Here is a 57,671-nt window from a genome sequence, read left to right on the forward strand (position 1 = left end):
CACTTTCTTCATTTCATCGCCGACGGATTCCGCTTTTGCGCCCACGATAACCTGGATGGTCTGCTTGTTCAGTTTAACCACACCGGAAGCGCCGAGGCGCTTACAGGCCGCGTCGTTAACCAGCGCAGAGTCCGCCACGGTCAGACGCAGACGGGTAATACAAGCATCAATCGCTTTCAGGTTATCCGTACCGCCGACCGCCGCGATGTAGTTGGTCGCCAGCTGAGTTAAGCCTTCTTCGGTGTTGCTGTTGGCCTCTTCAGTGACCACGTCATCCACTTTATCTTCACGACCCGGCGTTTTCAGATTGAACATGCGGATAACCGCGCTGAACAGCAGGAAGTAGATAACGAAGAACACGACGCCCATCACGATCAGCATCCAGACGTTTTTACTGGCTGCCGGCAGGCTGTACATCAGAACATAGTCGATGGCGCCTGCGGAGAAGGAGAAGCCCGCGTGGATACCCAGCGCCGTCGCAACGAACAGGCTGATACCGGTTAGGATGGCGTGCAGGAGGTACAGCAGCGGCGCCAGGAACATGAACAGGAATTCCAGCGGTTCGGTCACACCGGTCAGGAACGCGGTGATGGCCACCGACAGCAGCATACCGCCGACCATCGGACGACGCTCTTTCGGGGCTGCGAAATACATCGCCAGCGCCGCACCCGGCAAACCGAACATCATGATCGGGAAGAAACCGGACATGAACATCCCCGCGGTGCCGTCACCCGCATAGAAGCGGTTGATGTCGCCGTGGAACACCGCGCCAGCAGCGTTGGTGAATTCACCAATCTGGAACCAGGCGATGGTGTTCAGCACCTGATGCAGACCCGTCGGGATCAGCAGACGGTTGATGAAACCAAAGATACCGGAGCCGAGCGCGCCCGCGCCGACAATCCATTCACCGCCGGCATGAATGGCGTTCTGCACCGGCGGCCAGACGTAGCCGAAGATGGCTGCCAGCACCAGACAGAAGAAGCCGGTGGCGATGGGCACAAAGCGTTTGCCGCCGAAGAAGCTCAGGAAGTCAGGCAGTTTGATGCCCGACCAGCGGTTATACACGGCGCCGCCGACCAGACCGGTAATGATACCCGCCAGCACGCCCATGTTGATGGCCGGGTTGATGGTGACCATCGCTTTGGTCAAAACGAAGTAACCTACCGCCCCCGCCAGCGCCGCGGCGCCGGCGCTGTCTTTCGACCAGCTGGATGCGACACCGATAGCGAAAATCAGCGCCAGGTTGTCAAAGATTGCCCCGCCCGCCTGGGCGATAAACGAAATGTTAAGCAGATCCGGTTGACCGAATCGCAGCAGCAGCGCCGCGACCGGCAGCACTGCGATAGGGAGCTGTAACGCCCTACCGAGACGCTGAAAAAAACCTAAAATATTCATCTTATTCCCCCTATGAGACCCCGATGAGGCTCACTAAAGCCACTTTATTATTGTGTAACCTGGTTAATTTTTTAACTTACCTGCAAAGTGTCTGAAAAATTAATTCGTCTCGCAAATTAAATGGGTATTTTTTGTGACAATAGTCACCAAATATCGTATTCACCTCCGCCTTTGACTGGCTAACAACGAAAACTTATTTTATCATTCAAAAAATCAACACGGATTGACCCCGGTCGGCGCAGTTACTGCGATACTCTTAATAGTATGCTGGCGCCAATCCGCCAGGTTCTAATTTAACTATAGAGGTGAACAATGAGACTGATCCCCCTGGTAACAGCTGAACAAGTCGGTAAATGGGCTGCCCGGCATATCGTTAACCGCATCAATGCGTTCAAACCGACAGCGGACCGCCCGTTTGTCCTCGGTCTGCCTACCGGCGGCACGCCTCTGACCGCTTATAAAGCCCTGGTTGAGATGCACAAAGCAGGCCAGGTTAGCTTTAAGCATGTCGTCACCTTCAACATGGATGAGTACGTAGGCCTGCCGAAAGAGCACCCGGAAAGCTATCATAGCTTTATGCATCGCAACTTCTTTGATCACGTTGATATCCCGGCGGAAAATATTAACCTGCTGAATGGTAACGCGCCGGATATTGATGCAGAATGCCGTCGCTATGAAGAAAAAATTCGTTCTTACGGTAAAATCCACCTGTTTATGGGCGGCGTGGGTAACGATGGCCACATCGCTTTTAACGAACCAGCCTCTTCTTTGGCTTCACGCACACGCATCAAAACTCTGACCCACGATACTCGCGTAGCGAATTCCCGTTTCTTCGACGGTGACGTTGACCAGGTGCCTAAATACGCGCTGACCGTTGGCGTGGGCACGCTGCTCGACGCGGAAGAAGTGATGATTCTGGTGCTGGGTCATCAGAAAGCGCTGGCGCTGCAGGCGGCGGTGGAAGGCAACGTAAACCATATGTGGACCATCACCTGTCTGCAGCTGCACCCGAAAGCGGTTGTCGTCTGCGATGAGCCGTCCACTATGGAACTGAAAGTTAAGACACTGAAATATTTCAACGAATTAGAAGCCGAAAATATCAAAGGTCTGTAATGTAGTTTCGTCCCGCAGCAGACCCTGCGGGACAACCATTTTTGACAACCGGGGGTCGTAATGTATGCATTAACCCAAGGCCGGATTTATACCGGTCATGAAATTCTGGATGACCATGCGATTGTTATCGCCAATGGCCTTATCGAACGTATCTGTCCGCAGACTGAGCTGCCCACCGGGATCGAACAGCGCTCGGTTAATGGTGCGATCCTTGCCCCCGGTTTTATCGACGTCCAGCTTAACGGCTGCGGCGGCGTGCAGTTCAACGACACGGCGGATGCGGTCACCGTTGAAACGCTGGAAATTATGCAGAAGGCGAATGAACGCTCCGGCTGCACCAGCTATCTGCCCACGCTCATTACCGCCAGCGATGACCTGATGAAACAGGGTGTCCGCGTGATGCGCGAGTATTTGCAAAAGCATCCCAACCAGGCGCTGGGCCTGCATCTTGAAGGCCCGTGGCTGAATATTGTCAAAAAAGGCACCCATAACCCGGATTACGTCCGTAAACCGGACGCCGCGCTGGTCGATTTCCTGTGCGAAAACGCGGATGTAATAACCAAAATCACCCTCGCGCCGGAACGCGTTGAACCAGAAGTTATCCGCAAACTGGTGGCCGCAGGTATCATCGTCTCCGCCGGTCATTCCAACGCGACGCTAAAAGAAGCGAAAATCGGTTTTCGCGCCGGGATTACGTTTGCCACCCACCTGTTTAACGCTATGCCGTATATTACCGGCCGCGAACCGGGTCTGGCCGGGGCGATTTTCGACGAACCGGATGTCTACTGCGGTATCATCGTCGATGGCATGCACGTCGATTACGCTAACGTCCGCCTCGCTAAACGCTTGAAAGGCGACAAGCTGTGCCTCGTCACCGACGCAACGGCGCCGGCGGGTGCCAATATTGAGCAGTTCATTTTTGCTGGTAAAACAATATACTACCGGAACGGCCTGTGCGTAGATGAGAACGGTACCCTCAGCGGCTCTTCATTGACCATGATTGAAGGGGTGCGTAACCTCGTTGAGCATTGCGGCATTGCGCTGGATGAAGTGTTGCGTATGGCGACGCTCTACCCTTCCCGCGCCATTGGCGTAGACAAACAGTTAGGCAGCATTGCCCCGGGGATGGTCGCTAACCTGACCGCATTCACCCGCGATTATAAAATCACCAAGACCATCGTTAATGGTAACGAGGTCGTCACTGAGTAAGTAAAAGTATGACAGCAGGCGGACAGGCTCAAATTGGTAACGTCGATCTCGTAAAACAGCTGAACAGCGCGGCCGTCTATCGGCTCATCGATCAGCACGGCCCCATCTCGCGTATCCAGATTGCGGAACAAAGCCAGCTTGCCCCTGCCAGCGTAACCAAAATTACGCGTCAGCTTATTGAACGCGGACTGATCAAAGAAGTCGATCAGCAGGCCTCCACCGGGGGCCGCCGCGCTATCTCAATTATTGCCGAAACCCGCAGCTTTCACGCCATCGGCGTACGTCTTGGCCGCTATGACGCCACCCTGACGCTCTATGATTTAAGCAGTAAGACCCTCGAAGAAGAGCACTACCCGCTGCCGGAAAGAACCCAGGAAACGCTGGAACACGCCCTGCTCAACATCATCGCCTCCTTTATGGAGAGCTGTCAGCGCAAAATCCGCGAGCTAATCGCCATTTCGGTGATCCTGCCGGGGCTGGTCGATCCGGAAAGCGGCGTCATTCGCTATATGCCGCATATTCAGGTGGAGAACTGGGGGCTGGTTGAAGCGCTGGAAAAACGCTTTAAAGTCACTTGCTATGTCGGGCACGATATTCGTAGCCTGGCGCTGGCGGAGCACTACTTTGGTGCGAGCCACGACTGTGAAGACTCCATTCTGGTGCGCGTACACCGTGGGACCGGCGCAGGGATCATCTCCAACGGGCGGATTTTTATTGGCCGTAACGGTAACGTCGGTGAAATCGGCCATATCCAGGTCGACCCGCTGGGCGAGCGCTGCCACTGCGGCAACTTCGGCTGTCTGGAAACCGTCGCCGCCAACGCCGCCATTGAACATCGCGTTCGTCATCTGCTGGAGCAGGGTTATCAGAGCAAAATCTCCCTCGATGACTGCACGATAAAAACGATCTGCAAAGCCGCAAATAAAGGCGATGCGCTGGCCTGCGAGGTGATCGAGCACGTTGGCCGTCATCTGGGTAAAACCATCGCTATCGCCATTAACCTGTTTAATCCGCAAAAAGTGGTGATTGCCGGGGAGATCGTGGAAGCGGAGAAAGTTCTCCTGCCGGCGATTGAAGCCTGTATCAATACCCAGGCCCTGAAGGCATTTCGCAAAAATCTGCCAGTAGTGCGATCCACGCTCGATCATCGTTCAGCCATCGGCGCTTTTGCCCTGGTCAAGCGCGCGATGCTCAACGGGACTCTGCTCCAGCGTTTGCTGGAAAGCTAAAGCCGCTTTATAGTTTCGCCTTTCTCCAACGATGTCGGACAGTTCATGACCATTCAAAACATAATTTGTGATATTGACGGCGTGCTGATGCACGACAATGTGGCCGTGCCGGGCGCCGCTGAATTCATCAAGCGCATTCTCGAAAAAGAGATGCCGCTGGTGATGCTGACCAACTACCCTTCGCAAACCGGGCAGGACCTGGCAAACCGCTTTGCGACGGCGGGAATCGATGTCCCTGATACCGCCTTTTATACCTCGGCGATGGCCACTGCCGATTTTCTGCGCCGTCAGGAAGGCAAAAAAGCCTATGTGGTCGGTGAAGGCGCGCTGATTCACGAACTGTACAAAGCCGGCTTTACCATCACCGACGTCAATCCGGATTTTGTTATCGTCGGTGAGACGCGCTCCTTTAACTGGGAGATGATGCATAAGGCTGCTTTTTTTGTCGCTAACGGCGCGCGCTTTATCGCCACTAACCCCGATACCCACGGTCGCGGCTATTACCCGGCCTGCGGCGCGCTGTGCGCCGGTATTGAAAAAATCTCCGGCCGCAAGCCGTTCTACGTGGGTAAACCGAGCCCGTGGATTATCCGCTCCGCGCTCAACAAAATGCAGGCACATTCAGAACAGACGGTCATCGTCGGCGATAACCTGCGCACGGATATTCTGGCGGGTTTCCAGGCCGGTCTGGAAACCATTCTGGTGCTTTCCGGGGTAGCCACGCTTGATGATATCGACAGCATGCCGTTCCGCCCTTCCTGGATTTATCCATCGGTTGCGGAAATCGATATTTTCTAAATAAAACCACGTCCTGCGACGTGGTTTCTTATTTTCAAGCCTCTTCTGAACGCTTTCATCTAAAAGAAAAGCGTTATTACTGAATATTCATCAACAAAAGCGCTCAAAACATACTCTTTTTTCACTATTCGACAATCACAATTGCGTTATTTTCTTTTGCTGGCGTAAACCCCTTGCGCCCTTCGCCCCTTTGCGGCATTTTCTAAAGCATGCACTGAGGCTTCGCGATTAGACGAAGCCTGCACAACATCAAACAAGACAGGGTAACGGAGAAGGCTATGTGTTCGATTTTTGGCGTACTGGATATTAAAACTGACGCGGGTGAGCTGCGTAAAAAGGCACTGGAGCTTTCCCGCCTGATGCGCCACCGCGGTCCGGACTGGTCAGGCGTCTATGCCTGTGATAAAGCCATCCTGGCGCATGAACGCCTGTCAATCGTCGACGTGAACGCCGGCGCGCAGCCGCTGTACAACGCTGCAAAAACTCACGCCCTCGCCGTTAACGGTGAAATCTACAACCACCAGGCGCTGCGCGCGGAATACGGCGACCGCTATGCGTTCCAGACCGGTTCCGACTGCGAAGTTATCCTCGCGCTGTATCAGGAAAAAGGTCCGGACTTCCTCGACAATCTGCAGGGGATGTTTGCTTTCGCTCTCTACGACAGCGAAAAAGACGCGTATCTGATTGGTCGCGACCACATCGGCATCATCCCGCTGTATATGGGTCACGACGAACACGGCAACTTCTACGTTGCCTCAGAAATGAAAGCGCTGGTTCCGGTATGCCGCACGATTAAAGAGTTCCCGGCAGGCAGCTACCTGTGGAGCAAAGATGGCGAAATCCGCGAGTACTATCAGCGCGACTGGTTCGACTATGACGCGGTCAAAGACAACGTCACGGACAAAAACGAACTGCGTCAGGCGCTGGAAGAGTCGGTGAAAAGCCACCTGATGTCCGATGTCCCTTACGGCGTCCTGCTCTCCGGCGGCCTGGATTCATCGGTGATTTCCGCCATCACCAAAAAATATGCCGCGCGCCGCGTCGAAGATCAGGAAAAATCAGAAGCCTGGTGGCCGCAGCTGCACTCCTTCGCCGTCGGTCTGGAAGGCGCGCCCGATCTGAAAGCCGCGCAGGAAGTGGCTAACCATCTGGGCACCGTGCACCACGAAATCCACTTTACGGTGCAGGAAGGCCTGGACGCGATTCGCGATGTTATCTATCACATTGAAACCTATGACGTGACGACGATTCGCGCGTCAACGCCGATGTACCTGATGTCGCGTAAAATCAAAGCCATGGGCATCAAAATGGTGCTGTCTGGCGAAGGTTCTGACGAAGTATTTGGCGGCTACCTTTATTTCCATAAAGCGCCAAACGCCAAAGAGCTGCACGAAGAGACCGTACGCAAGCTGCAGGCGCTACATATGTTTGACTGCGCTCGCGCCAACAAAGCGATGTCCGCATGGGGCGTTGAAGCGCGCGTGCCGTTCCTGGATAAGAAATTCCTCGATGTGGCAATGCGTATCAACCCGCAGGACAAAATGTGCGGCAACGGTAAAATGGAAAAACATGTCCTGCGTGAATGTTTTGAATCTTACCTGCCGGCAAGCGTCGCCTGGCGCCAGAAAGAGCAGTTCTCTGATGGCGTCGGTTACAGCTGGATCGATACTTTAAAAGAAGTGGCCGCTGAACAAATTTCCGATCAGCAGCTGGAAACCGCCAGCTTCCGCTTCCCGTACAACACGCCATCATCGAAAGAAGCGTATCTGTACCGTGAGATCTTCGAAGAGCTGTTCCCGGTTCCAAGCGCGGCCGAATGCGTTCCTGGCGGCCCTTCCGTCGCATGCTCTTCAGCAAAAGCGATTGAGTGGGACGAATCTTTCAAAAAAATGAACGATCCGTCAGGACGCGCGGTTGGCGTACATCAGTCGGCCTACTAACCGGCGCGGTTTTCCAAACGGACTCTTCGGAGTCCGTTTTTGTTTTGTGCCTTATTTAAGCCGTTAAAAACGATAAATAACCAATAATTGCCGATTATTGCGCCACGCTGTTCGCAACCTAACCAAACAGTTACGTTCAGCCCATTTTCGATGAAAAAGGAGTTGACGCTTCAAGGCTCAATACGCATAATGCGCCCCGCAACGCCGATAAGGTAACGCGCAAAAAGATGGCTACGTAGCTCAGCTGGTTAGAGCACATCACTCATAATGATGGGGTCACAGGTTCAAATCCCGTCGTAGCCACCATCTTTTTTGCGGGAGTGGCGAAATTGGTAGACGCACCAGATTTAGGTTCTGGCGCCGCAAGGTGTGCGAGTTCAAGTCTCGCCTCCCGCACCATTTACTCTTTCGCGTTGGCAGTAAAAAATTTTTGTTGGGGTATCGCCAAGCGGTAAGGCACCGGTTTTTGATACCGGCATTCCCTGGTTCGAATCCAGGTACCCCAGCCATATTTTCGATGTTTGCGGTTCACCGCGACGGTATTGGGGTATCGCCAAGCGGTAAGGCACCGGTTTTTGATACCGGCATTCCCTGGTTCGAATCCAGGTACCCCAGCCATCGAAAATAGAGTAAGATTTTGGCTACGTAGCTCAGCTGGTTAGAGCACATCACTCATAATGATGGGGTCACAGGTTCGAATCCCGTCGTAGCCACCATACAAAGGAATTATTGATTCAGTTCGATAAATCCAAAAGAATTGTTGGGGTATCGCCAAGCGGTAAGGCTCTGGTTTCTGATACCAGCATTCCGAGGTTCGAATCCTCGTACCCCAGCCAATTTTAAAAGTCGCTCACGCTGTGCGCGCACTCGTTGGAGTATTTCCAGGCGCTAAGCCACCGGTTTGACCCTGGTACGAAATGGTCAACGTAAAATTGGGGTATCGCCAAGCGGTAAGGCACCGGATTCTGATTCCGGCATTCCGAGGTTCGAATCCTCGTACCCCAGCCAACAAAAGCAAAAAGCTCGCTTCGGCGAGCTTTTTGCTTTTTGGCGTTTACGCTATGCGCATCACCGTTCCGCACCCCGACCTCACCTTTGCAAGCCGGGGTCTTTCTCGTTACAAACCTAACGCATATTTCAACGCCTGACGCTTTAATCCGCCGGCGCGCTCGGCCGCCATCAGCCCTAAATTTCGCAGCATACGCACCGGCGGCAGGTCGTTGCTGAATCCGGCGTAAAACAGATCCATTCCCGACTGCATAATAAAGTTGTCCGCCTGACGCCGCGTCTGGTAGCGCTTAAGTACCGGCAGGCTGGCCCACTCCTCGCCGTGCGCTTTTGCTCTGCCAAGAATATCAAGCAGCGCCTCGACATCGCGATAGCCGAGGTTCACCCCCTGCCCCGCCAGCGGATGAATGGTGTGCGCAGCATCGCCCACCAGCGCCAGCCCCGGCTTCACATACTGCAATGCGTGGCGGCGGGTGAGCGGGAAGGCGCCCGCGCTCAGCGGCGTAACCTCTCCCAGCCGAGACGGGAAGTGACGAGTAATTTCCTGCTGTAGCTGAGCCATGCTCATGCCCTGCAGCTGGCGGATCCGCGCCGGCGCGTCGTACCACACCAGCGAAGCCCAATGGTCAAACAGCGGTAAAAACGCGCGCGGCCCCGCTGGGGTGAACTGCTGCCAGGTACTGTCGCCGGGATCGCCCGCGCACTGTACGCTTATCAACATACAGGATTGCTGATACTGCCACGCGTGGATGCCGATTCCGGCCAGCTGCCGCACCTGCGAACTGGCGCCGTCCGCGCCCACCACCAGACGCGCATCGATCTGGCTGCCGTCAGTCAGCGTTAACGACGTGTACATTTCTTCGCGCCGCATCGCCTGGAGCGATGTCCCCACCCGCAGCGATATGCGCTCATGGGCTTCCAGCGCCTGCCACAGGGCAAGCTGCAGGACGTTGTTTTCCACCATATAGCCCAGTTCAGGTAGCTTCAGCTCCGCAGCGTTGAAGACAACGTGGGCGCTTTCCCACTCCCAGGTCTCGAGCTGGCGATAGGCATGAGCGCGCATTTTCCGCACGCTATCCCAGACGCCGAGTCCTCTCAGCAGCCCTACCGATGAGGCGCTGATTGCCGAAATACGCACGTCAGGCGGTGAAGATGCATCAAAAGCCGGTGGCGCGTTTTTTTCAATAACCGTCACCGTAAAGCCCTGCTGCGCCAGGCCAAGCGCCAGGGCGCCGCCAACCATTCCGCCGCCGACGATAACGACATCTGTTGCATGAATTGTCATGGCTATTATCCTTAAACCCGAATCCCCTCAGTTTACCGGATTTTTATTCGGCTTGTGGTGATTACGGTCGTACTGGTCAGGGCGCGGTCAAAGCATTACAATACGCGCCCTGCAATCCTGGCTTTATATCCGTCACCCTTCACATTGCAGAGCAACATCCGGTGAAGACGCTGACTTTGGGTATACCTAATTAAGCATGAGCAAGTCGATGACAAAAAAACTCCATATTAAAACCTGGGGCTGTCAGATGAACGAATACGATTCATCAAAGATGGCCGATCTGCTGGATGCCACCCACGGGTATCAACTCACTGAAGTGGCGGAAGAAGCGGATGTGCTGCTGCTCAATACCTGCTCAATCCGTGAGAAGGCTCAGGAAAAAGTATTCCATCAGCTAGGACGCTGGAAGCTGCTGAAAGAGAAGAATCCCAATCTGATCATCGGCGTTGGCGGCTGCGTGGCTTCTCAGGAAGGCGACCATATTCGCCAACGCGCCCATTATGTCGATATTATTTTTGGGCCGCAGACCCTGCACCGTCTGCCGGAAATGATTAACTCGGTACGAGGCAACCGCAGCCCGGTCGTCGATATCAGCTTCCCGGAAATCGAAAAATTCGACCGCCTGCCGGAACCGCGCGCCGAAGGCCCAAGCGCCTTTGTTTCCATCATGGAAGGTTGCAACAAGTACTGCACCTACTGCGTGGTGCCTTACACCCGCGGCGAGGAAGTGAGCCGCCCAAGCGACGATATCTTGTTTGAAATCGCCCAGCTGGCGGCACAGGGCGTGCGTGAAGTCAACCTGCTCGGGCAGAACGTGAACGCCTGGCGCGGGGAAAACTACGACGGCACCACCGGCAGCTTTGCCGATCTGCTGCGTCTGGTTGCGGCGATCGACGGTATCGATCGGATCCGCTTTACCACCAGCCATCCGATCGAGTTCACCGACGATATCATCGAGGTTTACCGCGATACGCCAGAGCTGGTCAGCTTCCTGCACCTGCCGGTGCAGAGCGGTTCTGACCGCGTGCTGAACCTGATGGGCCGAACCCACACGGCGCTGGAATATAAAGCGATTATCCGCAAACTGCGCGCGGCGCGCCCGGATATTCAGATCAGCTCCGACTTTATCGTCGGCTTCCCTGGCGAAACCACGCAGGATTTCGAGCAGACCATGAAACTGATCGCCGATGTGAATTTCGATATGAGCTACAGCTTCATCTTCTCTGCGCGTCCGGGAACGCCGGCGGCCGATATGGTCGACGACGTACCGGAAGAGGATAAGAAGCAGCGTCTGTATATTCTGCAGGAGCGTATCAATCAGCAGGCGACGGCCTGGAGTCGCCGTATGCTCGGCACCGTGCAGCGCATTCTGGTGGAAGGCACTTCACGCAAGAGCATCATGGAGTTGTCTGGCCGCACCGAGAATAACCGCGTGGTGAACTTCGAAGGCTCGCCTGAGATGATCGGCAAGTTTGTCGACGTCGAAATCACCGACGTCTGGACAAACTCCCTGCGCGGTAAAGTGGTGCGCACCGAGGACGAAATGGGTCTGCGCATCGCGGAAACCCCGGAGTCGGTGATTGCCCGCACCCGTAAAGAAAACGATTTGGGCGTCGGTATCTACCAGCCATAATCCGTTCAGGCCTGCCGCTCCGGCAGGCCTTGTATTTCCTCTCCTCAACCCAATATCTACAGGGATGCTTGCGCCATATTCCGATGACGTGAATAATTTCCTGACAGGCCATCTTCTGGCTACCTATGCATAAGAGGAACAGTTTGAACACAGACACTCGCGAAATCACCCTTGAGCCCGCAGACAACGCCCGTCTGCTGAGCCTATGCGGCCCGTTTGATGACAACATTAAACAGCTGGAACGCCGTCTCGGCATCGAGATTAACCGTCGTGACAACCACTTTAAACTGACCGGTCGACCGATTTGCGTCACCGCTGCGGCGGATATCCTGCGCAGTCTGTACGTCGACACCGCGCCAATGCGCGGCGAGATTCAGGATATTGAACCGGAACAAATTCATCTGGCGATTAAAGAAGCCCGCGTGCTTGAGCAAAGCGCCGAAAGCGTGCCGGACTACGGTAAGGCCATCCATATCAAAACCAAACGTGGCGTGATTAAGCCGCGTACGCCGAATCAGGCGCAGTACATCGCCAATATTCTCGACCACGACATTACCTTCGGCGTCGGCCCCGCCGGTACCGGGAAAACCTACCTGGCGGTCGCCGCCGCGGTGGACGCGCTGGAGCGTCAGGAGATCCGCCGTATTCTTCTGACCCGTCCGGCGGTTGAGGCCGGCGAAAAACTGGGCTTCCTGCCCGGCGATTTGAGCCAGAAAGTGGACCCGTACCTGCGACCGCTGTACGACGCGCTGTTTGAAATGCTCGGCTTCGAAAAAGTCGAAAAGTTGATTGAACGCAACGTGATTGAAGTCGCGCCGCTGGCCTATATGCGCGGCCGTACGCTGAACGACGCGTTTATCATTCTCGACGAAAGCCAGAACACCACCATTGAACAGATGAAAATGTTCCTGACCCGTATCGGCTTTAACTCTAAAGCGGTTATCACTGGCGACGTCACGCAGATTGACCTGCCGCGCAGCACCAAATCGGGCCTGCGCCACGCAATTGAAGTGCTGGCAGAAGTCGATGAGATTAGCTTCAACTTCTTCCACAGCGAAGACGTCGTGCGCCATCCGGTGGTTGCCCGTATCGTTAACGCCTATGAAGCCTGGGAAGAAGCAGACCAGAAACGTAAAGCAGAGCTGGCCGCCGAGCGCAAACGCGAAGCCCAGGAACAGGAGCATAAATGAGTCAGGTCATTCTCGATTTACAGCTGGCTTGCGAAGATAACAGCGGAATGCCGGATGAAGCCCTGTTTCAGCGCTGGGTCGATAGCGTTATCCCGCAGTTTCAGGAGGAGTCGGAGCTGACGATTCGTCTGGTTGATGAAGCGGAAAGCCACGAGCTGAACCTGACCTATCGCGGGAAGGATAAACCGACTAACGTGCTCTCTTTCCCGTTCGAAGCCCCGCCGGGCATCGAAATGCCGCTGCTTGGCGACCTGGTTATCTGCCGTCAGGTGGTTGAACAGGAAGCGAAAGAGCAAGGCAAACCGCTGGAAGCGCACTGGGCGCATATGGTGGTCCACGGTAGCCTGCATCTTTTGGGCTATGACCACATCATCGACGAAGAAGCGGAAGAGATGGAATCCCTCGAAACAGAGATAATGCTTGCTCTGGGCTATGAGGATCCGTACATTGCCGAGAAGGAATAACCCGTTGCCGGCTTTGCCGGCGACTGGCCGCTATGCCGGGCGCTGAGTATACGCGTGACGAGCGACTATTTAATCAACATGAGAACCCATACGACGCCATGAGCGACGACAATTCACACAGTAGCGACACAGTAAACAGCAAAAAGGGATTCTTCTCCCTGTTACTCAGCCAGCTCTTTCATGGTGAACCCAAAAATCGTGACGAACTGCTGGCGCTGATCCGTGATTCCGGGCAAAACGACCTTATCGACGAAGATACGCGCGATATGCTCGAAGGGGTAATGGATATCGCCGACCAGCGCGTCCGCGACATCATGATCCCCCGCTCGCAGATGATTACCCTGAAACGCAACCAGACGCTGGACGAGTGCCTCGATGTGATCATCGAATCCGCCCACTCGCGTTTCCCGGTGATCAGCGAAGATAAAGATCACATTGAAGGGATTCTGATGGCCAAAGATCTGCTGCCGTTTATGCGCAGCGATGCCGAAGCCTTCAGCATGGAAAAAGTGTTGCGCCCGGCGGTTGTCGTGCCTGAAAGCAAGCGGGTTGACCGCATGCTGAAGGAGTTCCGCTCCCAGCGTTATCATATGGCTATCGTTATCGATGAGTTTGGCGGCGTCTCGGGTCTGGTGACCATTGAAGACATCCTTGAGCTGATCGTCGGTGAAATCGAAGACGAATACGACGAAGAAGAAGACATCGATTTCCGTCAGCTAAGCCGCCATACGTGGACGGTGCGCGCGCTGGCCTCAATCGAAGACTTCAACGAAGCGTACGGCACCCACTTCAGCGATGAAGAGGTCGACACCATCGGCGGCCTGGTGATGCAGGCGTTTGGTCATCTGCCTGCCCGCGGCGAGTCTATCGACATTGATGGTTACCAATTCAAGGTCGCAATGGCTGACAGCCGACGTATTATTCAGGTACATGTAAAGCTTCCTGATGATGCCCCGCAGCCGAAGCTGGAAGACTAATCCAACGGGACGATTAACCTAAATGGTATTTGCCTCTCTTATTGAACGCCAGCGCGTACGCCTGCTGCTGGCGCTGTTATTCGGAGCCAGCGGAACGCTGGCTTTTTCACCTTATGACTTCTGGCCGGCGGCGATTATTTCGCTAATTGGCCTGCAGGGTTTAACGCTCAACCGCCGTCCTTTACAAAGCGCCGCGATTGGCTATTTCTGGGGACTCGGGCTATTCGGCTCGGGTATTAACTGGGTTTACGTGAGTATCGCGCAGTTCGGCGGCATGCCCGGTCCGGTTAACGTTTTCCTGGTGATTCTGCTGGCCGCGTATCTCTCCCTTTATACCGGGTTATTCGCCGGTATTCTTTCGCGCCTGTGGCCGAAAACCAGCTGGATACGCGTGACCATCGCCGCGCCGGTGGTCTGGCAAATCAGCGAATTTCTGCGCGGCTGGGTGCTCACCGGCTTCCCGTGGCTACAGTTCGGCTACAGTCAAATCGACGGCCCGCTTAAAGGCCTGGCGCCCGTGATGGGCGTTGAGGCGATTAACTTCCTGCTGATGCTCGTCTGCGGCCTGCTGGTACTCGCTATCGCGCAGCGTAGCTGGAAGCCGCTGATCGCCGCCGTCGTGTTGTTCGCTCTGCCCTTCCCGCTTCGCTATATTCAGTGGTATCAACCGCTGCCGGAACGCGCAACCACGGTTTCGTTGGTACAGGGCGATATCCCCCAGGCGATGAAATGGGACCAGAATCAGCTGCTCAACACCCTGAAAACCTATCTGGATCTCACCCAACCGCACATGGGTAAATCGCAGCTGATCGTCTGGCCGGAGTCCGCAATTCCCGATCTGGAAATCAATCAGCAGCGTTTCCTGAGCATGATGGACGATCTGATGCGGTCGAAAAACAGCGCGCTGATTACCGGTATCGTCGACGCGCGCCTGAACGCGCAGAATCGCTACGATACGTACAACACCATTATTACGCTGGGCAAAGATAACCCATACAGCTACGACTCAAAGAATCGCTACAACAAGAACCATCTGGTGCCGTTCGGTGAGTTTGTGCCGCTGGAATCGATTCTGCGTCCGCTGGCGCCGTTCTTCGATCTGCCGATGTCCTCTTTCAGCCGCGGGCCTTACGTGCAGCCGCAGCTGGTTGCGCATAATATGCGTCTGACGGCGGCTATCTGCTATGAGATCATTCTTGGCGAGCAGGTGCGGGATAACTTCCGCCCGGATACGGATTTCCTGTTAACCATCTCTAATGACGCGTGGTTCGGCAAATCTATCGGTCCGTGGCAGCACTTCCAGATGGCGCGGATGCGCGCGCTGGAGCTGGCCCGTCCGCTGCTGCGCAGTACCAATAACGGCATTACCGCGGTCATCGGCCCGCGCGGTGAAATACAGGAGATGATCCCGCAGTTCACCCGCGCCGTATTGACCACCAAAGTGACCCCGACTTCAGGGCTGACGCCGTACGCGCGTACGGGGAACTGGCCGCTGTGGGCGTTAACCGCGCTGTTTGGCTTTGCAGCGCTGCTGATGAGTCTGCGCCAGCGCCGTCGCTAATTGCTTCTCCCGCGGCGGCATTCGTCGCCGCGGTCACCTCTCCTTCTTGTCCATTTTGGCACGACCATTGCTTAATAAATTGATGTAGCAGCGCGATCCTTGAGGGTACAACCTGGTTGCACCACCACCGATCGCCATGCTGCTCTATTTTGGTGCAATGGGGGATTTTTGCCTTTAAATGGTGCGGTGCGCTTCGCAAAAATCAACAATATAAGAGCAAAATCTTTACATTAAGCCAAACTAAATGCTAACAAACACATACAAATGCTGCACGCAAAGACGGCAGCAATAAAAAGCACACACATTCACAATGGGTATCAATAGCGTCTGATGGCGCTGAGGATAAGGAGTCGGATATGCAATTACGTAAACTGGCCGCAGCAATGCTGGTCATGGGACTGACCGCCGGTGCGGCGCATGCAGAAGATGCGGCATCCACCGCTGGCCAGAGCACTCTGGATAAAATTGCCAAAAACGGCGTTATCGTCGTCGGTCACCGTGAATCATCCGTTCCGTTCTCTTACTATGACAACAAACAGCAGGTCGTCGGCTACTCTCAGGACTACTCGAACGCGATCGTTGATGCCATTAAGAAGAAGCTGAACAAACCGGATCTGCAGGTCAAACTGATCCCGGTCACCTCACAAAACCGTATTCCGCTGCTGCAAAACGGCACTTATGATTTCGAATGCGGTTCCACCACCAACAACCTTGAACGTCAAAAACAGGCAGCGTTCTCCGACACCATTTTCGTTGTCGGTACCCGTCTGCTGGTGAAAAAAGGCGGCGCGATTAAAGATTTCCCGGATCTGAAGGATAAAGCCGTCGTCGTCACCTCCGGCACCACCTCGGAAATTCTGCTGCACAAGCTGAACGACGAGAAAAAAATGAATATGCGCATTATCAGCGCAAAAGATCACGGTGACTCCTTCCGTACTCTGGAAAGCGGTCGCGCGGTGGCCTTTATGATGGATGACGCTCTGCTGGCGGGCGAACGTGCGAAAGCGAAGAAACCGGATAACTGGGAGATTGTCGGTACCGCTCAGTCTCAGGAAGCCTATGGCTGCATGCTGCGCAAAGACGATCCGCAGTTCAAAACGCTGGTGGACGACACGGTTGCCCATGTTCAGACTTCCGGTGAAGCCGAAAAATGGTTCGATAAGTGGTTTAAAAATCCTATTCCGCCAAAGAATCTGAATATGAACTTTGAACTCTCTGACGAAATGAAAGCGCTGTTCAAATCACCTAACGACAAAGCTCTTAACTAATTAAAAAAACAAAGGGCGGGGAATCCTGCCCTCCCGATTGTTGCCACGGCGCGGACAGACTATACGGCGGCTGGTCGTTCCCCAGCGGCCGCGAATACCGAAACAGGCTGAGCAACAATCTTCGAGGGTAGCGCTGCTACCCTTTTTTTTCCAGGAGTCATTTATGTCAATAGACTGGAACTGGGGGATATTCCTGCAACAGGCCCCGTTCGGCAACACCACCTATTTAGGCTGGCTGTGGAGTGGTTTTCAGGTCACCGTCACCCTGTCGGTAACGGCCTGGATTATCGCGTTCTTTGTGGGGTCGCTCTTCGGTATTCTCCGTACGGTCCCGAACCGTCTGCTATCAACTATCGGCACCTGTTACGTTGAGCTTTTTCGTAACGTTCCGCTTATCGTTCAATTTTTTACCTGGTATCTGGTGGTACCTGAACTGCTGCCGGAAAACATCGGTATGTGGTTTAAGTCCGAGCTGGATCCCAATATTCAGTTCTTCGTTTCCTCGATGCTGTGTCTGGGATTATTTACCGCCGCGCGCGTCTGCGAACAGGTTCGCTCCGGCATCCAGTCCCTGCCGCGCGGGCAGAAAAACGCCGGGCTGGCGATGGGACTAACGCTACCGCAAACCTACCGCTACGTTCTGCTGCCCAACGCCTATCGCGTTATCGTGCCGCCGATGACCTCTGAAATGATGAACCTGGTGAAAAACTCGGCCATCGCCTCCACCATCGGACTGGCCGATATGGCCGCGCAGGCGGGCAAGCTGCTGGATTACTCGGCCCATGCCTGGGAGTCGTTTACCGCTATCACCCTCGCCTACGTGTTTATCAACGCCGTTATTATGCTGATCATGTACGTGGTCGAACGTAAGGTCCGCCTGCCGGGCAATATGGGGGGTAAATAATGTACGATTTTGACTGGAGTTCCATTATTCCTTCCATGCCGTATCTGCTGGCTGGACTGGTTATTACCTTAAAAATTACCGTGACCGCGATTGTTATCGGGATTGTCTGGGGGACGATTTTGGCCGTCATGCGCCTGTCGAGCTTCCTGCCGCTGGCGTGGTTTGCCAAAACCTACGTTAACGTCTTCCGCTCCATTCCGCTGGTGATGGTACTGCTGTGGTTTTATCTGATTGTTCCGGGGTTCCTGCAGAACGTGCTTGGCCTGTCGCCGAAAACCGATATCCGCCTGATTTCAGCGATGATCGCCTTCTCCATGTTTGAAGCGGCGTATTACTCGGAAATTATTCGCGCCGGTATTCAGAGTATCTCTCGCGGCCAGTCCAGCGCTGCGCTGGCGCTGGGCATGACCCACTGGCAATCCATGAAGCTGGTGATTCTGCCGCAGGCCTTCCGCGCCATGGTACCGCTGCTGCTCACCCAGGGCATCGTGCTGTTCCAGGATACCTCGCTGGTCTACGTCCTGAGCCTGGCCGATTTCTTCCGTACCGCCTCCACTATCGGCGAACGTGATGGAACCCAGGTAGAAATGATCCTGTTCGCAGGCGCCGTATATTTTGTATTTAGTCTCAGCGCATCGCTGTTGGTCAGCTGGTTGAAGAAAAGGACTGTGTAATGATTACCCTGAAAAATGTTTCAAAATGGTATGGTCACTTTCAGGTGCTGACCGATTGCTCCACGGAAGTGAAAAAAGGCGAAGTGGTGGTGGTCTGCGGGCCATCAGGCTCGGGTAAATCCACGCTAATTAAAACCGTCAACGGTCTGGAGCCAATCCAGCAGGGTCAAATCATCGTCGACGGCACCACGGTTAACGATAAAAAGACCAATCTGGCTAAGCTGCGCTCGCGCGTCGGAATGGTATTCCAGCACTTCGAACTGTTCCCGCATTTGTCGATTATCGATAACCTGACGCTGGCGCAGGTTAAGGTGCTCAATCGCGATAAAGCCGCTTCACGCGCAAAAGGGCTCAAGCTGCTGGAACGCGTGGGACTTTCCGCTCATGCAGAAAAGTTTCCCGCTCAGCTCTCTGGCGGCCAGCAGCAGCGCGTGGCCATCGCTCGCGCATTGTGTATGGACCCCATCGCCATGCTGTTTGATGAACCCACTTCCGCGCTTGATCCAGAGATGATTAATGAAGTACTGGACGTGATGGTTGAACTGGCGAATGAAGGGATGACGATGATGGTGGTCACCCACGAAATGGGCTTTGCCCGCAAAGTAGCGAATCGGGTTATCTTTATGGATGAGGGGAAAATTGTCGAAGACGCGGATAAAGAAGCGTTTTTCGCTAACCCGCAATCAGAACGGGCGAAAGACTTCCTCGCCAAAATACTGCACTAAGCCTCCGGCGCGCACGCAAAGTGCGCGTCGTCCTTTTATTCCCCTTATCATATTGAATTATAATCACTCGCCCACGCTTAAATAACTGCCACCCATATATTCACACCCCATCGCTGATAATTCACAAGTTGAAATGACCAATTCAAATAAAATTCAGGATTAACATCGTAGCCTCGATAATCCTGCATCGCTAACATAGCACGACTATTTACGAGGACACTGAGTACTTAAAAAATTCGCTTTGGTATTTTATAAAAAATAAAATTCTTAAAATTGAAAACCACGAGCTGCTGGCGAGCTCATAACACCAGTCAGAACAAAACTCAATTTCCTTTACAAGGGCATCATTATCGAATGAAACAAATGGATATTGCTTCATGAAATACAACAATAACAAACTGTTAAACGCGCTTTTTCTTTACTTTATTTTTACTGCCTCCACGTTTGCGGATGTTGCCAACAACACTCATCAAACTGAACAGGATAAAGCTCGCCAGAGCGCATTAAAGCCCGAGCAGCAAGATTATCAATCATCGCGCACTGGCTCGCATAAATATAAACTTATTTTTCCGGTGGAGGAGACCTGCCGGTATATCAGCCACGTCAATATCATTTCCTCAAATGAAAAACTCACGCAACGTCTCCTGCGCAATATCGCCGTCCAGGCAGAAAAGAAATGTCTGGGTATTAAAGGCATTCGCCAACTCGCTACGGCATTACAAAATGAAATCATAGTCCAGGGGTATATTACTTCACTTATTGATATACCTTCACAGTCACTGGAAGATGGCGTTTTAGACATTACCCTCACCTACGGTAAGATAGGCAATATGATATGGTCTGCCGACAGCGGCGCCACGTCCAGCCTGTGGAATGCCATACCTACCGCCACGGGTGAGATCCTCAAACTAACCGACCTTGAGCAAGGGATGGCCAATCTGCAACGGCTACCCGGTTCGTCGGCGCAAATGAAAATCCAGCCCGGGAAAAACAACGCGGAAAGCGATATTCAGATAACGCGTAATCTGGCTAAAAAATGGCAGGTAAGCGCGTGGATGGATGATGCCGGCAGCCGGGAAAGCGGTCGCTATCAGTCCGGGGGCGCACTCTATCTCTATGATATGGCTACGCTTAACGATATTTTCTATGTCTCCGCCGGAGGCGACGTCGAATTTAATCAGCATAATGACGGCAACCACAATAGCAGCCTCTATTATTCGGTTCCTGTCGGGTACTGGTCGCTAAGCCTTTACGGCTCGCAGAGCGAATATCGTCAGCAATTTAAAGCCAACTATTCAACCACCGAATACAAAAGCGAAAACCGTTACGCCAGCGCGACGCTCTCGAGGCTGCTTTCCCATACGCGGCAGCAAAAAACCACCCTGGACGCCCGGATTGCAAAAAGCACGTCTCGTTACTATTTTGGCGGCAGCGAACTCAAGGTTATGCGCAAGCAGAACCCGGTTTGGGAATTGACCCTTCGCCAGCAGCGCTACTTCAATAAAAAAGTCATCGATGCCAGCCTGGGCATTCAGCGCAGCTTGCCCTGGCTTAGCTCCATGCCAACCCTTGAGGAAAAAGCGGGTCTCTACAGCCCACTTTCGCGGGTGATACATGCTGATATTCAGGCATTTATGAAATTTGATATTACCGGCGATCGTTTCAGCTACGCGCCGCATATTAATGCTCAGTTTAGTCCCGATATTTTATCCACGGATAATAAATTTAATATCGGCAGCCGCTGGACGGTACGGGGTTTTGATGGAGAAAATTCGCTGTCCGGCAACCAAGGCTGGTACTGGCGTAATGATTTTATCTGGGATATGCCAACCCCGGATCGGCAATTATATTTTGGTCTGGATATTGGCCGCATCACCGGCAGTGAAAAATATAAACAGGGTAAAGTTATTTCCGGCGCCGTAAGCGGGCTGCGCGGCCAGCTATTTTCCACGCAGTATGATTTTTTTATCGGTACGCCGTTCATTAAACCCGATCGTTTTCATAGCGATCCGCTCAACCTTGGTTTCTCGCTCAACTGGAGGTATTAACGTCGTTAAATAAACTAATAAATATTCATTAACTTTTAAGCAATTTATTTAAAGGAATAAACGCAATGTTCAAATTTAAATTTACTTATGTCGCCCTGGCGGCAGCACTCAGTTCGTCTTACGTCTATGCCGATCCGACGGTCTGGACCCACTCATCCGGAGCTACCGTCGTTGATATTGAAACGCCTAACGCAGCGGGCGTTTCTCACAATATGTACCGTGACTTTAATGTCAGTAACAAGGGCATGATTCTCAACAATAGTTCCAGCGATCTTACTCACGACACCTTAGGCAATATCGCTAAAAACAATAATCTGGCTAATGGCGGCGCTTCGGTGATCCTCAATGAAGTGACCTCAAATAAATCCAGCTCGCTCAATGGATTTATTGAAGTCGCCGGTCAAAAAGCCGACGTTATCATCGCTAACCCAAACGGAATCTCCTGCTCAGGCTGTAGCTTTATTAACACCGATCGCGCGGTTTTAACCACCGGCCAGGTAAAGCTCAACGACAGTGGCGCGATTGACAGCTATACCATCTCCCAAGGTCAGATCACTATTGGGCAAAACGGGATGAATGCAACAAATAGCTATGCCACCCTGCTGGCAAATGCTATTGCCATTAACGGTACCGTCAGCACTCCCAACGCGACGGTAGCCGCAGGAAACTTCACGCTTGACAACAATACAGGGCAAATGACCTCTGCGGGTAAAACGCCTACGGTACTACAGATGCTGATTCCGGAATACAGCATTGATATTAGCAATCTTGGCGGAATTAAAGCTAACAGCATCAGCATGATTGGCAACGACTTAGGTCTCGGCGTACGCAATAAAGGCGCGATTGTCGCCAATAGCACACTGACAATGTCCAGTAACGGTTCACTGACCAACGAAGGATCGATCACCAGCAACGGTATGCTTACGCAGATCGCCGCCGCCGGGAATATTAAAAACACGGGTAACATCTCGACGACAAACATTACAATTATCAATGGATTACAAACACTTACCAACAACGGAACCATATCCAGCAGCAAACAGTTGATGGTCAGCGCCTCTGGAAATATCGAAAACAACGGCACCATCAAAAGCAGCACGGCATTAAGCGTAGCGACTAACGGCAACCTGAAAACGGCTCACGGCTCTAATCTTCTTTCTGATAATCAACTGCTAGTATCGGCTCTTGGCAATATCGATAACGGCGGTTCAACCCGGGCAAAAAATACCAGCATTGCTTTTAGCGGTAGCTCGCTCAAGGTAACCGGTAACATTCACGGAACGGACAATCTCGTGATTCAATCGGTTAAAGATAAAGCGCTCTCATCCGGTGAAATCAGCAACTCGGGAACCTTAAAAGGGGGTAACGTCACCATCCAGACGAATGGTACGCTGGCGTTAAACCGTGATAGCAAAATACTCGCCAGCAATATGCTGACAACCAACAGCAACTGGCTGAATAACGATGGGGGAACCGTTCGCGGCGATTCTGCTGTCTTAAACTTTAATAACAACGCGATGCAAAACAGCGGAGAAATTATTGGCGGGACCATCAACATTTCCACCAACTCAGATCTGGTAAATAAATGGATTATGGAATCCTTTGGCGATTTCACCATTGATACCCACAATAAAGGCAACATTATCAACCGCGACAAAATCGTAGCTGGCGGAACGATGACCTTAAATGCAAAACAAGTGGTTAACGGCGGCTATAAATGCGGGTTCCTGAAAATGTTCACCTGCGATGCCGGCTTACTGAGCGGCAATAAACTGGTCCTGAATACTTCTCAGCGATATGCTTCTGAAGTGGGTGGCGAACAGTATTTCAAGTTAACGGAAGTTAACACCACCAAATAAATTATTAACCAAAAACCAGCCATCTTATTGAACTACACTCTAAAATGCCGGCGCTACCAGCGCCGGCATTTTATAAAATTGACATGAGCCGCTGAGTTTATCAGAGGCCCGGTATATTCAACTCCGGGCCTTATCGTTTAGGGCTCAAATGGCCGACGCTGGAACTGATCGTGCCCGCATTTGGGGCAACGCGGCAGCACATCCGGCGTATACACCGGCAGATGGTAATGGCACTTCTCACACACCAGATTGCCGAGCCCGACCACTTCGCCGCTATGATAAACGCCGTGGTGGCTGAGGTCCTGGAACACTTCGCGCCACTCAAGCTGGGTTTTGTCGGTAATATCCGCCAGCTCCTGCCACAGGCTCTCTTTGATCACCCGCATAAAGACGCTGTCCGTTAGCTCATCCTGGCTCTCTTCATAGCTGAGGGCGAACTCTTCCAGATCGCGTCTGACGGCGCGAATAACGTTGTCGATTTCACTCTGCGTTAACTCGCCGGACTGGCTAATCCTGACCCTGGCCTGCTCCACCAGCGCGTCAATATCGCGTTCTCCATTGCGTAACCGCTCGCTGAGCGTCGACACCAGCTCTCGGTAGAATTGAGCAACCTTGTTCATCTTTTCGCCTCCGGTGTGGTTAACTTCTTATAATGGTAGACGTTATCTGCGGATTGCTCTGCAAGCCAAGCCACAGAGTCGCGAAATTTTCTCTACCGCTTTCATCTCGGTAAGTGTGTGAAAGGCTGTTTTGACGTTGGCGTTTGGGCTATGCTATGCCGATCTGAAATAAAACATCCATTGGCTACATTTTGTAGCTGTATTGAAAACAGGACCACTGGCTGCCATGCAAGAGCAATACCGCCCGGAAGAGATAGAATCAAAAGTCCAGCAACACTGGGACGAGAAGCGTACCTTTGAAGTTACCGAAGACGAGAGCAAAGAGAAGTATTACTGCCTGTCGATGCTTCCCTATCCTTCTGGTCGACTACACATGGGCCACGTGCGCAACTATACCATCGGTGACGTGATTTCCCGTTACCAGCGTATGTTGGGCAAAAATGTCCTGCAGCCTATCGGCTGGGATGCGTTTGGCCTACCTGCGGAAGGCGCAGCGGTGAAAAACAACACCGCGCCGGCCCCGTGGACCTATGACAACATCGCCTACATGAAAAACCAGCTGAAGAAGCTGGGCTTCGGCTATGACTGGAGCCGTGAAGTGGCGACCTGCACCCCGGAATACTACCGCTGGGAGCAGAAGTTCTTTACCGAGCTGTATAAAAAAGGCCTGGTCTACAAAAAAACCTCCGCGGTGAACTGGTGCCCGAACGACCAGACCGTACTGGCGAACGAGCAGGTTATCGATGGCTGCTGCTGGCGCTGCGACACCAAAGTCGAGCGTAAAGAGATTCCGCAGTGGTTTATTAAAATCACCGCCTACGCTGACGAGCTACTGAACGATCTGGATAACCTGGATCACTGGCCTGACACCGTTAAAACCATGCAGCGCAACTGGATCGGCCGCTCCGAAGGCGTCGAAATCTCCTTCGATGTGAACGACTACGCCGACAAGCTGACCGTCTACACCACCCGCCCGGACACCTTTATGGGCTGCACCTACCTTGCCGTCGCTGCGGGCCACCCGCTGGCGCAGCAGGCTGCCGCCAATAACCCCGCGCTGGCGACCTTTATCGACGAATGCCGCAATACCAAAGTTGCCGAAGCCGATATGGCGACCATGGAGAAAAAAGGCGTCGATACCGGCTACAAAGCCATCCACCCGCTGACCGGCGAAGCGATCCCGGTATGGGCGGCAAACTTTGTGCTGATGGAGTACGGCACCGGCGCGGTGATGGCCGTCCCGGGTCACGATCAGCGCGACTACGAATTTGCCAGCAAATACGGTCTGAACATCAAGCCGGTTATCCTGGCCGCCGATGGCTCAGAGCCCGACCTCTCTGAACAGGCGCTGACCGAAAAAGGCGTATTGTTTAACTCTGGCGAGTTCGACGGTCTGGATCACGAGGCGGGCTTTAATGCTATCGCCGATAAGCTCGCGTCTCTTGGCGTCGGCGAACGTAAAGTGAACTACCGCCTGCGCGACTGGGGCGTTTCCCGTCAGCGCTACTGGGGCGCGCCGATCCCAATGGTCACCCTTGAAGACGGCACCGTGATGCCGACGCCGGAAGATCAGCTGCCGGTTATTCTGCCGGAAGATGTCGTGATGGACGGGATCACCAGCCCAATTAAAGCCGATCCGGAGTGGGCGAAAACCACCGTTAACGGCCAGCCGGCGCTGCGCGAAACCGATACCTTTGACACCTTTATGGAGTCCTCCTGGTACTACGCGCGCTACACCTGCCCGCAGTACGACCAGGGTATGCTGGACCCGGAAGCGGCGAACTACTGGCTGCCTGTCGATATCTATATCGGCGGGATCGAACACGCCATTATGCACCTGCTCTATTTCCGCTTCTTCCACAAGTTGATGCGCGACGCGGGCATGGTGAACTCTGACGAACCGGCTAAACAGCTGCTTTGCCAGGGGATGGTGCTGGCGGATGCCTTCTACTACGTTGGCGAAAACGGCGAGCGTAACTGGGTGTCGCCGAAAGAAGCGACTACCGAGCGCGACGAGAAGGGCCGTATCGTTAAAGCCTTCGACCCACAGGGCCGCGAGCTGGTCTATACCGGCATGAGCAAGATGTCCAAGTCGAAAAACAACGGCATCGACCCGCAGGAAATGGTTGAACGCTACGGCGCGGACACCGTGCGTCTGTTTATGATGTTCGCTTCTCCGGCCGACATGACGCTTGAGTGGCAGGAATCCGGGGTGGAAGGTGCGAACCGCTTCCTGAAACGCGTCTGGAAACTGGTCTACGAACATACCTCCCAGGGCGAAGCCGCTGCGCTGGACGTTGCCAGCCTCAGCGAAGATCAAAAAGCGCTGCGTCGCGACGTGCACAAAACGATCGCGAAAGTGACCGATGATATCGGCCGTCGTCAGACCTTCAACACCGCGATTGCGGCGATTATGGAGCTGATGAACAAGCTGGCGAAAGCGCCGCAGGAAGGTGAACAGGATCGCGCGCTGATGCGTGAGGCCCTGCTGGCCGTGGTTCGTATGCTCAACCCGTTCACTCCGCATGCCAGCTTTACCTTGTGGCAGGAGCTGGGCGGCGAAGGCGATATTGACAACACGCCGTGGCCGGTCGCTGACGAAAGCGCGATGGTTGAAGACACCACTCTGGTCGTGGTCCAGGTAAATGGTAAAGTTCGTGGTAAGATTACCGTTGCGGTGGATGCAACCGAAGAGCAGGTTCGTGAGCGTGCGGGTCAGGAGCATCTGGTTGCGAAATATCTCGACGGTGTGACCGTACGTAAAGTGATCTACGTTCCGGGTAAACTGCTCAATCTGGTCGTTGGCTAAGCGCAGGAGGAAGCGTGCGATATCTGGCAACATTGTTGTTATCTCTGGCGGTGTTAATCACCGCCGGCTGTGGCTGGCACCTGCGTAGCACTACGCAGGTTCCGACCGCAATGAAAACCATGATCTTCCAGTCGGGCGATCCTAATGGTCCATTAAGTCGTGCCGTCCGTAATCAGCTGCGTCTGAACGGGGTTGAACTGGTCGATAGCAGTACGCTGCGCAAGGATATTCCTTCCCTGCGTCTGGAGACATCGTCCATTCAGAAAGATACGGCGTCTATTTTTCAGGACGGCCGTACTGCGGAATATCAGATGGTGATGACGGTAAACGCCAGCGTCCTGATCCCAGGTCATGATATCTATCCCATCACGACCAAAGTCTACCGCTCGTTCTTCGATAACCCGCAGGCGGCGTTAGCGAAAGATGCCGAGCAGGACATGATCGTTCAGGAAATGTACGACAAAGCGGCAGAGCAGCTGATCCGTAAGCTGCCGAGCGTACACGTTGCGGATGTCGAAGCCACCAAAGAGGATGAGAAGCCGGTCGCCACGACCCCAGCCGCTTCCACCTCCGGCAATCGCGTCTCCACCACGCTGGGTAACTGATGATTCGGTTGTACCCGGAACAGCTCCGCGCGCAGCTCACTGAAGGGCTGCGCGCGGCCTATCTGCTGCTTGGCAACGATCCGCTGCTGCTGCAGGAGAGCCAGGACGCCATCCGCGAAGCGGCCGCGACCCAGGGCTTTATCGAACACCACACCGCCACCGTTGATGCCAGTACCGACTGGCCCGCCCTCTTCTCGTTAAGTCAGGCCATGAGCCTGTTTTCCAGCCGCCAGACGCTGCTGCTGATCCTGCCCGATAATGGCCCTAATGCGGCAATTAACGAACAGCTTGCGACGCTCGTCGGCATGCTGCATGACGATTTACTGCTGATCGTTCGCGGTAATAAGCTAACGAAAGCGCAGGAGAACGCCGCGTGGATGACGGCGCTGACCAGCCGGGCGGTGCAGGTTAGCTGCCAGACGCCGGAATATGCCCAGCTGCCGCGCTGGCTCGCCGCGCGCGCAAAGCAGAATAATCTGCAGCTTGATGACGCGGCCAGCCAGCTTCTGTGCTACTGCTATGAGGGTAATCTGCTGGCGTTGGCCCAGGCTCTTGAGCGCCTTTCGCTGCTGTGGCCGGATGGTAAACTGACGCTGCCGCGGGTTGAGCAGGCCGTGAATGATGCTGCGCATTTCACACCTTATCACTGGGTGGATGCGCTGCTGGCCGGTAAAAGCAAGCGCGTTCTCCACGTTCTGCAACAGCTGCGTCTGGAAGGCAGCGAGCCGGCTATCCTGCTGCGCACCCTACAGCGCGAGCTGCTGCTGCTGGTCAACCTGAAGCGGCAATCGGCCCATACGCCGCTGCGTTCGCTGTTTGACAAGCATCGCGTATGGCAAAACCGCCGCCAGCTGGTCAGCGACGCGCTGGCACGCCTGAGCGCCGACCAGCTGCGTCAGGCCGTCACGTTGTTGACCCGCGCGGAGCTTACCTTCAAGCAGGATTACGGGCACTCCGTATGGCCCGAGCTGGAAAGTCTCTCTTTATTGCTCTGCCATAAAGCGCTGGCAGACGTTTTTATTGATGGTTGATATGACTCAGTTACAGGCGATGTACGGCGGCACCTTCGATCCGGTGCATTACGGTCACCTTAAACCGGTGGAAATTCTGGCCAACCTTATCGGCCTCAATAAAGTCACCATCGTGCCCAACAATGTGCCGCCGCACCGCCCGCAGCCCGAAGCCACCAGCGACCAACGCAGGCATATGCTGGCGCTGGCCATCGCGGATAAGCCGCTGTTTATCCTCGACGATCGTGAGCTTAAGCGCGACACGCCGTCATATTCAGCGCAAACCCTGCGCGAGTGGCGCCAGGAGCAAGGTCCACAGCGCCCCCTGGCGTTTATCATTGGCCAGGATTCGCTGCTCACCTTTACCACCTGGCACGAGTATGAAAGCATTCTTGATAACGTACATCTGATCGTTTGCCGACGCCCGGGTTATCCGCTGACCATGGCGTGCGAGCAGGATCAGCAGTGGCTGGACAAACATCTCACTCATGACGTCGAGCGGCTGCATAGCAGCCCGGCGGGCGTTATCTACCTGGCCGAAACGCCGTGGTTTGATATTTCTGCCACCCTGATTCGCCAGCGTCTTGAAGCTGGCGAGCCCTGCGCGGACATGCTGCCGGAAACCGTGCTCGACTATATCCATGAGCAGAAGCTCTACTGCTAGCCTTGCCACAAGGAGAGTCTTATAGACTCCTTTCGAGAGGGTCATCATGAAGTTATGGTTAGTTCGTCATGGCGAGACCGAGGCCAACGTCGCGGGCCTCTATAGCGGACATGCTCCCACAGCCTTAACCGAACGCGGAATCAGACAAGCGCAAACGCTGGGAAAGCGGCTGCAGGCCGTTCCTTTTCAGCGCGTGTTTTGCAGTGAACTTGAGCGCACCCAGCGTACGGCCAGCCTGCTGCTTGGCGACCGTGACGTCCCTCGCCAGTCCTTCGCCGAGCTCAATGAAATGTTCTTCGGCGACTGGGAAATGCGCCACCATCGCGATTTACAGCATGAAGATGCGGGAAACTACGCCGCGTGGTGCGCCGACTGGCAGCATGCGGCGCCCACTAACGGTGAAGGCTTTCAGGCGTTCGCCGAACGCGTCTCCGGCTTCACCGCCGCCCTCCCTCAGCACCGGGAACTTAGTCATCTGCTGATCGTCGGCCACCAGGGCGTGCTTAGCCTGTTAATCGCTCAACTTCTGAATATGCCGGATTCGGCGATGTGGCACTTCCCCATCGAGCACGGCGCGTGGAGCCTTGTCGATCTCCAGCCCGATTTCACTACCCTGCGCGTGCTGAATAGCCAGGCAGTTTGGCTGGCGGAAGAAGAATTGCGCGCAGACCATTGACAGGGCAAAGCAGGCTGTTATTCTCCGCAGCCAGGCTGCATTTACCATTTGAACTTTGCAGAAATTGTTTTACAAAAATGGCGATGCAATCATCGGCGATGGATGGGATGATAGCGGCCTTAACCGCCTATTTATCGACATTTATCCCGATTTTGCTACCAGTTCAGGTATACTGTCAGGCTGTTTATTATTATCACTCTTCACACACCCAGGGGGAACTCTTGCAGGGTAAAGCACTCCAGGATTTTGTTATCGACAAAATTGATGACCTGAAAGGTCAGGACATCGTTGCCATTGACGTTCATGGCAAATCCAGCATCACCGATTGCATGGTTATCTGCACAGGCACTTCTACGCGCCATGTTATGTCCATCGCCGACCACGTAGTGCAAGAGTCTCGCGCCGCCGGTATGCTGCCGCTGGGCGTTGAAGGCGAAGCCGCCGCGGACTGGATTGTCGTCGATCTCGGCGACGTTATGGTTCACGTCATGCAGGAAGAGAGCCGTCGTCTGTACGAGCTGGAAAAACTCTGGAGTTAACGCGTGAAGCTGCACCTGGTAGCCGTTGGCACCAAAATGCCGGACTGGGTTCAGACCGGCTTTAGCGAATATCTGCGCCGTTTTCCAAAAGATATGCCGTTCGAACTGGTGGAAATCCCCGCCGGAAAACGCGGCAAAAATGCCGACATCAAGCGAATTCTGGAAAAAGAAGGTGAAATGATGCTGGCGGCCGCAGGCAAAAACCGCATCGTCACCCTGGATATTCCGGGGAAACCATGGGATACGCCGCAGCTGGCGCGCGAACTGGAACGCTGGAAACAGGATGGCCGGGACGTCAGTCTGCTCATCGGCGGCCCGGAAGGCCTTTCACCCGCCTGCAAAGCGGCAGCGGAACAAAGTTGGTCGCTCTCAACGCTCACCTTACCTCACCCGCTGGTTCGCGTACTGGTGGCCGAGAGTCTGTATCGGGCGTGGAGCATTACCACCAACCACCCTTACCACCGTGAGTAATGATGACCAGGGTAGACTAAGCAGCGAATGAAATTACAGAATTCTTTCCGCGACTATACGGCTGAATCCTCGCTGTTCGTGCGCCGGGCGCTGGTCGCTTTTTTGGGGATTTTGCTGCTTACCGGCGTATTGATCGCCAATCTTTATAACGTGCAGATTGTGCGTTACACCGACTATCAAACGCGTTCAAACGAAAACCGCATCAAGCTGGTCCCTATTCCGCCAAGCCGCGGCATTATCTACGATCGCAACGGCACGCCGCTGGCGCTCAACCGCACGATTTACCAGCTGGAAATGATGCCGGAGAAGGTCGACAACGTTCAGCAAACGCTGGATGCGCTGCGCGACGTTATCGATCTCACCGATGACGATGTAGCGAACTTTAAAAAAGAGCGCGCCCGCTCCCACCGCTTTACCTCCATTCCGGTGAAAGTCAATCTCAGCGAAGTACAGGTCGCCCGTTTCGCGGTTAACCAGTACCGTTTTCCCGGCGTAGAAGTCAAAGGCTATAAGCGCCGCTACTATCCCTATAATTCAGCCCTGACCCACGTTATCGGCTACGTCTCCAAAATTAACGATAAAGACGTCGATCGCCTGGATAAAGAGGGAAAGCTGGCTAACTACGCCTCCACGCACGATATCGGCAAGCTGGGGATCGAACGCTATTACGAAGATGTCCTGCACGGGCAGACCGGCTATGAAGAAGTTGAAGTAAACAACCGCGGCCGGGTAATTCGCCAGCTGAAAGAGGTTCCGCCGCAGGCCGGACGCGATATCTATTTAACGCTCGACCTGAAGCTACAGCAGTATATTGAAACGCTGCTGGCTGGCAGCCGCGCGGCGGTCGTGGTCACAGACCCGCGTACCGGCGCCATCCTCGCGCTGGTCTCGACGCCAAGCTACGACCCCAACCTGTTCGTTGATGGTATTTCCAGCAAAGACTACTCCGGGCTGCTTAACGATCCTAATACGCCGTTGGTCAACCGCGCGACCCAGGGCGTTTATCCACCAGCATCAACGGTTAAGCCTTACGTGGCCGTCTCGGCGCTCAGCGCCGGGGTTATTACCCGCAACACCAGCCTGTTTGACCCCGGCTGGTGGCAGCTTCCCGGCTCGGATAAACGCTACCGCGACTGGAAAAAGTGGGGCCACGGCCATCTGAACGTCACTAAAGCGCTGGAAGAGTCGGCCGATACTTACTTCTATCAGGTTGCCTACGATATGGGTATCGATCGACTGTCGGAGTGGATGGGCAAATTCGGCTATGGCCACTATACCGGCGTTGACCTGGCGGAAGAGCGCTCCGGCAACATGCCGACCCGCGAATGGAAGCTCAAGCGCTTCAAGAAACCCTGGTACCAGGGCGATACCATTCCGGTCGGGATCGGACAGGGCTACTGGACCGCAACGCCTATCCAGATGAACAAGGCGCTGATGATCCTGATTAACGACGGTGTGGTTAAAGTGCCGCACCTGCTGCAGAGCACGGTGGAGGACGGCAAACCGGTGCCGTGGGTTCAGCCCCATGAACCGCCGGTCGGCGATATTCACTCTGGTTTTTGGGAAATCGCCAAAGACGGGATGTTTGGCGTCGCCAACCGCGGCAACGGTACCGCGCATAAATACTTCGCCAGCGCGCCGTATAAAATTGCGGCCAAATCGGGTACCGCTCAGGTCTTCGGCCTGAAAGCCAACGAGACCTATAACGCGCACAGAATCGCTGAACGCCTGCGTGACCATAAACTGATGACGGCGTTTGCCCCTTACAACAACCCCCAGGTTGCCGTGGCCATTATTCTTGAGAACGGCGGCGCAGGTCCGGCAGTCGGTACCATTATGCGTCAGATTCTCGATCATATAATGCTGGGCGATAACAACACCAACCTGCCGAGTGAAAACCCGGCGGTAACGGCTGGGGAGGATCAATAATGACTGATAATCCGAATAAAAAATCGCTATGGGATAAAATCCACCTCGACCCCACCATGCTGCTTATCCTGCTGGCGCTGCTGACCTATAGCGCGCTGGTTATCTGGAGCGCCAGCGGTCAGGACATGGGCATGATGGAGCGTAAAATCGGCCAGATCGCCATGGGGATTGTTATTATGATCGTCATGGCGCAAATTCCGCCGCGGGTCTATGAGGGCTGGGCGCCCTATCTCTATATATTCTGTATTATCCTGCTGGTGGCGGTTGATGCCTTCGGCGCCATCTCTAAAGGGGCGCAGCGCTGGCTGGATCTCGGCATCGTCCGCTTCCAGCCGTCGGAAATCGCCAAAATAGCCGTACCGCTGATGGTGGCGCGCTTTATCAACCGCGACGTTTGCCCGCCATCGCTGAAAAATACCGCTATCGCGCTGGTGCTGATTTTCCTGCCCACGCTGCTGGTCGCCGCGCAGCCGGACCTCGGGACCTCGATTCTGGTCGCCCTGTCCGGTCTATTCGTGCTCTTTCTGTCTGGTCTGAGCTGGCGTCTGATCGGTATCGCCGTGGTGCTGGTCGCCGCCTTTATTCCGATCCTCTGGTTCTTCCTGATGCATGATTATCAGCGCCAGCGCGTAATGATGCTGCTCGACCCGGAAACCGATCCGCTCGGCGCGGGGTACCACATTATTCAGTCAAAAATTGCCATCGGCTCCGGCGGGCTGCGCGGGAAAGGCTGGCTGCATGGAACCCAGTCGCAGCTGGAGTTTCTGCCTGAACGCCATACCGACTTTATCTTTGCCGTACTGGCGGAAGAGCTGGGGCTGATTGGCGTGCTGATCCTGCTGGCGCTCTATATTCTGCTTATCATGCGCGGGTTGTGGATTGCCGCCCAGGCGCAAACCACCTTTGGCCGGGTCATGGCCGGCGGTTTAATGTTGATTTTATTCGTTTATGTCTTCGTAAATATTGGTATGGTAAGTGGTATTTTACCGGTGGTGGGGGTACCTTTGCCGCTGGTCAGCTACGGGGGCTCTGCCCTAATCGTATTGATGGCCGGGTTTGGTATCGTTATGTCGATCCATACTCACAGAAAAATGTTGTCGAAAAGCGTGTAAGGGGTTCGCGATGCGTAAGCAATGGCTGGGGATCTGCATAGCAGCAGGGCTGCTGGCGGCATGTTCGGGTGAAGACGTTCAACAAAAAACGGTCAGCACTCCACAGCCGGCCGTTTGCAATGGCCCGACGGTGGAAATTAGCGGCGCCGATCCGCAGTATGAAACGCCTAACGCAACGGCGAATCAGGATTACGAACGCGATGGCAAAAGCTATAAAATCGTTCAGGATCCCTCTAACTTCACCCAGGCGGGCTTCGCAGCTATCTACGACGCCGAGCCTAACAGCAATCTGACCGCATCGGGTGAAGCGTTTGATCCCACGCAGCTTACCGCAGCCCACCCCACGCTGCCGATCCCAAGCTACGCGCGGATCACCAACCTGGCGAACGGCCGCATGATCGTAGTACGTATCAACGATCGCGGCCCCTACGGTAACGATCGCGTGATTTCACTGTCGCGCGCCTCAGCCGATCGCCTCAATACCTCGAATAACACCAAAGTGCGCATCGATCCGATCGTCGTCGCGCCGGACGGCTCGCTTTCCGGTCCGGGGATGGCATGTACGACAGTGGCCAAACAGACCTATGCCCTGCCTGCCCGCCCGAATCTTGACGGCGATAACAGCGCGGGGATGAGTCAACCCGCACAAACTGACGTGCACGCCATCAGTAACTCAACCCTGAAGCCGGAAGACACTACCGGCGCTCCGGTTAGCAGCGGCGGTTTCCTCGGCGCGCCGACGCCGCTGAATAACGGCGTGCTGGAAGGCAGCGAGCCTGTCGTGCAAACCGCGCCGGTTACCGCACCAGGCTCAGTACAAGGCAGCGTTGCGCCTGCCGTAGCCGCCACTGCCGCCGTGACGCCTGCCGCAGCAGCCAGCGCCGGCGGAGATTTCGTCGTGCAGGTCGGCGCCGTCAGCGATCAATCGCGCGCCCAGCAGTACCAGCAGCGTCTGAGCCAGCAATTTTCCGTCCCGGGCCGCGTCACGCAAAACGGCGCGGTATGGCGGATTCAGCTCGGCCCATTCAGCAGCAAAGCGCAGGCCAGCACGATCCAGCAGCGTCTGCAAAGCGAAGCTCAGCTGCAGTCATTTATTACTCGCGCCAACTAAAGGCATCGCACCCGCGTCCCCTGCTCGTTGCGCATGACAAAGTCATTAACAAAGTCGTGCGCAATGTCGGATGCTGGTTCGTAGTGCGTTTGTTATAGTAAGGCACTTTTTTAACTCCATCACGGATGCCGTTGTTCAGACCATGAAGACCTCTTTTACCGCTCGTTTACTCGTTACGGCGCTCTCCGTGGCAGCGCTGTCCTCCGCTGCCCGCGCCGATGACCTGAATATCAAAACTATGATCCCAGGCGCCCCGCAGATTGACGCCGAATCCTGGATTCTTATCGATTACAACTCAGGCAAAGTACTGGCAGAAAACAACGCCGACTCCCGCCGTGACCCGGCAAGTCTGACCAAGATGATGACCAGCTATGTGATTGGTCAGGCCATGAAGGCGGGCAAGTTTAAAGAGTCCGATCTGGTCACCGTGGGTAACGACGCATGGGCGACCGGCAACCCGGTCTTTAAAGGCTCCTCGTTGATGTTCCTTAAACCGGGTATGCAAGTGCCGGTTTCCCAGCTGATCCGCGGTATCAACCTGCAGTCCGGCAACGACGCCTGCGTGGCGATGGCCGACTACGTCGCCGGTAGCCAGGATGCCTTCGTCAGCCTGATGAACAACTACGTTAACGCCCTTGGCCTGAAAAACACCCACTTCCAGACCGTTCACGGCCTGGATGCCGATGGTCAGTTCAGCTCCGCGCGCGACATGGCGCTTATTGGCCAGGCGCTGGTGCGCGATGTCCCGAACGAATACACCATCTATAAAGAAAAAGAGTTTACCTTCAACGGTATTCGCCAGCTCAACCGCAACGGACTACTGTGGGACAACAGCCTGAACGTCGACGGGATTAAAACCGGCCATACCGACAAAGCGGGCTATAACCTCGTGGCTTCCGCAACCGAAGGCCAGATGCGCCTGATCTCCGCCGTAATGGGCGGCCGTACTTACAAAGGCCGCGAGTCCGAAAGCAAAAAGCTGCTGACCTGGGGCTTCCGCTTCTTCGAAACCGTTAACCCGATTAAAGCCGGTAAAGAGTTCGCCTCTGAACCCGCCTGGTTCGGCGATAGCGATCGCGCCTCTCTCGGCGTGGATAAAGACGTTTATCTGACTATCCCGCGCGGCCGCATGAAAGATCTGAAGGCCAGCTACGTGCTAAATAACGCCGAGCTGCATGCGCCGCTGCAGAAAAATCAGGTGGTCGGCACGATTAACTTCCAGCTGGATGGCAAAACGATCGATCAGCGCCCTCTGGTCGTACTGCAGGAAATCCCGGAAGGCAATTTCTTCGGCAAAATCATTGATTACATTAAGTTAATGTTCCATCACTGGTTTGGTTAAAAATCGACCACTTGAAAGTGTGATTTACATCCCCATATACTAGATATCCTGATAACTCCCACACGTCGTGGGAGTTATTATTTTTTGTTGTAACACCGGAGCTGACATGAAAACCAAACTTAACGAACTGCTTGAATTCCCTACTCCATTTACTTACAAAGTAATGGGACAGGCGTTGCCGGAGCTGGTTGACCAGGTGGTTGAAGTGGTACAGCGCCATGCACCAGGTGATTACTCTCCGACGGTAAAACCCAGCAGCAAAGGCAACTACCACTCAGTCTCTATTACCATCAATGCAACCCACATTGAGCAGGTAGAAACCCTGTATGAAGAACTGGGCAATATTGAAATCGTACGGATGGTGCTGTAAATCGATTCCCCCGACCCGGCCCTGCGCCGGGTCTTTCTCGCTGTGATATACTCCCCCACTCAAATCATTCTCTCTCTGCGGAGACGTTGTTTTGCAGCACAATAAAATCCTCATCCGCCAGCTCGGCCTGCAACCTTACGAACCTGTCTCGCAGGCAATGCATGAGTTTACCGATAGTCGCGACGATGCCACCCTGGATGAAATCTGGCTGGTGGAGCATCATCCGGTATTCACTCAGGGGCAGGCAGGCAAAGCCGAGCATGTTCTCGTTCCCGGCGAAATCCCGGTAATTCAGAGCGATCGCGGCGGACAGGTCACCTATCATGGCCCCGGACAGCAGGTGATGTACGTTCTGCTGAATCTTAAACGCCGCAAGCTGGGCGTGCGTGAGCTGGTGACTCTTTTAGAGCAAACTGTCGTTAACACCCTGGCGGAGTATGGTATTGAATCGCACCCGCGGGCAGACGCGCCCGGCGTCTACGTGGGCGAACAGAAGATCTGCTCTCTGGGTTTGCGCATCCGCAAAGGTTGCTCATTCCACGGTCTGGCGCTGAATATCAACATGGATCTGTCACCATTCCTCAGGATTAACCCATGCGGTTATGCCGGAATGGAGATGACGCAGATGCGCCAGTGGCGGCCTGATGCTCGTACGGATACCGTCGCGCCACGCCTCGCCGCCAATTTGCTGGCTTTACTGAACGATCCGCCGGCGGAATTTATTCAATCCCGCTAGCCATCACGTCCCGTGAGCGCGGGACGTCACATTTTTCCATCAGGCTGGATTAAGTCTTTATTTTTGCAATCAATTATCACTAATAAAATCATTGTGCCCGCTATAATGGTGCTAATCATCACTAGCGGAAATATAGAGTGGACGAAAATAACTCTCAGCCAGAACCAACCGAACGCCTTGACGATCGCCACGATCGACAGATGTTTCGCATTCTGCGTAATATTGATCTCAATTTACTCACTATTTTTGAAGCGGTTTACGTCCATAAAGGTATCGTCAACGCGGCCAAAATACTGAATATCACGCCCTCTGCGATTAGTCAGTCCATCAACAAACTGCGCGCCCTCTTCCCTGACCCGCTTTTTATCCGTAAGGGCCAGGGCGTGACGCCAACGGCTTATGCCTCGCATCTTCATAAGCATATTAGCCAGGGTATGGAAGCATTTCTCAACGCCCTGGATTTAACCGGAAATACCCGTAGCGAGCGGGTGATAACCGTGGCTACCTCGCCGGCCATTGGCGCGTTGATCATGCCGGTTATCACCAGACAGCTGCGGAGCGTCTTTCCCCAGATTTTGCTGCACAATGTCGCCATCACCGACGCGGCCAGCCAGTTAAACCAGCGTCAGGTTGACCTGCTGATTGACAGCTTCCCCCATAGCGGGCAGGCGATTACGCACCATGTGCTGTTTCAGGATAGCGTACATATCTTCTGCCGGGCAGGGCATCCGGCCCTGGCGCTGCCGGCAACCTCAGCAAACCTGAGTCAATATGAATTCGCGCTTCTGCAGCCTGAAGGCCAGCGCTATACGACCATCCTGCGCCACCTGCAGGAGCATCTCGGCGAACGTCGCTATGGGTTCAGCAGCTACAATCTGTTAACTCAGGCAGCCCTGGTCAACGACAGCGATATGCTGGGGCTAATCACGTCCGGAATGTTCTCGCTGGTCGAGAAGATTTGGCCCTTAAAAATGATCGATTTTCCGCCTCTACGGGAAGAAAGAATTGATATTGCGCTGCACTATAACAAGCTCAGCGCGCAGGAGCCCTTGTTGAAAGAGATCGTCGAGACGATTCGCCAGGCTTTTTAGTCGATAAAGCACGTGAGGGAAAAGCATAAAACAACAACTATTTTACAATTTGCCGGCCAGCAGGCTGCTTTATCCCCCGTATCAATGATATACTGCCTGCGTTTAATTCAAAAATAGTTGATAAATGCAACATTTACTTGAATTGATTCGCTTTCCTTCGTCACTCGCAACTGGAACACGCACGCTATGAGTAAACCCATTGTGATGGAACGCGGTGTTAAATACCGCGATGCCGATAAAATGGCCCTTATCCCGGTGAAAAACGTGGCAACTGAGCGTGAAGCTCTGCTCAGAAAACCGGAATGGATGAAAATCAAACTTCCGGCTGACTCGTCCCGTATCCAGGGGATCAAGGCAGCGATGCGTAAGAACGGCCTGCACTCCGTGTGCGAAGAAGCCTCTTGCCCCAACCTCGCGGAATGTTTTAACCACGGAACGGCAACCTTTATGATTCTGGGCGCCATCTGTACCCGCCGTTGCCCGTTCTGCGATGTTGCCCACGGTCGCCCGGTGACGCCGGACGCCAACGAGCCGCAGAAGCTGGCGCAAACCATCGCCGATATGGCGCTGCGCTATGTGGTGGTGACTTCCGTGGATCGTGACGATCTGCGCGATGGCGGCGCTCAGCACTTTGCCGACTGCATCAAAGCGATTCGTGAAAAAAGCCCGACGATTAAAATTGAAACCCTGGTACCGGACTTCCGCGGCCGTATGGATCGTGCGCTGGAAATCCTCCAGGCGACGCCGCCGGACGTGTTTAACCATAACCTGGAAAACGTGCCGCGCCTGTATCGCCAGGTACGCCCGGGCGCCGACTACAACTGGTCGCTGAAGCTGCTGGAACGCTTTAAAGAAGCGCATCCAGAGATCCCGACGAAATCAGGCCTGATGGTTGGTTTAGGCGAAACCAACGCTGAAATCGTTGAAGTGATGCGCGATCTGCGTCGCCACGGCGTCACCATGCTAACGTTAGGCCAGTATTTGCAGCCGAGCCGCCATCACCTGCCGGTACAGCGCTACGTGAGCCCGGATGAGTTCGAAGAGATGAAAGCCGAAGCGATGGCCATGGGCTTTACCCATGCTGCCTGCGGCCCGTTCGTTCGTTCGTCGTATCATGCCGACCTGCAGGCCAAAGGCATGGAAGTGAAGTAACCCCTCCGGCCGCGGCGTAATATTTTTCGCGCTGCGGCCCATCCTGCCGATGCATTCCATTACTCAGTAAAAAACCCGACGCGGTAACAGTTGGTTGCATCTTTTTCGGCGAAACTTCGTGCATATAACATAAAGAGGCCGCAGCGTTAACGCTGCGGCCTCTTTGCCGACGCGGTCTCCCCGTCGGAAGCGAGCCTCCTTCATCAGGAAACTCGTCGCGAATTACTCTTTATGAGAGAGCTTCTGTGCCGGCGCTTCTTCAGCACTGGTCTTCTTCGCACTGTCATCGTCATCGCTCATGGCTTTTTTAAAGCCTTTGATAGCCGAGCCCAGGTCTCCACCCAGCGTGCGTAACTTTTTGGTACCAAACACCAGGATAATCAGCGCTGCGACTACCAGCAGTTTGGTAATACTAATCTCACCCATAGCTAACCTTCTTCTCTAATACAAGCTGCGAATACGCCATCATACACGCATACAATTAACGGCTATTTGACGCGCGGACACAATAGCAATCTGTAACAAGGTGAATCAAGTCTTGTTTAAAAAAACGTCATAATAATTGCGGTGGCGCAAAGCGGCGATTGCGCAACACCGGCAGGCGCTCGCGTACCTGCTGAATATAATCAGCTGAAAGTTCGGCAAAAATCAACTGCGGCCGCTCTCCCGCCCCGGCAAGCGTTGTCCCTAAGGGGTCGATAATACGGCTTTGACCGATATTACGCGTCCCGCACTCTCCTGCGGCGACAATATAGCAGGTTGTATCCAGCGCCCGCGCCGCCAGCAGCGTCGCCCAGTGATGTTCCTTCAGCGGCCCTTTTACCCACGCGGCAGGCAACACTATGAGCTGCGCGCCGCTGAGCGCTAACGACAGGGCCAGCTCAGGGAAACGTAAATCGTAGCAGGTCATCAGCCCGACGCGCATCCCATCGACTTCGATCAGCGGCGGAATTTGCCGCCCGGCATCGACCAGCCTGGATTCCTGGATATTGAACGCATCATAGAGATGCAGTTTCTGGTATTGCGCCACAATCTTCCCCTGACGCAGGGCCACCAGCGTATTCGTCGCTCGACCTTCGCCGGAAGGGATATGCAGGGTCAGCACCGTCGTCAACGCGCTGTTTTCGCTCTCCGCCAGCAAGAGCTGTAAGAAGCCGCCATCCAGCTGCTGGGCGGATTTAACCGATAAATCCGCATCGTTATCGTCTCGCGCCAGCAACGCCTCAGGCAGAACCAGAAGCGACGCCCCCCGCTCCGCGGCCTGGCGCATCATGCTGACGCAGGTCTGCGCGTTTCCCGTCCAGTCCGGCGTTACGGCAAATTGTCCGGCAGCAACAAGCATCTTTTCTCTCCCATCAGGTTAGTCGTAGCCAGTGAGGTCTTTCGCGCGCTACACTCGAAGTTTAGTCTCGATCAATAAACAGGGAATGACCGTGTTGCAACTCCTTTTGGCTGTGTTTCTTGGCGGCGGCACCGGCAGCGTTTTGCGCTGGTGGCTGGGTATGAAGTTTAACCCCATGCATCATGCTATCCCCATTGGTACGCTCACCGCTAACCTGCTGGGCGCTTTTATTATCGGCGCAGGGCTGGCATGGTTTAATCGCCTGACGGATATCGATCCGATGTGGAAGCTGCTTATCACCACTGGCTTTTGCGGCGGGCTGACCACCTTCTCCACTTTCTCCGCCGAGGTGGTGTTTCTCCTGCAGCAGGGGCGCTTTAGCTGGGCGTTACTCAACGTACTCGTCAACTTATTAGGCTCATTTGCCATGACCGCCGCTGCGTTCTGGCTGTTCTCTCATACCGCCAGCCGCTAACCGCAGGCAAAAAAAAACCCGCCATGAGCGGGTTTTTATATTCTACTGACGCGTTGCTTAGATAGGCATTACGTTTGCAGCAGAAGGGCCTTTGGCACCGTTAGTGATTTCGAACTCTACGCGCTGACCTTCAGCCAGAGTTTTGAAACCGTTGGACTGGATTGCAGAGAAATGTACGAATACATCTTTGCTGCCATCTTCCGGAGTAATGAAACCGAATCCTTTGGACTCATTAAACCACTTAACGTTACCTTTAATCTTAGACATCAAAATTACCTTTATATGAAAAAATCGACACTAATACTGTGTCGGGTATCAGTACACCAATTGTGGTACCTTTTGTCCAGCGCAACTTTGCTAAAAAGTGATAAAAGTCTCTATCTTTTTGTACCTCGTTCCCTTTAGTCTTTGTTTTTCCACAAGACAGTCCGCTTATCTCTTTTATGGCTATCAAAATTCGCATCAAAACTGAATGCGCGCCCAGGCAAAGTAAACGTTACCGTTGTTGTAGGTACCGGGTATATAGGTCATCTGGAACGTTGCCGGGCCGTAACCGATGGAAGCCAGGGGCAGCACGACCGGAATCGGGATATATTTCCAGTTATCACGCGCCGTCACGCCAAGCGTGTAGCCCAGACCAAGGTGGAAATTATCGTCCGCCAGCGGACGCCAGGTCTTCTCCCAGCCATAGCCGCCGATAGGCTCCCATTTGTTATAAGAGTCTTTAAAAGCCATCAGATAGATGCCATGCCAGTTCCCTTTATCGTCCCAGCGCGAGACCCCGAAGCCGGCGCCCCACGGGCGTTCGTTATAGCGGTCCGTTTTCTCTTTATCGTAGGCGAAACGGGCATGCCAGGTCACCGCGGGGATATAAAGATCGTAGTGCTTAGGCTCATTCCACGTCTGCGAGACGTTATCGCTTAGCGTATTGTAGCCGTCGCGAAGCGTCGAGCTAAACGATGCGTTAGCGGAGGTGGATGATAGCAGCAGGCCCAGGCATCCAAGAAAAAATCCTATAAATCGACGTCGCATTAACACGTTCTCTTACCAGTATCATTTTTAAAGCGGAGTAAGATAGCAAAGATAAACTTAATACTACCTTAACGGAATTAGGCAAACTCTTGATTTGCCCGGTACAAAAAATCTGAAATCCCCCTCGCCTGACGTTTAACTATGCGGGCCTTGTACCGTCAGAGAGAGATTCTCATCGATTTATTGATTTGCATCAGCGAGTTTCGCCCGTTTTTTAGGCACATTCGCTCACTTAATTTTTCCTTCGCTTTATTTATCAGCAGATTCTTTGGGTTAATGGTTTAGGGGTAAAAGAATGCTTACGCTAGTAGAGATCCTGATTGGGATTGTGGTCATTGTGGGCGTCGCCCGCTACATCATTAAAGGCTATTCCGCCACCGGCGTGCTGTTCGTCGGTGGCTTATTATTACTCATCGCCAGTGCGCTAATGGGGCATAAGATTTTACCTGGCGACGCAAAGAGCACCGGTTACTCCGCCACCGATATTGTTGAATATATCAAGATACTGCTTATGAGCCGCGGCGGCGACCTCGGCATGATGATCATGATGCTCTGCGGGTTCGCGACCTATATGACGCACATCGGCGCCAATGACATGGTGGTGAAGCTGGCGTCGAAACCGCTGCGCTTCATTAACTCACCCTATCTACTGATGATCGCCGCCTATTTCGTTGCCTGCCTGATGTCGCTGGCCGTCTCCTCGGCAACCGGTCTGGGGGTGCTGCTGATGGCGACGCTGTTCCCGGTCATGGTCAACGTTGGCATCAGCCGCGGTGCCGCCGCCGCTATTTGCGCCTCTCCGGCGGCGATTATTCTGTCCCCGACCTCCGGCGATGTCGTGCTGGCCGCTAAGGCCGCCGAAATGCCGCTGATTGACTTTGCCTTTAAAACCACGCTGCCTATCTCGATTGTCGCCATCATTTGCATGGCTATCGCTCACTTTTTCTGGCAGCGCTACCTGGATAAAAAAGAAAACGTCGCCCATGAAATGCTCGATGTAAACGAGATAACCACCACCGCTCCCGCCTTCTACGCCATTTTGCCGTTTACCCCGATAATCGGAGTACTGATTTTCGACGGTAAATGGGGCCCAGAGCTGCATATCATCACTATTCTTGTTCTCTGCATGCTACTGGCGGCGGTTCTGGAATTCTGCCGCGGCTTTAACACCAAAAATGTGTTTAACGGCCTGGAGGCGGCGTATCGCGGCATGGCTGACGCGTTTGCCGGAGTGGTGATGCTGCTGGTTGCTGCCGGCGTCTTTGCTCAGGGGCTGAGTACCATTGGCTTTATTAACGGCCTGATCTCCATTGCGACTTCTTTCGGCTCCGCCAGTATTATTCTGATGCTGGTGCTGGTCATTCTGACCATGCTGGCGGCGATGACCACAGGCTCTGGTAATGCCCCCTTCTATGCTTTCGTTGAGATGATCCCGAAGCTGGCGCACTCTTCCGGTATCAATCCGGCTTATCTTTCGATTCCGATGCTGCAGGCGTCTAATCTTGGCCGAACCATTTCGCCGGTATCCGGCGTGGTGGTCGCCGTCGCCGGGATGGCAAAAATTTCGCCGTTTGAGGTGGTAAAACGGACCTCTGTCCCGGTTCTGGTGGGTTTGTTAGTGGTGATTATCGCCACCGAAGTGCTGGTTCCCGGCAGCGCAATCCGCTAACGGTGAAACCCTGTGAAAAGGCGCCTGTTGGCGCCTTTTTTATGCTTTAATAACGCAATGTTATCAATGACCATTCGTCATCAGGAATAAAAATGTTCAGGAAGGATTTCGTCGCCATTGCCCTTTTGCTTAGCGCCGCCCAGGTCAGCGCGGATCCGCTGATCGCCACGCAATACGGTGATTTTGACCGCTACGTGCTGGCTCTCTCCTGGCAAACGGGGTTCTGCCAAAGTATGCAAGACCGAAACCGCGGCGAGCCGGAAGAGTGTCGCCTGCAGCAGGAACTCAGCAATAAAGCCGATTTCCTCACCGTTCACGGCCTGTGGCCGAGCCTGCCAAAATCCATTGCCGCGCGCGGAGTGGACGAGCGCCGCTGGATGCGTTTTGGCTGCGCGACCCGCCCTGTTCCCAACATGCCTGAAGCGAAAGCCGGGCAAAAATGTCGGGCGGCGGAAACCGGTCTATCGTTGGAAATGGCAAATAAACTTAACGGCGTCATGCCGGGTTCGGGCGGCAACTCATGTCTTGAACGTTATGAATACGCCAAGCATGGCGTTTGCTTTGGGTTTGATCCTGACAACTATTTCGGCGCCATGGTGCGCCTGAACAGCGAAATTAAGCAAGGGCCTCTTGGCGCTTTCCTGGCCAAACATTACGGGCAAACCGTTAGCCGGGATGACTTCAACGCCGCGGTCGCTCAGGCCTATGGAAAACAGAACGTTAAGGCGTTTAAGTTGACCTGCAACGGCAACCCCGCCTATCTGACAGAGATGCAAATCTCCATCAAAGCCGCGGCTATCAATGCTCCGTTATCCGCTAACTCACTCTTACCCCAGCCCCATCCGGGGAACTGCGGTAAGCAATTTCTGCTGGATAAAGCCGGCTAGGTTTTATACGACTTAGCTATCGTTCGTTAATGAATGTGCGTTTAATCACTTCAAACCACCAGCAAGTCTCAGTATGATGAGAGGACATTAACCCTTGCCATTTTCGGTGAGGGTTTTCTTTTACGGACAGGTTCCTGGATAACATGGAGTATGAGATGACCAGACCCGCAATCATCATTAATGAACTTGACGCAGAGCGCATTGACAGGCTGCTGGAACAGCCGGCTTTCGCCAACTCGCCGGTCGCGGACGCGCTAAATGACGAGCTTGACCGCGCGCAAATGCTGGCCCCTGAAGCCATGCCGCATGATGTTGTCAGCATGAATAGCCAGGTCAGGTTTCGCGATTTAACAACCGGCGAAGAGCGCATCCGCACCCTGGTTTTCCCGGCCCAGGTAACGGATAGCGCCACTCAGCTATCGGTTATGGCCCCGGTTGGCGCCGCCCTGCTGGGATTAAAAGTCGGCAGCGCGATCCACTGGGAATTACCGGGCGGCACCTCAACGCACCTTGAAGTGCTGGAACTGCTCTATCAGCCGGAAGCCGCTGGCGATTTCCACCGTTAACCCCCTTCCTGCCTGAGGCGTTTCACGCTTTATCCAGAGGATGTATCTACATCCTCTTTCTGAGCTTTTCACTCTTCACTTCTCATTTGACAAACTTTTACGCCGCACTCCAGCCGATCTGACAATTTTGCGACCTGAATGGCACAATACTTTCCTATAATGTGTTGATATAAAAGCAGACGAACAAGGAGGAATGCATATGTATAAAACAATCATTATGCCCGTTGATGTCTTTGAAATGGAGTTAAGCGATAAAGCCGTTCGCCATGCCGAGTTTTTAGCCCAGCAGGACGGGGTTATCCATCTTCTCCACGTACTACCCGGCTCATCAAGCTTCACGATGAGTCGTTTTACCGCCGACCTGCGCCGCTTTGAAGAGCACTTGCAGCACGAAGCAGAAACGCGCCTGAAAACGATGGCCGGACATTTCAGCATTGACCCGTCGCGAATCAAAATGCACGTCCGCTTTGGCAACGTGCGCGATATGGTCAATGAACTGGCCAATGAAATAAAAGCCGATGTGGTCGTGATTGGCTCCCGCAATCCTTCCATCAGCACGCACCTGCTGGGCTCCAACGCCTCAAGCGTGATTCGTCATGCCCATATTCCGGTGATGGTGGTCAGATAACTCCAGCGAGCTAAAAAAAAGAGGCTACCCAAGGGTAGCCTCTTTACTGTGCAGGTTGAGTCTTACTTTATTATGAATTATGCAGTTTTAGTGCGAATCAGGTAATCGAACGAGCTCAGCGACGCCTTCGCACCTTCGCCGGTGGCGATAATGATCTGTTTATACGGAACGGTCGTGCAGTCGCCGGCGGCGAAAACGCCCTTCACGTTGGTTTCACATTTCGCATCAATGATGATTTCACCCATGCGGTTGCGCTCAATCGCGCCTTCCAGCCAGTTGGTATTCGGCAGCAGACCTATCTGAACGAAGATCCCCGCCAGCGCCACGTGGTGTTCATCGCCGCTCACCCGGTCGCGGTACTGCAGGCCGGTGACTTTGCTGCCGTCGCCCACCACTTCTGTGGTCTGCGCGTTAAGGATGATATCGACGTTTTTCAGGCTACGCACTTTATCCTGCAGAACCTGGTCGGCCTTCATTTCCGGCGCGAACTCCAGCAGAGTAACATGCTCAACAACGCCTGCCAGATCGATTGCCGCTTCCACACCGGAGTTACCGCCGCCGATCACCGCCACGCGCTTGCCTTTAAACAGCGGGCCGTCGCAGTGCGGGCAGTAGGTTACGCCCTTGGTACGATACTGATCCTCACCCGGCACGTTCATGTTACGCCATTTCGCGCCGGTGGCAATGATCACGCTGCGCGCTTTCAGCACCGCGCCGGAGGCGGTTTCAATCTGATGCAGACCGCCTTCAACCGCCGCAGGGATCAGTTTTGAGGCGCTCTGGGAATCGATAACATCAACATCGTATTCGCTAACGTGCGCTTTTAATGCGCCAGCCAGTTTCTGGCCTTCCGTTTTAGGTACTGAGATATAGTTTTCGATATCCACGGTATCCAGCACCTGGCCGCCAAAACGCTCGCCCATCAGGCCGGTACGAATGCCTTTGCGCGCGGAGTAAACGGCTGCAGCTGCGCCGGACGGGCCGGAACCGACGATTAAGACATCGTAGGCTTCACGTTTATTCAGCTCTTCCGCCGCACGTTTTTCCGCACCGGTATCCACTTTAGCCACGATTTCAGTCAGCGTCATGCGGCCCTGACCAAATTCCTTACCGTTCATAAATACCGCCGGTACGCCCATCACGTTGCGTTCGGTGATTTCATTTTGATACGTTCCGCCGTCAATCGCCGTGTGCTTGATGCGCGGGTTCAGTACCGCCATCAGGTTCAGCGCCTGAACCACATCCGGGCAGTTATGGCATGAAAGCGAATAGTAGGTTTCGAATTCAAAATCGCCGTCGATATTGCGGATCTGCTCCAGCAGGGTCTGGGCTTCTTTTGACGGATGACCGCCGGTCCACAGCAGAGCCAGAACCAAAGAGGTGAATTCATGTCCCAGCGGAGAGCCGGCAAAGCGCGGCCCCTGGCTGGAGCCGGGGTTGGTAATCAGGAATGACGGCTTACGCACCGCCAGGCCGTTATCTTCTTTGAAGGTGACTTTATCTGAGAGTTCAGCAATTTCAGCCAGCAGTTCCCTGATTTCTGCCGATTTAGCGCCGTCATCCAGCGTGGCAATCAGCTCAACAGGTTTAGTCAGCTTCTCAAGGTAAGCCTTGAGCTGGGTTTTCATGTTGGTGTCGAGCATTTTTATCTCCTGGGCTTAAAACATCATCATGCAAGCGGCCTCGTCCAGGCAGCCTGAATACGCTTGCATCATGGTGTTGGAATAAAACGGGCGCCGGTGCGCCCATGACTGAAATAATTTCCAAACTATTTCGCGTCAGAGCAAGGCGGCGAGCCTGAGAATCCCCGGGAGCTTACTGAAGTAAGCGACCGGGGTGAGCAGGCGACGCCAACGCAGCTATGGCGTGAAAGACGATGGAAATTTAGATTTTGCCGACCAGGTCCAGGGATGGAGCCAGAGTCGCTTCGCCTTCTTTCCACTTAGCCGGGCAAACTTCGCCTGGGTGAGAAGCTACGTACTGAGCTGCTTTGATTTTGCGCAGCAGGTCAGACGCGTCGCGGCCGATACCTTCAGCGGTAACTTCGATAGCCTGGATAACACCCTGCGGGTCAACAACGAAGGTGGCGCGATCTGCCAGACCTTCATCTTCACGCATGTTGTCGAAGTTACGGGTCAGGGCGCCAGTCGGGTCGCCGATCATCGCGTATTTGATTTTGGCGATGGTTTCAGAGCTGCTGTGCCACGCTTTGTGGGTGAAGTGGGTGTCGGTAGAGACGGAGTACACGTCTACGCCCAGCTTCTGCAGTTCTTCGTAATGGTCTGCGACGTCGCCCAGTTCGGTCGGGCAAACGAAAGTGAAGTCAGCCGGGTAGAAGAAGAAGACGCTCCAGCGGCCTTCGGTATCTTTCTCGGTTACTTCGATGAATTCACCGTTTTTGAACGCCTGGTTTTTGAAAGGTTTGATTTTGGTATTAATTAAGGACATCTATACTTCCTCCGTGTTTTCGTTGAGGTCTAAGTTAACGAATTTTTCCTGACTCGACCAATGCGTTTGCATTATCGAATCAATAAGCGTTATCTAACAACCGGAACAAGACAACTTTGTGAACCTGTCAACGCGATGGCAAACTTCTGCCGCGTTTCGCATGATATGCGCTGAAAAGTAAAAAGGCCGCCCTCGCAGGCGGCCCCGTTACCTGAAACACCCGCAGGTAGGTTCAGCGCCAGTAGCTGGCAATGTGTTGCGCTCTACACCTTAATGTAACAGCTCAGCGATTACATCACCCGCTGAACGAAAGGGCAATCCATGCGTCTTCAGGTCTTACCTATGGCTGTAATAGGTTTTACCGCAGCCCTGGCTTTTATCATTGATTTTACAGGTCTTCACTAAATTGCCCCCTGTTCATACGGATCTGAATCCCCGGCTTCCGCGATGAGCTTCCTCCCGGCCGGCACATAGGAAGCGCCTTAATGACCCTCATCGGTTGATAAACGATACCGGCGTCAACGTCATAACGGCAATTGACCCTATGATAACGAAAATAGGCTTCAACACGCGATTAGGCCGCAGATAAAGAAAAACTACAGATTATGAAGGAGGTAAAGTCAGACTTCATAAACGCCCTTCAGCCTCAGGCGTTGCGGTAAACAAAAGGATCTGGCGGAATGTACGACGGTGGTATATATTTAGATAAACTTAATGACGACGCGAGTAATAAATAATAAAAAACAAATATTCACCCAGCAAATATGATGCGACCATATAATAATCTATTTTTCTTACCGCCAGCTTAACAGGACGTTGAAAATGGCTAATCTTTACGATCTCAAGAAATTCGATCTGAACCTACTCGTTATTTTTGAATGTATTTACCAGCACTTAAGCATCAGTAAAGCGGCGGAAACGCTATTTATTACCCCCTCTGCCGTCAGTCAATCACTCCAGCGTCTACGTAACCAGCTCAATGACCCGCTATTCGTTCGTTCAGGTAAAGGGATAACGCCGACTACGGTAGGCGTTAATCTGCATCATCATCTTGAAAAAAATCTAAATCAATTAGAACAAACTATTTATCTGACCAATCGTTCTGAATTAAAGAAACGTCTTGTGGTTTATGCCCCGCAGCTTTTTATTACCCCTAAAACAACCAATTTGCTTCATATGTTATTAAATGATTCAAACCTGTACGTTGAGCATCACGATCTGCTGGCATCAGGAGAGTCGGTAGAAAGCTTGTTATCCTACCGTAAAGCCGACCTGGTATTCAGCACTCTGCCGCTGTCATCGCGAGCCACCGTCTGTAAACGCATCCAGGAAATGGACATTTCGCTGGTGTGTAATGAAAACCATCCCAGGCTGACATCACTGACCACGACGAAGGCAATACTGCAGGAACGATTTACTTATTACCTGTCTAACGATCAGGGAACTAAATCCTTTCAGAACCAGGCTGCCGGCATTCTTGCTGATAGAAAAATCGCTTTCAGTAGCGATTCATACACTGCCATACTTAATGTTATTCAACAAACTGATTTAATCGGTTTTGTGCCGACCTGTATTTTAGAATACATTAGCTTTCAAAATAAGTTTAAAATTATAGAGGCGCCGTTTAAGATCCCCGCCATCAACATTTACATGATTTACAACCGGGTAAATATAGACGATCCAAAGTTTGCAAAATTCATCGATGATTTCGAAAGAAATAACGTCATCGAATAATTAAAATGATTCCATTGAATTGATGAATAATAACCAACCTCTTGATTACAAAAAGAGTATGATATAAGTAAAAAGTATCTTTCGCATTAAAGGAATAATGGCTGTGTCTTTTATAAAACTTCCATTACCAGAGTCCGTTCTGCAGGCTAGCCAGCAAAGAATAGAGTGGGTAATGGAAAACTTCTCCCGTATTTGCGTCTCTTTTTCTGGCGGTAAAGATTCAACAACCATGCTGCATCTCACGGCGCAGCATGCCCGCCATACAGGCAAAAAGATTTGCGTCCTGTTTGTTGATTGGGAAGCGCAGTTTTCCTGCACCATTGCGCATTGCGAAAGGATGCGCGAAGAGTATCGCGACGTTATTGAGCAATTTTTCTGGGTGGCGTTGCCCCTCACCACGCAAAACTCGCTGACCCAATACAACCCCGAATGGCAGTGCTGGGAACCCGGTGCGAACTGGGTGCGCCAACCGCCGAAAGATGCGATTACCGATCCCGGCTATTTCCCGTTTTATCAATCGGGTATGAGCTTTGAAACGTTCGTCCGCGAATTTGCCGATTGGTTTTCGCAAAACCGTCCCGCGGCGGTTATGGTCGGCATCCGCGCCGATGAATCGCTTAATCGGTTTATCGCCATCTCCTCGCAGCGTAAGCTTCGCTTTGCCGACGATAAACCCTGGACCACCTCAGCGCCGGGCGGTCACGCGTGGTACATCTATCCTATCTACGACTGGAAAACCGCCGATATCTGGACCTGGTTTGGTAAAAGCGGCCTGTCCTATAACCCGCTCTATAACTTGATGTATCAGGCGGGCGTTCCGCTGCGCTATATGCGTATTTGCGAACCCTTTGGCCCGGAACAGCGCCAGGGGCTGTGGCTATACCATGTGCTGGAGCCTGAACGCTGGGCTGCCATGTGCCAGCGCGTCAGCGGCGTCCACTGCGGCGGGGTCTATGCCGGTCACGATAATCAGTTCTACGGTCATCGGAAGCTGGATAAGCCGGAGCACCACACGTGGAAAAGCTATGCCCTGTTCTTGCTCGATAGCATGCCGGAGAAAACGGCGGAACACTATCGCAATAAAATCGCTGTTTATCTGCACTGGTACCAGAAGCGGGGAATGGCGGATATTCCGGATACCCAACCGGCGGATATTGGCTCCAAAGATATCCCCTCATGGCGGCGCATCTGCAAAGTTCTCCTGAACAATGATTACTGGTGCCGCCAGCTCTCTTTTAGTCCGACCAAATCTCATCAATATAAACGCTATCGCGAACGTATGAATAAGAAGCGCCAGCAATGGGGAATACTATGCAACGACAATTAATCCAGGCTATTGAACGCTATCTGCAATCGCTGGAAGATGAAGAGGAAAAGATTACTGCGCTTAACGCCTTCCGCCAGACTCTGCATAAATATAGCCCCTTCAAATCACAACCGGTTGATTGCGTACTGTGGGTCAAACAGGAAAACGTTTTGCCTAATGATTACAACCCAAATAACCTTGCGCCGCCAGAAAAGCGCCTGTTGTTCACCTCGCTGGAAACGGACGGCTTCACGCAACCCGTGGTGGTGTTGAAACAGGAGCATGAGCGCTACGCCATTATCGATGGTTTTCATCGCCATGAGCTGGCCAGCGGCAAAGCGGCGCTGAAAAAACGGCTGAAAGGCTATCTGCCCATCGCCTGCCTGGAAAATAACGGCGCTAAGCGTGATTCTCTGATGGCCGCGACCATTCGCCACAACCGGGCGCGGGGGCGGCATCAGATTCATGCGATGTCGGAAATTGTCCAGGAACTGACGCATCTCGGCTGGTCCGACGCGAAAATCGGCAAAGAGTTAGGTATGGATTCAGACGAAGTATTGCGCCTGAAGCAAATCAACGGTCTGGTGGAGATGTTCGGCGACCGTCAATTTTCTCAGGCGTGGACCGTTAAATAACTACAGACGACACAAACGTTCCGCCGCAGCCAGCAGCGTTGCTGGCTGTTTGGCGAAGCACAGGCGTATCAGCTTATGCGGGAACGGATCGGCGCAGAACACCGACAGCGGGATCGCCGCGACGCCGATTTCAGTGGTTAACCAGCGGCAGAAGCTGACATCATCCAGATCCGAGACGGCGCTATAGTCCGCCAGCAGGAAGTAGGTCCCTTCGCAGGGCAAAATTTCCAGGCGGCTGGAACGCAGCGCATCAATAAACAGATCCCGCCGCTCGCGGTAAAACGCCGGAAGCTGCCGGTAATGCTCCGGTTCGCGACGCAGCATATCGGCAATCGCCAGCTGCGCGGGCGTATTGACGGCAAAAGTCAGATACTGATGCACTTTCCGCAGCTCGGCGCTAATGGCGGCAGGCGCCACGCAGTAGCCAACCTTCCAGCCGGTCATATGAAAGGTTTTGCCAAATGAAGAAACCGCTACCGCCCGTTCGCGCAGCTGCGGATGCGCCAGCACGCTGACATGGCCTTCGGCGGCAAAGCAGATATGTTCATAAACTTCATCGCTAAGCACGTAGATTTCACGATCGGCAATCGCCTGCCATAGCGCGGCAAAATCTTCACGCAGCCACACCGTTGCTGACGGGTTGTGCGGCGTATTGAGGATAACCAGTCGGGTTTTGTCGCTGAGGCTCGCGGCGAACTGCTGCCAGTCAACGCGAAAATGTGGCGGCTGGAGGGCAATACGCTTCAGCACGCCGCCCGACAGCTCAATCGCCGGGGCATAGCTATCGTAGCTTGGGTCAAAGCAGATAACCTCGTCGCCGGCGCGCACCAGGGCGGTAATCGCCGCATACAGCGCTTCCGTCGCTCCGGCGGTCACGGTCACGTCGCTGTTGGCATCGGGACGGTAGCCGTACAGCTCTTCGGTTTTATCGACGATGGCTTCGCGCAGCGCGGCCACGCCGGTCATCGGCGCATACTGATTCGCCCCCTGCGCCACATGATATGCCAGTCGCTCCTGCAGATAGCGTGGGCCGTCGAAATCCGGAAACCCCTGCGACAGGTTAATCGCCTGATGCTGCTGGGCCAGGGCGCTCATTTGGCTAAAAATGGTCGTGCCCAGTGAGGGGAGTTTACTCTCAGGAATCAGTGGCTTATTGCTCATTCTTTTTGTACCGTTTGTGATGCTGTTGTTGAAGCCACTATAACACGATGTTAATATTTGGCAATCAAGACGCTTAGACGTCTAAATGATAACGTTATTTCGCTTATGATTGAAAAACCGCTATCAACACAACGCCACCGTCAGCACGACCTACCGTTCACTCTGGAGAACTCATGATCCGCGCTATCGTGACCGATATTGAAGGCACCACCAGCGACATTCGCTTCGTCCACAACGTTCTGTTCCCGTACGCCCGCGAACGCCTGGCCGGTTTCGTTACCGCTCAGCAATTTGTCGAGCCGGTGAAGACCATTCTCGATAACCTGCGCGAAGAGATCGCCCAGCCGGCGGCTGGCGCCGAAGAACTTATTGCTACCCTCTTCGCCTTTATGGATGAAGACCGCAAATCGACCGCCCTCAAGGCGCTGCAGGGCATTATCTGGCGCGATGGCTACGTTCATGGCGACTTTACCGGCCACCTGTATCCGGATGTTCTGCCGGCGCTGGAAAAATGGAAGTCACAGGGTATTGATTTATATGTATATTCCTCAGGCTCCGTTGCTGCGCAGAAATTGTTATTTGGCTACAGCGATGAAGGTGATATTACTCATCTGTTCAACGGCTATTTCGATACCCTGGTAGGCGCCAAGCGTGAAACGCAGTCCTACCGCAACATTGCTGAGCAACTGGGACAGCCTCCTGCCGCCATCCTGTTCCTGTCCGATATTCATCAGGAGCTGGATGCCGCGGAAGAGGCCGGTTTCCGCACCCTACAGCTGGTGCGCGGCGACCGCGACCCGGCCAGCCACCATCCGCAGGTTCAGCGTTTTGACGATATTCATCCGGAGCAGATCCCAGCATGAGCGCATTAACCATTTTTTCCGTGAAAGACCCGCAAAACTCGCTCTGGCACAGCACTAACGCCGAAGAGATCCAGCAGCAGCTCAACGCCAAAGGCGTCCGTTTTGAGCGCTGGCAGGCCGACCGTGATTTAGGCGCGGCGCCAACCGCAGAAACGGTTATTGCCGCCTATCAGCATGCGATTGATAAGCTGGTGGCAGAGAAAGGCTATCAGAGCTGGGACGTGATCAGCCTGCGCGCGGATAATCCGCAAAAAGAGGCGCTGCGGGAAAAGTTTCTCAACGAGCATACCCACGGGGAAGACGAAGTGCGCTTCTTCGTCGAGGGAGCCGGTCTGTTTTGCCTGCATATTGGCGATGAGGTGTTCCAGGTCCTGTGTGAGAAGAACGACCTGATTTCGGTTCCCGCGCATACGCCGCACTGGTTTGATATGGGTTCTGAGCCCAACTTCACCGCCATCCGCATCTTCGACAACCCGGAAGGCTGGATTGCCCAGTTTACCGGGGACGATATCGCCAGCGCCTACCCGCGGCTGGCGTAATGCCGCGACTCAACGGGTGAACAGGCTTATCACCACTCTCATGGCGTTTTCCCGGAGGCCGCGCGTGGCGCGCCTGTCCGGGCTAGCCGACCCGCAGACGGCGATGATCCTGTAGGCCGGGCAAGGCGGCCAGCTATCGCCCGGCGATTCCCTGCGCCTAAGCGCCAATAAACCTCGGCGGATCGAAAGCGGTCACCGGCGGCAGCGCCTCGCGCCATGGCTCAATTTCCACCCAGCAGCTCTGGGCGCTACAGCCCTGCCCCAGGCGCGAACTGCCGCGATCCTCGGTGAGCACGTTGGGATTACCGTGCTTATCCAGCGATCCCTTTTCATTCGGATCCAACGGATCGTACCAGGCGCCGGTCGACATCTGCACCACCCCCGGCAAAATCTGCTCGCTCAGGTGCACGCCGGCGAGAATCGCGCCGCGGGCGTTATAAACCTTGACCACGCTGCCTTCGCGGATATCCCGCGCCTGCGCATCCTGCGGGTGCATCCACAGCGGTTCGCGTCCCTCAATTTTCGTCGCCCGGCTCACACTGCCGTGATCGTACTGGCTATGCAGACGGGTGCGCGGCTGGCTGGAGAGCAGGTGCAGCGGCCAGCGCGCCGCTTCCTGCCGCTGCCGCTGCGCCTCCTGCTCATCCCACCACGGGTGGCCTGGGCACTCGCGATAGCCAAATCCGGCGATAGTTTCTGAAAAAAGCTCAATCTTGCCGGACGGCGTGGCGAGCGGATAGCGCTGCGGGTCGGCGCGAAAATCCGCCAGAAAGACCTGCGGTTTCTCCGGCGCGCTATACTCCAGCACTCCCTGCTGCCAGAACGCCTCAAACGACGGCAACGCGATCCCTTCTTCCTGCGCGCGCGGCCGCGACGCTTCGTAGATTTGCCGCAGCCACTGCCCGGCGTCGCGCCCCTCGCTAAAACGCTCAGCGAACCCCAGCCGTTCGGCGAGATCGCAGAAGATGGCGTAATCATCGCGCGCTTCGCCCACCGGCGGGATCTGCGCGCTCATGGCGATCATAAAGCCATCGTGACCGCCGCTGCCGATATCTTCCCGCTCCAGCGAAGTGGTGGCCGGCAAAACGATATCGGAAAATTTGGCCTGCGCGGTCCAGAACTGCTCATGTACCACTACCGTTTCCGGCCGCTGCCAGGCTTCGCACAGGCGGTTAAGATCCTGATGATGATGAAACGCATTGCCGCCCGCCCAGTAGACGAGACGAATATCGGGGTAGCGCAGATGCTGGCCGTCAAACTCGTACGCTTCGCCCGGATGCAGCAGCATATCGGAAAGACGCGCCACCGGAATCACGCTGTTCACGGCGTTATCCCCGGCCGGAAGACGCGGCCCGGAAAAGGCCTTCCGCGCCGCCCCAGCCAGATTAGTACAGGCGTAGCCAAATCCTAACCCGCCGCCCGGCGTACCGATTTGCCCCAGCAGCGCGGTGAGCGCCACCGTCGCCCAGTAGGCCTGCTCGCCCTGGCGCGCCCGCTGAATCGACCACGAGATATTGACCATCGTGCGCAGGCTCGCCATCTCGCGCGCCAGCGCGGCAATTCGCTGCGCCTCAATACCGGTTATCGCCGCCGCCCATTCCGGCGTTTTTGCGACGCCATCGCGCGCTCCCATCAGGTAGGCGCGATAAGGCGCGAAGCCCACGGTATGGCTGGCGACAAAAGTGCTGTCGTAGAGGGATTCAGTAATCAGCACGTAGCAGAGCGCCAGCAGCAGCGCGGTGTCGGTCCCCGGACGAACCGCAAGCCACTCTGCGCTCTCCACGGCGCTCAGGTCATTGCGCACCGGGCTGATATTGATAAAGCGCGTCCCCTGCTCCTGCATCTTTTCCAGCCAGTATTTCAGCATATGATCGTTGGCGCCGCCGCCGTTGACCTGCGCATTACGCAGCGGCAGGCCGCCGAACGCGACGAACAGCTGACACTCGCGCGCCAGCTCGGAAAAGTGGGTATGCTGGCGGTGCAGCGGGCTCAGCGGACCGAGTATATGCGGCAGGATGCGCTCGCCCGCCGCGCTGCTGTAGGTATTGGTGCTGGCGGTATAGCCGCCAAAGCACTTAAGGAAGCGATGCAATTGGCTTTGCGCGTGATGGAAACGCCCGGCGCTGGCCCAGCCGTAGGAACCGCCGAAAATCGCTTCATTGCCGCAGCGCGCTTTGACCGAATTCAGTTCACGCGCCAGCAGATCGAGCGCCACCTCCCAGCTCACCTCCACAAACGGCTCTTTACCGCGCCCCTCGCGGGAAGCCGGGCCATTTTGCAGATAGCCGGCGCGCACCGCCGGACGGCGAATGCGCGTCTTGCTGGTGACCGCATCCGGGAGCGACTGCCCAATAGGTGAGGGATTTTTATCCCACGGCACCGGCGTCACCGCCTCAATGTTGCCGTCACGGGCCTGGACCTGCCAGGTCCCCCAGTGCATCACGGTCAGATTATGTTGTTTTTTCATAGTGCCTGTTGTTTGTCACCCGATAATGGTCGCTATAATAAATCGCCGGAACAATAAAAATAAAACATCGGCAGCCATACAATCCACTGCATCAAAGGCATTATCCATTAAGAATGACTCAAGGTTATTGCATAAAGCGATATATTAAAGAGCCACATTAATAATAATTAAGCAGCAATAGTGTATTGAATAAATAATACTGGCAAGCAAATTAAACCCACAAAATAAAAATGGATAAAGCCGCATCATGAAATATTTTCAGGTTGCCGATGACAAATTTAAGTTTTCCTCAGGCAAATCTGCGATATAACATTGTTGATATAACTTAGACATATTTTGTATTTGAGGTTGCGTGGCGGTTATTGTCATGCTACTGCTCCGCAGCCACCTCCATCACAGGAC

52 protein-coding genes and 7 tRNA genes (1 of these 59 cut by a window edge) are annotated in these 57,671 nt (G+C 54.1%); 48 read left to right on the forward strand and 11 right to left on the reverse strand.

All coding sequences use genetic code 11. The annotated features are described in order from the left end of the window. Positions 1 to 1,395, reverse strand: the 5' portion of a protein-coding gene (gene nagE / locus GUC22_RS19090; RefSeq protein WP_004134146.1) for a PTS N-acetyl glucosamine transporter subunit IIABC. The gene continues 558 nt to the left of window position 1, outside the view; 1,395 of the gene's 1,953 nt are visible here — the first part of the coding sequence; the start codon lies at positions 1,393 to 1,395; its stop codon lies off the left edge, out of view. A 312-nt stretch (positions 1,396 to 1,707) separates the two neighbouring features. Here nagE and nagB point away from each other — a divergent pair, with 312 nt between their 5' ends. The 12 genes from nagB to GUC22_RS19150 all read left to right on the forward strand — a co-directional run bounded on the left by nagB (position 1,708) and on the right by GUC22_RS19150 (position 8,692). Continuing rightward, entirely contained in the window at positions 1,708 to 2,508 is an 801-nt protein-coding gene (gene nagB / locus GUC22_RS19095) for a glucosamine-6-phosphate deaminase (RefSeq protein WP_004130458.1), read from the forward strand. 60 nt (positions 2,509 to 2,568) lie between these two features. Next, positions 2,569 to 3,717: an N-acetylglucosamine-6-phosphate deacetylase gene (nagA, locus tag GUC22_RS19100; protein ID WP_049131922.1), complete on the forward strand. Its 1,149-nt coding sequence runs from the start codon at positions 2,569 to 2,571 to the stop codon at positions 3,715 to 3,717. Between the two features lie 8 nt (positions 3,718 to 3,725). Then, positions 3,726 to 4,946, forward strand: a complete 1,221-nt coding sequence (gene nagC / locus GUC22_RS19105) for a DNA-binding transcriptional regulator NagC (RefSeq protein ID WP_024358801.1) — start codon at positions 3,726 to 3,728, stop codon at positions 4,944 to 4,946. Between the two features lie 45 nt (positions 4,947 to 4,991). Further along, entirely contained in the window at positions 4,992 to 5,744 is a 753-nt protein-coding gene (locus tag GUC22_RS19110; protein ID WP_024358802.1) for an HAD-IIA family hydrolase, read from the forward strand. A gap of 278 nt (positions 5,745 to 6,022) precedes the next feature. Then, the gene (gene asnB, locus GUC22_RS19115) at positions 6,023 to 7,684 is read left to right on the forward strand and encodes an asparagine synthase B (RefSeq protein ID WP_160183722.1); all 1,662 of its coding nucleotides are present in this window, start codon (positions 6,023 to 6,025) and stop codon (positions 7,682 to 7,684) included. Between the two features lie 229 nt (positions 7,685 to 7,913). Further along, positions 7,914 to 7,990, forward strand: a tRNA-Met gene (locus GUC22_RS19120). A gap of 8 nt (positions 7,991 to 7,998) precedes the next feature. After that, positions 7,999 to 8,083: transfer RNA gene (locus GUC22_RS19125), tRNA-Leu, on the forward strand. A 35-nt stretch (positions 8,084 to 8,118) separates the two neighbouring features. Then, positions 8,119 to 8,193, forward strand: a tRNA-Gln gene (locus tag GUC22_RS19130). Between the two features lie 34 nt (positions 8,194 to 8,227). Further along, positions 8,228 to 8,302, forward strand: a tRNA-Gln gene (locus GUC22_RS19135). Between the two features lie 21 nt (positions 8,303 to 8,323). Continuing rightward, positions 8,324 to 8,400: transfer RNA gene (locus GUC22_RS19140), tRNA-Met, on the forward strand. 45 nt (positions 8,401 to 8,445) lie between these two features. Beyond that, positions 8,446 to 8,520: transfer RNA gene (locus GUC22_RS19145), tRNA-Gln, on the forward strand. Between the two features lie 97 nt (positions 8,521 to 8,617). Then, positions 8,618 to 8,692 (forward strand) — tRNA-Gln (locus GUC22_RS19150). A gap of 109 nt (positions 8,693 to 8,801) precedes the next feature. Here the strand turns inward: GUC22_RS19150 and ubiF are convergent. Beyond that, on the reverse strand, positions 8,802 to 9,977 hold the full coding sequence (ubiF, locus tag GUC22_RS19155) for a 3-demethoxyubiquinol 3-hydroxylase (RefSeq protein WP_154913195.1): 1,176 nt from the start codon (positions 9,975 to 9,977) through the stop codon (positions 8,802 to 8,804). 208 nt (positions 9,978 to 10,185) lie between these two features. Here ubiF and miaB point away from each other — a divergent pair, with 208 nt between their 5' ends. The 11 genes from miaB to GUC22_RS19210 all read left to right on the forward strand — a co-directional run bounded on the left by miaB (position 10,186) and on the right by GUC22_RS19210 (position 23,280). Further along, a complete protein-coding gene (gene miaB, locus GUC22_RS19160) occupies positions 10,186 to 11,610 on the forward strand; it encodes a tRNA (N6-isopentenyl adenosine(37)-C2)-methylthiotransferase MiaB (protein WP_024358804.1) in 1,425 nt (474 codons plus the stop codon). A 143-nt stretch (positions 11,611 to 11,753) separates the two neighbouring features. Next, positions 11,754 to 12,800: a PhoH family protein gene (locus GUC22_RS19165; protein WP_187389346.1), complete on the forward strand. Its 1,047-nt coding sequence runs from the start codon at positions 11,754 to 11,756 to the stop codon at positions 12,798 to 12,800. After that, positions 12,797 to 13,264: an rRNA maturation RNase YbeY gene (ybeY, locus tag GUC22_RS19170; RefSeq protein WP_004130446.1), complete on the forward strand. Its 468-nt coding sequence runs from the start codon at positions 12,797 to 12,799 to the stop codon at positions 13,262 to 13,264. The genes GUC22_RS19165 and ybeY overlap by 4 nt, the downstream gene beginning before the upstream one ends. A gap of 98 nt (positions 13,265 to 13,362) precedes the next feature. Further along, on the forward strand, positions 13,363 to 14,241 hold the full coding sequence (corC, locus tag GUC22_RS19175; protein WP_004130445.1) for a CNNM family magnesium/cobalt transport protein CorC: 879 nt from the start codon (positions 13,363 to 13,365) through the stop codon (positions 14,239 to 14,241). 22 nt (positions 14,242 to 14,263) lie between these two features. Further along, the gene (gene lnt, locus GUC22_RS19180) at positions 14,264 to 15,802 is read left to right on the forward strand and encodes an apolipoprotein N-acyltransferase (protein ID WP_160183723.1); all 1,539 of its coding nucleotides are present in this window, start codon (positions 14,264 to 14,266) and stop codon (positions 15,800 to 15,802) included. 356 nt (positions 15,803 to 16,158) lie between these two features. Further along, a complete protein-coding gene (locus GUC22_RS19185) occupies positions 16,159 to 17,070 on the forward strand; it encodes an amino acid ABC transporter substrate-binding protein (protein ID WP_004130441.1) in 912 nt (303 codons plus the stop codon). 163 nt (positions 17,071 to 17,233) lie between these two features. Beyond that, positions 17,234 to 17,974 carry an amino acid ABC transporter permease gene (locus tag GUC22_RS19190; RefSeq protein ID WP_004111387.1) on the forward strand — a complete coding sequence of 247 codons (741 nt, stop codon included), beginning with the start codon at positions 17,234 to 17,236 and terminating at the stop codon, positions 17,972 to 17,974. Further along, the gene (gene gltK / locus GUC22_RS19195; RefSeq protein ID WP_004130439.1) at positions 17,974 to 18,648 is read left to right on the forward strand and encodes a glutamate/aspartate ABC transporter permease GltK; all 675 of its coding nucleotides are present in this window, start codon (positions 17,974 to 17,976) and stop codon (positions 18,646 to 18,648) included. The genes GUC22_RS19190 and gltK overlap by 1 nt, the downstream gene beginning before the upstream one ends. Further along, a complete protein-coding gene (locus GUC22_RS19200) occupies positions 18,648 to 19,373 on the forward strand; it encodes an amino acid ABC transporter ATP-binding protein (RefSeq protein ID WP_004100186.1) in 726 nt (241 codons plus the stop codon). The genes gltK and GUC22_RS19200 overlap by 1 nt, the downstream gene beginning before the upstream one ends. A gap of 377 nt (positions 19,374 to 19,750) precedes the next feature. Then, positions 19,751 to 21,421, forward strand: coding sequence for a ShlB/FhaC/HecB family hemolysin secretion/activation protein (locus GUC22_RS19205; protein ID WP_148854936.1), 1,671 nt, complete (start codon positions 19,751 to 19,753; stop codon positions 21,419 to 21,421). A gap of 65 nt (positions 21,422 to 21,486) precedes the next feature. Further along, complete coding sequence (locus tag GUC22_RS19210; protein WP_098067092.1) at positions 21,487 to 23,280, forward strand: filamentous hemagglutinin N-terminal domain-containing protein; 1,794 nt, start codon at positions 21,487 to 21,489, stop codon at positions 23,278 to 23,280. 137 nt (positions 23,281 to 23,417) lie between these two features. Here GUC22_RS19210 and GUC22_RS19215 read toward each other — a convergent pair whose 3' ends face one another. Further along, on the reverse strand, positions 23,418 to 23,900 hold the full coding sequence (locus tag GUC22_RS19215; protein ID WP_098067093.1) for a zinc ribbon-containing protein: 483 nt from the start codon (positions 23,898 to 23,900) through the stop codon (positions 23,418 to 23,420). A 226-nt stretch (positions 23,901 to 24,126) separates the two neighbouring features. On the opposite strand from GUC22_RS19215, the gene leuS reads away from it, so the two are divergent. From leuS to lipA, 15 genes are all read left to right on the forward strand, one after another. Beyond that, entirely contained in the window at positions 24,127 to 26,709 is a 2,583-nt protein-coding gene (leuS, locus tag GUC22_RS19220) for a leucine--tRNA ligase (RefSeq protein WP_024358809.1), read from the forward strand. 14 nt (positions 26,710 to 26,723) lie between these two features. Then, positions 26,724 to 27,314 carry an LPS assembly lipoprotein LptE gene (lptE, locus tag GUC22_RS19225; protein ID WP_004134176.1) on the forward strand — a complete coding sequence of 197 codons (591 nt, stop codon included), beginning with the start codon at positions 26,724 to 26,726 and terminating at the stop codon, positions 27,312 to 27,314. Next, the gene (holA, locus tag GUC22_RS19230) at positions 27,314 to 28,345 is read left to right on the forward strand and encodes a DNA polymerase III subunit delta (protein ID WP_004134178.1); all 1,032 of its coding nucleotides are present in this window, start codon (positions 27,314 to 27,316) and stop codon (positions 28,343 to 28,345) included. Before lptE ends, holA begins: the two co-directional genes overlap by 1 nt. Further along, a complete protein-coding gene (nadD, locus tag GUC22_RS19235) occupies positions 28,338 to 28,988 on the forward strand; it encodes a nicotinate-nucleotide adenylyltransferase (RefSeq protein WP_049085343.1) in 651 nt (216 codons plus the stop codon). Before holA ends, nadD begins: the two co-directional genes overlap by 8 nt. A gap of 46 nt (positions 28,989 to 29,034) precedes the next feature. Continuing rightward, the gene (locus tag GUC22_RS19240; RefSeq protein WP_160183724.1) at positions 29,035 to 29,664 is read left to right on the forward strand and encodes an adenosylcobalamin/alpha-ribazole phosphatase; all 630 of its coding nucleotides are present in this window, start codon (positions 29,035 to 29,037) and stop codon (positions 29,662 to 29,664) included. Positions 29,665 to 29,885: 221 nt separating this feature from the next. Further along, positions 29,886 to 30,203 (forward strand): ribosome silencing factor, encoded by a 318-nt coding sequence (gene rsfS / locus GUC22_RS19245; RefSeq protein WP_004100162.1) that lies wholly within the window; start codon positions 29,886 to 29,888, stop codon positions 30,201 to 30,203. Positions 30,204 to 30,206: 3 nt separating this feature from the next. Then, a complete protein-coding gene (rlmH, locus tag GUC22_RS19250) occupies positions 30,207 to 30,674 on the forward strand; it encodes a 23S rRNA (pseudouridine(1915)-N(3))-methyltransferase RlmH (RefSeq protein WP_004100160.1) in 468 nt (155 codons plus the stop codon). Positions 30,675 to 30,701: 27 nt separating this feature from the next. Beyond that, the gene (gene mrdA, locus GUC22_RS19255; protein WP_004130417.1) at positions 30,702 to 32,603 is read left to right on the forward strand and encodes a peptidoglycan DD-transpeptidase MrdA; all 1,902 of its coding nucleotides are present in this window, start codon (positions 30,702 to 30,704) and stop codon (positions 32,601 to 32,603) included. Further along, on the forward strand, positions 32,603 to 33,715 hold the full coding sequence (gene mrdB / locus GUC22_RS19260; RefSeq protein WP_004100156.1) for a peptidoglycan glycosyltransferase MrdB: 1,113 nt from the start codon (positions 32,603 to 32,605) through the stop codon (positions 33,713 to 33,715). Before mrdA ends, mrdB begins: the two co-directional genes overlap by 1 nt. 10 nt (positions 33,716 to 33,725) lie before the next feature. Next, the gene (gene rlpA, locus GUC22_RS19265) at positions 33,726 to 34,826 is read left to right on the forward strand and encodes an endolytic peptidoglycan transglycosylase RlpA (protein WP_004134184.1); all 1,101 of its coding nucleotides are present in this window, start codon (positions 33,726 to 33,728) and stop codon (positions 34,824 to 34,826) included. 142 nt (positions 34,827 to 34,968) lie between these two features. Beyond that, the gene (gene dacA / locus GUC22_RS19270; RefSeq protein WP_004134186.1) at positions 34,969 to 36,168 is read left to right on the forward strand and encodes a D-alanyl-D-alanine carboxypeptidase DacA; all 1,200 of its coding nucleotides are present in this window, start codon (positions 34,969 to 34,971) and stop codon (positions 36,166 to 36,168) included. 106 nt (positions 36,169 to 36,274) lie between these two features. Further along, a complete protein-coding gene (ybeD, locus tag GUC22_RS19275; RefSeq protein ID WP_004100153.1) occupies positions 36,275 to 36,538 on the forward strand; it encodes a DUF493 family protein YbeD in 264 nt (87 codons plus the stop codon). 91 nt (positions 36,539 to 36,629) lie between these two features. Then, complete coding sequence (gene lipB, locus GUC22_RS19280; RefSeq protein ID WP_024358813.1) at positions 36,630 to 37,274, forward strand: lipoyl(octanoyl) transferase LipB; 645 nt, start codon at positions 36,630 to 36,632, stop codon at positions 37,272 to 37,274. Between the two features lie 137 nt (positions 37,275 to 37,411). Beyond that, positions 37,412 to 38,365: a YbeF family transcriptional regulator gene (locus GUC22_RS19285; RefSeq protein WP_004134190.1), complete on the forward strand. Its 954-nt coding sequence runs from the start codon at positions 37,412 to 37,414 to the stop codon at positions 38,363 to 38,365. Positions 38,366 to 38,551: 186 nt separating this feature from the next. Continuing rightward, entirely contained in the window at positions 38,552 to 39,517 is a 966-nt protein-coding gene (gene lipA, locus GUC22_RS19290) for a lipoyl synthase (RefSeq protein WP_004130412.1), read from the forward strand. 222 nt (positions 39,518 to 39,739) lie between these two features. Here the strand turns inward: lipA and tatE are convergent, their stop codons facing one another. Both tatE and GUC22_RS19300 read right to left on the reverse strand, forming a co-directional pair. Continuing rightward, positions 39,740 to 39,943, reverse strand: coding sequence for a twin-arginine translocase subunit TatE (gene tatE / locus GUC22_RS19295; protein ID WP_004100149.1), 204 nt, complete (start codon positions 39,941 to 39,943; stop codon positions 39,740 to 39,742). 127 nt (positions 39,944 to 40,070) lie between these two features. Then, positions 40,071 to 40,859, reverse strand: a complete 789-nt coding sequence (locus GUC22_RS19300) for a deaminated glutathione amidase (protein ID WP_154932596.1) — start codon at positions 40,857 to 40,859, stop codon at positions 40,071 to 40,073. Positions 40,860 to 40,950: 91 nt separating this feature from the next. On the opposite strand from GUC22_RS19300, the gene crcB reads away from it, so the two are divergent. Continuing rightward, the gene (crcB, locus tag GUC22_RS19305; protein WP_154955058.1) at positions 40,951 to 41,334 is read left to right on the forward strand and encodes a fluoride efflux transporter CrcB; all 384 of its coding nucleotides are present in this window, start codon (positions 40,951 to 40,953) and stop codon (positions 41,332 to 41,334) included. 57 nt (positions 41,335 to 41,391) lie between these two features. Here crcB and cspE read toward each other — a convergent pair whose 3' ends face one another. Both cspE and pagP read right to left on the reverse strand, forming a co-directional pair. Continuing rightward, on the reverse strand, positions 41,392 to 41,601 hold the full coding sequence (gene cspE / locus GUC22_RS19310; RefSeq protein WP_004100146.1) for a transcription antiterminator/RNA stability regulator CspE: 210 nt from the start codon (positions 41,599 to 41,601) through the stop codon (positions 41,392 to 41,394). Between the two features lie 195 nt (positions 41,602 to 41,796). Beyond that, a complete protein-coding gene (gene pagP, locus GUC22_RS19315) occupies positions 41,797 to 42,372 on the reverse strand; it encodes a lipid IV(A) palmitoyltransferase PagP (RefSeq protein ID WP_201746400.1) in 576 nt (191 codons plus the stop codon). Positions 42,373 to 42,661: 289 nt separating this feature from the next. On the opposite strand from pagP, the gene dcuC reads away from it, so the two are divergent. From dcuC to uspG, 4 genes are all read left to right on the forward strand, one after another. After that, on the forward strand, positions 42,662 to 44,035 hold the full coding sequence (gene dcuC / locus GUC22_RS19320) for an anaerobic C4-dicarboxylate transporter DcuC (RefSeq protein WP_160183726.1): 1,374 nt from the start codon (positions 42,662 to 42,664) through the stop codon (positions 44,033 to 44,035). A 92-nt stretch (positions 44,036 to 44,127) separates the two neighbouring features. Beyond that, positions 44,128 to 44,922 (forward strand): ribonuclease I, encoded by a 795-nt coding sequence (rna, locus tag GUC22_RS19325; RefSeq protein WP_160183727.1) that lies wholly within the window; start codon positions 44,128 to 44,130, stop codon positions 44,920 to 44,922. Positions 44,923 to 45,077: 155 nt separating this feature from the next. Next, positions 45,078 to 45,488, forward strand: coding sequence for a nucleoside diphosphate kinase regulator (gene rnk / locus GUC22_RS19330; protein ID WP_004111326.1), 411 nt, complete (start codon positions 45,078 to 45,080; stop codon positions 45,486 to 45,488). A 199-nt stretch (positions 45,489 to 45,687) separates the two neighbouring features. Beyond that, positions 45,688 to 46,116, forward strand: a complete 429-nt coding sequence (gene uspG, locus GUC22_RS19335; protein ID WP_004100140.1) for a universal stress protein UspG — start codon at positions 45,688 to 45,690, stop codon at positions 46,114 to 46,116. Between the two features lie 77 nt (positions 46,117 to 46,193). On the opposite strand, the gene ahpF is transcribed toward uspG, so the two are convergent. Together ahpF and ahpC are read right to left on the reverse strand one after the other, a co-directional pair. After that, positions 46,194 to 47,759, reverse strand: a complete 1,566-nt coding sequence (ahpF, locus tag GUC22_RS19340) for an alkyl hydroperoxide reductase subunit F (protein WP_024358819.1) — start codon at positions 47,757 to 47,759, stop codon at positions 46,194 to 46,196. A gap of 241 nt (positions 47,760 to 48,000) precedes the next feature. Next, a complete protein-coding gene (ahpC, locus tag GUC22_RS19345) occupies positions 48,001 to 48,564 on the reverse strand; it encodes an alkyl hydroperoxide reductase subunit C (protein ID WP_004130404.1) in 564 nt (187 codons plus the stop codon). Between the two features lie 822 nt (positions 48,565 to 49,386). Between ahpC and citR the strand changes: the two genes are divergently transcribed. The 3 genes from citR (at position 49,387) to GUC22_RS19360 (ending at position 52,239) form a co-directional block, all read left to right on the forward strand. Further along, complete coding sequence (citR, locus tag GUC22_RS19350; protein ID WP_154062894.1) at positions 49,387 to 50,298, forward strand: DNA-binding transcriptional repressor CitR; 912 nt, start codon at positions 49,387 to 49,389, stop codon at positions 50,296 to 50,298. Positions 50,299 to 50,401: 103 nt separating this feature from the next. Beyond that, entirely contained in the window at positions 50,402 to 51,625 is a 1,224-nt protein-coding gene (locus tag GUC22_RS19355) for a phosphoadenosine phosphosulfate reductase (protein ID WP_024358821.1), read from the forward strand. Next, positions 51,610 to 52,239 carry an IbrB-like domain-containing protein gene (locus GUC22_RS19360; protein ID WP_004135395.1) on the forward strand — a complete coding sequence of 210 codons (630 nt, stop codon included), beginning with the start codon at positions 51,610 to 51,612 and terminating at the stop codon, positions 52,237 to 52,239. The genes GUC22_RS19355 and GUC22_RS19360 overlap by 16 nt, the downstream gene beginning before the upstream one ends. On the opposite strand, the gene GUC22_RS19365 is transcribed toward GUC22_RS19360, so the two are convergent. Then, positions 52,240 to 53,385 (reverse strand): pyridoxal phosphate-dependent aminotransferase, encoded by a 1,146-nt coding sequence (locus GUC22_RS19365; RefSeq protein WP_201746419.1) that lies wholly within the window; start codon positions 53,383 to 53,385, stop codon positions 52,240 to 52,242. It lies immediately after the preceding gene. A 188-nt stretch (positions 53,386 to 53,573) separates the two neighbouring features. Here GUC22_RS19365 and mtnC point away from each other — a divergent pair, with 188 nt between their 5' ends. After that, the gene (gene mtnC / locus GUC22_RS19370) at positions 53,574 to 54,263 is read left to right on the forward strand and encodes an acireductone synthase (RefSeq protein WP_154963863.1); all 690 of its coding nucleotides are present in this window, start codon (positions 53,574 to 53,576) and stop codon (positions 54,261 to 54,263) included. Then, complete coding sequence (locus GUC22_RS19375) at positions 54,260 to 54,802, forward strand: 1,2-dihydroxy-3-keto-5-methylthiopentene dioxygenase (RefSeq protein WP_004135399.1); 543 nt, start codon at positions 54,260 to 54,262, stop codon at positions 54,800 to 54,802. The genes mtnC and GUC22_RS19375 overlap by 4 nt, the downstream gene beginning before the upstream one ends. A gap of 157 nt (positions 54,803 to 54,959) precedes the next feature. On the opposite strand, the gene GUC22_RS19380 is transcribed toward GUC22_RS19375, so the two are convergent. After that, a complete protein-coding gene (locus GUC22_RS19380; protein ID WP_160183729.1) occupies positions 54,960 to 57,269 on the reverse strand; it encodes a molybdopterin-dependent oxidoreductase in 2,310 nt (769 codons plus the stop codon). Positions 57,270 to 57,671 lie beyond the last annotated feature (402 nt).

This window comes from Klebsiella sp. MPUS7, assembly GCF_009905335.1.
GTDB lineage: Bacteria > Pseudomonadota > Gammaproteobacteria > Enterobacterales > Enterobacteriaceae > Klebsiella > Klebsiella grimontii.

Coding starts and splice junctions, on each gene's coding strand:
- nagB (WP_004130458.1), top strand. CDS start 1,708: ATGAGACTGATCCCCCTGGTAACAGCTGAACAAGTCGGTAAATGGGCT.
- nagA (WP_049131922.1), top strand. CDS start 2,569: ATGTATGCATTAACCCAAGGCCGGATTTATACCGGTCATGAAATTCTG.
- nagC (WP_024358801.1), top strand. CDS start 3,726: ATGACAGCAGGCGGACAGGCTCAAATTGGTAACGTCGATCTCGTAAAA.
- GUC22_RS19110 (WP_024358802.1), top strand. CDS start 4,992: ATGACCATTCAAAACATAATTTGTGATATTGACGGCGTGCTGATGCAC.
- asnB (WP_160183722.1), top strand. CDS start 6,023: ATGTGTTCGATTTTTGGCGTACTGGATATTAAAACTGACGCGGGTGAG.
- ubiF (WP_154913195.1), bottom strand. CDS start 9,977: ATGACAATTCATGCAACAGATGTCGTTATCGTCGGCGGCGGAATGGTT.
- miaB (WP_024358804.1), top strand. CDS start 10,186: ATGACAAAAAAACTCCATATTAAAACCTGGGGCTGTCAGATGAACGAA.
- ybeY (WP_004130446.1), top strand. CDS start 12,797: ATGAGTCAGGTCATTCTCGATTTACAGCTGGCTTGCGAAGATAACAGC.
- corC (WP_004130445.1), top strand. CDS start 13,363: ATGAGCGACGACAATTCACACAGTAGCGACACAGTAAACAGCAAAAAG.
- lnt (WP_160183723.1), top strand. CDS start 14,264: ATGGTATTTGCCTCTCTTATTGAACGCCAGCGCGTACGCCTGCTGCTG.
- GUC22_RS19185 (WP_004130441.1), top strand. CDS start 16,159: ATGCAATTACGTAAACTGGCCGCAGCAATGCTGGTCATGGGACTGACC.
- GUC22_RS19190 (WP_004111387.1), top strand. CDS start 17,234: ATGTCAATAGACTGGAACTGGGGGATATTCCTGCAACAGGCCCCGTTC.
- gltK (WP_004130439.1), top strand. CDS start 17,974: ATGTACGATTTTGACTGGAGTTCCATTATTCCTTCCATGCCGTATCTG.
- GUC22_RS19200 (WP_004100186.1), top strand. CDS start 18,648: ATGATTACCCTGAAAAATGTTTCAAAATGGTATGGTCACTTTCAGGTG.
- GUC22_RS19205 (WP_148854936.1), top strand. CDS start 19,751: ATGAAATACAACAATAACAAACTGTTAAACGCGCTTTTTCTTTACTTT.
- GUC22_RS19210 (WP_098067092.1), top strand. CDS start 21,487: ATGTTCAAATTTAAATTTACTTATGTCGCCCTGGCGGCAGCACTCAGT.
- GUC22_RS19215 (WP_098067093.1), bottom strand. CDS start 23,900: ATGAACAAGGTTGCTCAATTCTACCGAGAGCTGGTGTCGACGCTCAGC.
- leuS (WP_024358809.1), top strand. CDS start 24,127: ATGCAAGAGCAATACCGCCCGGAAGAGATAGAATCAAAAGTCCAGCAA.
- holA (WP_004134178.1), top strand. CDS start 27,314: ATGATTCGGTTGTACCCGGAACAGCTCCGCGCGCAGCTCACTGAAGGG.
- nadD (WP_049085343.1), top strand. CDS start 28,338: ATGGTTGATATGACTCAGTTACAGGCGATGTACGGCGGCACCTTCGAT.
- GUC22_RS19240 (WP_160183724.1), top strand. CDS start 29,035: ATGAAGTTATGGTTAGTTCGTCATGGCGAGACCGAGGCCAACGTCGCG.
- mrdA (WP_004130417.1), top strand. CDS start 30,702: ATGAAATTACAGAATTCTTTCCGCGACTATACGGCTGAATCCTCGCTG.
- mrdB (WP_004100156.1), top strand. CDS start 32,603: ATGACTGATAATCCGAATAAAAAATCGCTATGGGATAAAATCCACCTC.
- rlpA (WP_004134184.1), top strand. CDS start 33,726: ATGCGTAAGCAATGGCTGGGGATCTGCATAGCAGCAGGGCTGCTGGCG.
- dacA (WP_004134186.1), top strand. CDS start 34,969: ATGAAGACCTCTTTTACCGCTCGTTTACTCGTTACGGCGCTCTCCGTG.
- ybeD (WP_004100153.1), top strand. CDS start 36,275: ATGAAAACCAAACTTAACGAACTGCTTGAATTCCCTACTCCATTTACT.
- lipA (WP_004130412.1), top strand. CDS start 38,552: ATGAGTAAACCCATTGTGATGGAACGCGGTGTTAAATACCGCGATGCC.
- tatE (WP_004100149.1), bottom strand. CDS start 39,943: ATGGGTGAGATTAGTATTACCAAACTGCTGGTAGTCGCAGCGCTGATT.
- GUC22_RS19300 (WP_154932596.1), bottom strand. CDS start 40,859: ATGCTTGTTGCTGCCGGACAATTTGCCGTAACGCCGGACTGGACGGGA.
- cspE (WP_004100146.1), bottom strand. CDS start 41,601: ATGTCTAAGATTAAAGGTAACGTTAAGTGGTTTAATGAGTCCAAAGGA.
- dcuC (WP_160183726.1), top strand. CDS start 42,662: ATGCTTACGCTAGTAGAGATCCTGATTGGGATTGTGGTCATTGTGGGC.
- rna (WP_160183727.1), top strand. CDS start 44,128: ATGTTCAGGAAGGATTTCGTCGCCATTGCCCTTTTGCTTAGCGCCGCC.
- rnk (WP_004111326.1), top strand. CDS start 45,078: ATGACCAGACCCGCAATCATCATTAATGAACTTGACGCAGAGCGCATT.
- uspG (WP_004100140.1), top strand. CDS start 45,688: ATGTATAAAACAATCATTATGCCCGTTGATGTCTTTGAAATGGAGTTA.
- ahpF (WP_024358819.1), bottom strand. CDS start 47,759: ATGCTCGACACCAACATGAAAACCCAGCTCAAGGCTTACCTTGAGAAG.
- ahpC (WP_004130404.1), bottom strand. CDS start 48,564: ATGTCCTTAATTAATACCAAAATCAAACCTTTCAAAAACCAGGCGTTC.
- citR (WP_154062894.1), top strand. CDS start 49,387: ATGGCTAATCTTTACGATCTCAAGAAATTCGATCTGAACCTACTCGTT.
- GUC22_RS19360 (WP_004135395.1), top strand. CDS start 51,610: ATGCAACGACAATTAATCCAGGCTATTGAACGCTATCTGCAATCGCTG.
- mtnC (WP_154963863.1), top strand. CDS start 53,574: ATGATCCGCGCTATCGTGACCGATATTGAAGGCACCACCAGCGACATT.
- GUC22_RS19375 (WP_004135399.1), top strand. CDS start 54,260: ATGAGCGCATTAACCATTTTTTCCGTGAAAGACCCGCAAAACTCGCTC.
- GUC22_RS19380 (WP_160183729.1), bottom strand. CDS start 57,269: ATGAAAAAACAACATAATCTGACCGTGATGCACTGGGGGACCTGGCAG.